A 57,671-nucleotide genomic window follows, 5' to 3' on the forward strand; every position below is an offset into this window, starting at 1 on the left:
GAATGTTTTTTCAGAATTGTGTTTGTAATGGAAGATCCGGTCAACTCCCTTTCTGTTGGTGGTGAAAAAGCCATTGGATTCATCCTCGCTAACGATGATGCCGAAATCGTCAAAAGAAGAATTGACGGGTGCACCAATATTTTCCACATTTTCCCAAAGGCCGTTTTCATTCTCCGTGACCACAAAAATATCCTGTCCACCCATGCCGAGATGGCCATCAGAGGAGAAATACAATTTGCTGTTGGAGTGATAAAAAGGGTACAGTTCATCCCCATCTGTATTGACTGTAGGCCCCAGGTTTATGGGGTTCTGCCACTGTCCGTTTTCCCAGGAAGTCACGTAAATGTCCTTACCGCCGAATCCGCCCGGCATATCTGAAGAAAAGAAGAGGCGGTTGCCGTCCGGGGAAAGGGAAGGGTGGGCAACTGAATAGGCTGCGTTGTTAAAGGGCAAAGGCAGCAGGTTGCTCCATTCCCCGTTTTCGTAATTGATGGAGAACACAATTTCCAGTCGGATCACTCCGCTGTTGGTGGCATCTGCCTGGTTTTGGGTAAGGTAAATTTCTTTTTGATCAGCGGTAAAGGTGGCAATGGCACGATTGGGAATATTGTCGAGATCGATCGTGAATTTTTTGGGTGGGCCGAAGGTCAATTGGCCGGCCGATTCCTGGTAATCGACGAAAAACAGGTTGAAAGGATCCTTGTTGCCCAGGCTGTCCAGTGGTTTGACCGCTCCGAAAACGATGCCGTTTTTATAAAAAGCAGGAGCAAGGGCCTCGTTGAAATAATTATTGATATTCAAATCAGACAACTCGTAGTCTGATGCTTTGGCCTCGAGCTGCCTGGAGAACCCACAGACATCCTTGAGGGTTGGTTTGCGCAGGTCATAGGGTTTGAGCTTCAGAAATTGATTGAAGACTTGCTGGGCCGTATCGCATTTCCCGTTGTGAAGCAATACTTTGCCGTATTGAAAATAATTAGAGGCATCCGTTTCCGGAAGGTTGATGATCTGGCTGAACCAGGTTTCAGCCGCGACGTAATCTTTATTTTTCACATAGGCATTGGCCAATGCAGTCTTTATTTCCGGAAGGTCATCTTTTTCCAGAATGTCCAGATATACATCTATGGCCTCGCTGTAGTTGAGCGATTCCATAAACTTTTGCGCCTTTTTTAATTTGCTTTTTTGTGCGGGGAGGTTTACTGCAAAGCAAAGCAACGCAAGGATTGCGAGAATTGTGTGTTTACCCATGATCTTTTTATGTCCCGTGTAGTAGAAGTATTCGTTGCTAAGTTTTGGGCCTATGATTGTATGTTACTTACAAAAATACATTTTTTTCTGATTTAAAAAACGGATTAGCCAAAACGTTATACAAAAATGTCAAGGATCATCAGAGTGCCGAAAACGAGACTGGCGATGCCGTTCGTGGTGAAAAACGCCAGGTTGACCCGGCTGAGATCGTCGGGTTTTACAATGGAGTGCTGGTAAATTAGCATGAAAACAAATACAGCCGTTGCCACCCAGGTCATCCATCCAAATTCAGGATAAGTCTGTTGTAGCAAATAGGCCGCCGCGATGATCAGCAGACCACTGATCACGTGTAATATTTCCGATAACCTTAGGGCTTTAGCCTTTCCCAGGGCGGCAGGGATAGAATTTAACTTATTTTCCTTATCAAAGGACTCATCCTGGAGGGCATAAATAATATCAAACCCGGATACCCAAAATAAAACGGAAAAGGATAGGACGATAGGGATGAGATCAAAACCGCCGCCGGCAGCAAGGTAGGCTCCGATGGGAGCGAGACCCAGCCCTGCCCCTAAAACAAAATGGCAGAGGTAGGTGAACCGTTTGGTATAGCTGTAGCCCAGCACAACCACCAGTGCCACGGGTGAAAGTTTGAATACCAGCGGGTTGATCAGCCAGGTGGTGGCGATAAAAAAGAGGCTGCTCAAAATGACAAAGGTCAAAGCTGACCTGGAGGAAATGACCCCGGCAGGGATTTCCCGATTTTGTGTCCGGGGATTGACCTTGTCTATGTCCCTGTCCAGGAATCTGTTAAAAGCCATGGCGGCACTTCTGGCAAATATCATACAAAGGATCACAAAACCAAAATTCCGCAGGCTGAAAAAGTAGCCCAGTTTCAGGTATGCAAGGAAAAAGCCGAGCAACGCAAAAGGCAGTGCAAAAATAGTATGACTGAATTTGATCAGGGAAAAATATTGCTTCATATATGCTTAAATAATTTATTCGAATTTCGTGTTAAGGGTTTCGACTGACGAAAAAGAACCCTTTTAATAGCATTCAGTTCAAAACATTCCTCCTCACATGGAGTGCAGCGACATCCTGAGCACTTAGTAACAGGACAATTTTAAACGGATAAAACTTCAAGAATCAGCTACGCCGACCTTATTGGTTTTGAATATTTAACCGCCGAAAACAATCAGGTGCAGAGCACCTTAATCTTTGTCACCAAACAAGAGAAAAGAGAATTCAAGGTGCAGCGCACCGCAACGTTATCTCCTTGAATTAAATTTAGGTTGCGGTGCGCGGCACCTTTGATTATTTTGGGGCATTTTTACAACAAATATTGCGGTAGCCTGTCCTCGGCATACGATGCCGGGACGCTGCACCTCACCAAAATTCGGTGGTTACTAAATCAAAACCAAAAAGGCCGTGGCAAAAGAATATAATTCAATATTCGTTTATTTTTGTCCATGAACCCAGTTTCGTAATCCACGCATCCTCTCCTAATTGCCACGCCAGCACAATAGTATCAAATATTCTCAAAATAAAAAAGCCCATGAGCGGTTATACTCACAGGCTTTAATATTTTTTATCAAAATGCTCCCAATTACTGAGAAACCTGAATTTGTGGTTTTTCAGCTCCTTCACCACCTTCAGCAGGATTCACATTACCGGTCAGGTAAATGAAAGTTTGCGGAGGATTGGTGTTACCGGTAAGGGTAACTTTTTGGTTACGCTTTCCTTTTTTGTTCTTAGAGTTGAACTCAACAGAAACGATTCCGGTAGCTCCTACAGCGATAGGCTCTCTTGGCCACGTTGGAACAGTACATCCGCAGCTTCCTTTAGCGTTGCTGAAGATCAGAGGCTCATTTCCTGTGTTTTTGAACTTGAAAGTGTGCGAAACTTTTTCACCTTCATCTACTGTTCCGAAATCAAAAGTGGTTTCTTCAAACTCGATAGAAGTTGTTGGTCCCGCAGGAACAGCAGGCTCCTGAACGGCAGAAGGATCCACACTCTGAGGCTGTACTGAGTTGGTCGCAACATCTTCACGAGCTGCATTACGAACATCCTGATTTCCTTGCTGGCAGCTGCCTAAGAAGGCTACCATAAAAACCGCTAATAAAGGGAATTTTAATTGCTTGAACATTGTGTATTATTTTTTAATTAATTAAATGGATTGCAAAATTAAACAATCATTTTCAAATGCAAAGTTACTAATTGATTTATTCTATCCTGTTAATAGGCAATCAATAATTGTTAACGACCTGTTAACCCTTTCTTTTAGCATTAAATTTTGATGTTTTTCAGCCCTAATTACTTAATCTTCATTCTTTTAGGACCGGATCGAAGTGATTTAAAAGAAAAATTTCAATGCCTTTGATTTTTATTCTAAATTTGACGTTTCACCACTAAATTACCTTAAAAACGACAATCATGCAATTTATGATATACGGAGCGAGCGGATATACCGGAAAATTGATCGCCGAAGAAGCTGCTGCTCTTGGTTTTAAACCCATTCTCGCCGGAAGAAACGAAGCCAAAATCAAACCCCTTGCAGATCATCTGGGATTCGATTTTAAAATATTCGATCTGGAGGATGAAAAAACACTGGATGCTGCTCTGTCCGATATTACCGTTATTTTGCATTGTGCCGGTCCCTTCAAATTTACGGCCCGTCCTATGATGCAAGCCTGTTTACGTACCCAAACCCATTACCTTGACATTACGGGGGAGATTGAAATTTTCGAATATGCTCATCATCTGGATGCTGCCGCCAAAAAAGCGGGAATCATGCTCATGCCCGGGGTAGGTTTTGATGTGGTACCCACCGATTGTTTGGGACAATACCTGAAAAAACAACTTCCCGATGCCACCTCACTGGAATTAGGGTTTGCGGGAATTGGGAAAGCAGGTTGGTCAAAAGGAACCGCCTCAACGGCTGTCGTCAATCTCGGAAAAGGATCGGCAGAGCGCAGGAACGGCAAGATTGAGATCGTTCCCCTCGGGCACAAAACGTTGTGGAAGTCTTTCAGGGGTAAAAAAATGTTTTTTATGTCTATTCCCTGGGGCGATGTATCTACCGCCTTCCATTCCACCGGAATTCCGGATATTGTCACTTACTCAGGAATTAATCCCAATCAATACAAATGGATCAGGTTGCAGAAGTATTTCAACTGGCTGCTGGGCATGCCATTGGTTAAAAAAATGGCCTTGTCGAGATTGCAAAAAGGCCCTGCCGGACCCACCACTGAAGAACGCTCCTCTTCCGAGACTTTTGTATGGGGAGCCGCAAAAAATGAGAGGGGAGATATAAAAAGAGCGCGTTTAATTACCCCCAACGGTTATACCCTTACGGTACTAAGTAGCTTACTCATTGTACAAAAGGTTTTGAACGGAAAGTTAAAATCAGGGTTTCAAACGCCTTCCTTAGCCTATGGGGAACAACTGGTGCTGGAGGTTGAAGGAGTTATTCGGGAGGATGAAAATTAAGCCCTTTTTTTTCCACATACTTTAATTATTTTTACCGCAACAAATGCAAAGCCCGGATCGAAATACAAGCTTTTCCCAAAAGGATTTTGAACAACTGTTCAAAACCCATTTTCAGCATTTGTGCCATTTTGCCTATCAATACATTTCCGACCAGGACAGTGCCAGGGACATCACCCAAAAGGTATTCATCAATCTTTGGGAAAATCGCGAGAACATCAATCCTGAAAAATCAATCAGATCCTACTTATTCACTTCTGTGCGAAACCGATGCCTCAATCATATCCGCGATCAGAAAAAATACCGCAGCAAAGTACTGGATCTGGATATTAACGATTTCGAATTTGCCTTTGAAGAGGATCACCTGGCGGTGGAGGAACTCAAAAACAAAATAGTAGAAGCTATGGCAACCTTACCTGAAAAATGCAGAATAGTTTTTGAAATGAGCAGGTATAAAGGTATGAAATACAATGAAATAGCAGAGGAATTGAATATTTCTGTTAAAACAGTAGAAGCTCATATGTCAAAGGCTTTAAAGACGCTGAAGCATCATTTGGAAGATTATATTTTCCTTTTGGTGCTGATTTATTTTTTTTAACCATTTTAACTTAGGGTAAACAGCAATTAAGGTGTAGTATTATTGAAATAAATGACAGACGAGAATAAGCATATTGAATTTATTGAACTCACCGTGAAGTATCTCAGTGGGCAAGCCGGCGAATCAGACGTGAAGCGACTGGAGGACTGGGTATTGGCCTCCCCGGACCACAAAAGAACTTTTAATGAAATAAAACAGGCCTGGATGCTGAGCGGAATCGAAAGCAACACACTTGGCATCGACGTGGAGAGGGAATGGAAAGCGGTGAGTGATGAATTGTTCCAGACGCCTAAGGTGGTCCAGATGCCCCCCCGGCGTGAGGTGGGATTTTACCTGGGCATTGCCGCGACCCTTATCGTCCTGGTAGCCGCTTCGATCTGGTTTTTTATGCCGGGTCGCTCTGCTCAGGTATGGTCCACGCAAAACCAGGTTGCAGTAAACTCCTTGCCGGATGGAAGCCAGGTATCCCTCAATCAGTACGCTTCGGTGGTCGTTGAACCTAAGTTCGACAAAAAAGAACGCCGACTTAAACTGAAAGGAGATGCATTTTTCCAGGTAGAAAGAAATCCGGAAAAACCCTTCATCGTTGAAGCCGAAGAAGTGGAAGTAAAGGTATTAGGTACGGCTTTTTATGTGGATTCGAGGGAAGGACAGCCCAACATCGAAGTGATCGTGCAGTCGGGAACGGTCTCCGTGACAGCCCAGAATCAAAGCATTATCCTCAATGCCGGCGAAACCGGCGTGTATGAAAGAGCTTCCCGCCAACTCATAAAACAAACGAATGAAGATGAAAATTTCCTGGCCTGGAAAACAAATACCTTGGTTTTTGACAATGAAAAACTGGACATCGTAGTGCATGCTTTGAATCGGAAGTTCCATGCACAAATCGAAATGAATATTTCGGATGTCTCCAATTGTTTTATCACCGCCACTTTTGAAAATAAATCCCTGGAGGCCATTATTAAGATCATAGAAAAAACACTGGTTGTAACGGCCAGGAGGGAGGGAGAAAAGATCATTCTTGCGGGGGAAAGTTGTCTTTGATCGTTAAGTCAGATCCTCAATTTCCATAAAACATTCAACCACTCAACCATGCGGATAGCTTTTTTAATGCTGATTTTTTTTGCAGGATTTTCCCGGTTGGCCCAGGCACAGACGGAAATGCCTGACAAAAAAATAACCATCCGTAAATCCAATGCTCCCGTCTCTGAAATTCTGGAAGCCATAACCGCACAAACCGGTATTTATTTTTCATATAGTCCCCATTCCATTGATGTTGAACAGAAAATTTCCTTTTATGTGAGACGCGTGACCCTCCGTGAAGCCATGGAGCAACTCGCCCAAAAAATTTCCATCGAATTTTCCTGGATTGAAGGACAAATGGTCCTCAACCGAAAGCGGGAGATCAAAATGGAAGAACCGGAACTTCCGAAGAAAATCCTAAGTTATACCCTCAGCGGCTTTTTGAATGATGTAGGTTCGGGAGAAACGCTCATCGGGGCCTCCGTATATGTACCGGGAACATCCAAAGGAACCGTCTCCAATGGTTTTGGGTTTTATTCACTGGAACTGCCCAAAGGACAATACGAAATTGAATATTCCTATGTCGGTTTTGAGTCCCAACGCATTTCCATTGATCTCAAGACGGATTTAAAACAAAATATAACGTTGGGTTATGTGAAGTTTGACCTTCCCAGTGTAATTGTCAAAAAAAGTCAGCTCCTGGAGTTTTTAAATGGCAACCAGATGAGCACCATTGGACTGAAGCCGATCAACCTTGAGAATTTGCCGGAATTCGCCGGGGAGGTCGGTCTGATCAAAGGCATACAAACCCTTCCGGGAATTAAAGCCCATAGCGATGGATCTGCTTTTTTTTACGTCAGGGGAGGGGAGCGTGACCAGAACCTCATCATCCTCGATGATGCCACCATCTACAATCCTTCCCATCTTTTCGGCTTTTACTCGGTGATCATTCCTGATTTCACCCGGGACATGAAAATTTTCAAGAGCGATATTCCCGTCAATCTGGGGGATCGAATCTCCTCTATCGTGGACATCCGTACCAAGGACGGGAATCTGAATAAATTTGAATTTAGTGGTTTGGTGAATCCCCTGCTCCGCCGTTATTCGCTGGAGGGGCCCATTGTGAAAGGAAGGAGTTCTTTTTTTACGTCTTTCCGGTATTCCAGGTTCAGGTGGTTGTACAAAAATGTGAATCCTAACCTTGGGCTGCGGTTTTCCGATTTTAACTTCAAATGGAATGGCCGGATCAACGATAAAAACAGGCTGTTTTTTACACTTTTCTTTGGGAATGACCTGGTGGCCAATACTTCGGGTACTTTTAACCTGGGCGGCATCGGCTGGACCAATTTTACCTCCACCCTGCGATGGAACAAGGTTTATAATGACAAGCTTTTTTCAAATACCGTGCTCTATACCGGCGCTTACAATTACCGGCTTTTTGTGGGTAATAACCAGTGGAGTTCCGTAGTTGGAAACCTGAGTTTAAAAAGTGATTACACTTACTTCAAAAGCCCCAGAGCGACCTATAATTTTGGACTGGAACTGCATAGTTATTACTTTAACCCGGGCTCCCTGAATGTGGATACCCTGACCCAATTTTTCCCGGCCATCCAGGAAACCAGCGCCCGGCAGTCGGTTCTGTATGCCAGTGGCAATTACAAACTTTCCGACCGTTGGATGTTCAAGGCCGGGGTGCGGCTGCCGGCCTGGAAAAATTTCGGGCCTGTAGAGTATTATACGTTTGATAATAATTTTGAGGTGATGGATACTGTGGTGGTCAGCGAGCAAAAGCGCTATCATACCTACCGCAATGTGGATCCCCGGCTCAGTCTGAAATTCAATATTGACAGCACCTCTGCCTTAAAGTTGAGTTACGGGATTTACCACCAGTATATGCAACTCATTTCGAATACTTCCAACCCTTTTACCTCCCTGGAAGTATGGTTGCCGAGCAGTCCGACCATTAAACCTCAGCGGTCCGATCAGGTGGCGTTGGGGTATTCAAAATATTTTGGCAAAAAGCAAATTGAATTCACGGCGGAGGCTTATTATAAAAAAATGACCCACCAAATCGATTACGAGACCCATGCCAATACGCTGCTGAATCCGCTCATCGAAGGAGAATTGCGTTTTGGAACCCTTAGAGCCTACGGCATCGAGTTTTTATTTAAAAAAGACATTGGCCGCCTCAATGGCTGGATGGGGTACACCTGGTCGAGAGCCATCCGTACGACGCCGGGAGTCAACGGTGGGCGAGCTTATCCTGCTTTCCAGGACCGGCCCCATGATTTTTCTGTTTTTATCAATTACCGCCTGCGCCCAAGGGTGTTTTTCTCAGCCAACTGGATCTATTCCACAGGCTCGGCCATTTCTACTCCGACGGGCTTTTATACCTTTTATGACCAGACGATACCCGTCTATGATAAAAAGAACAATGACCGTTTGCCGGATTATCACCGGCTGGATGTGGCATTTAAATTTATTTTGAATAAACCGGAAAGGCGTTACAAACACAGCCTGACTTTTTCGCTTTACAATGCTTATGCCCATAAAAATCCCATTGCCATAAACTTCAACAAGATCGAGAATGATAACGGCAATCCTATTGTGCGTGCAAATGCGCTGGGGGAGCAGACTTATATTGCCACCCAGTCGGAATTGATAAGGTTTATGCCTTCGTTGACGTATAAATTTGGGTTTTGAAGGCGTTCAAATTGAGCGCAGTGAAATACCATACACAAGACGATAGAGTTCAAGGATCTAAGGTGACCTCTATCCACTTCGTCTCTATATGCTCATTTTAATCAGTGCTAAAGCGAGAAGCCGAAAATCGTGGGCCAGGCCATTCCTTCCTTCATCCCCAAAATCCCTCAACCTAATCTCAATCAGGATCCGCCGACTCGTTCAGGTCCCCGATTTTGAATCCTGTAAAATCAAGCGGAAAATTACTGCCGGCCACATACTGGTAGGTGGAGGCATTGCCTGAATACTCCTCCGGATAAGGATTGCCCGGAGCACTGAACAAATAATCCGATTTAATGAATCCCCATGAATCGTTATTGGGTAAATTATCACTGATGGCCAGCACGAGTTTTGTCAATTGTATCAAATCGGAAGTCGAGACAGACGAAGAGTGGTTGGCATCTGCCGCCAGGTATTTCCAGGGAGCATCAAAAGTATCGATTCCCAGAATTTGTTTCCTAATTTTGATCAGGTCGAATGTGGTAAGCCCGTTGTTGTAATTTCCGTTTTTGACTACTCCTACTTGATAAACAGAATCGGGCCGCATCAAAACATTTAATCCAAAAAGCCCGCCTGCTCCGATTTCGTCGGGAGTGTAGGGTTCGCCGTCAATCACCAAATCAAAAGAACCGATGGATGTGCCACCGGGCATCATCACTGTACCCGAAAGGTCAAAAGGTTTTCGCGCCCCCGTTTGCCGGATGGCTTGTTCAATAGCAGCGATCGTCGCGGTTTGATTGGGTCCGCTGGGATCAAAGTTTACGGTGCCATCCGGAGCAATGACCACAAAGGTGGGTACCCCTTCAAAAGGTCCCCAATCCCCACTGTAAAAAGGTTGTACTGCCGGGATCGCCCCGCCGTCCACCCCAACGCCGGGATAAGCCATGTTATGGTCAATTTTAAACTGCGCCACATCGGCGCTACTGTCATCATTCTGGATGGACAACGCGATAAACTCCACATCGCCTGTGCCGCTTCCCCAGGATTCGTAGAGGGGTTCAACATAAGGAGCCAGGGCAATACATGGCGGGCAATACGTAAAAAAGAGGTCGATCACTACGGTTTTTCCCTGATTGAGGTAATCGGCATATAGTTTATGGGTTACCCCGTCAGAGTCGACAACGGTAAAATCAGGAGCCAATGGTTGGGCATTTGTTTTTAAAACAAGTACCACTGCGAGGGTTATTAGTATAATTTTTTTCATGATTGGTGTTCATTACTTGTTTAATTACTCAAATTTACGAAAATTTACACCATGCAAAAAGTTAAATTTGAGGACCTGGGACTAATCCCTTATAAAAAAGCGTGGGAATACCAGACGGAAGTGCACCGTCAGCTGATAGACCGTAAACTTGAGGCCCGCAAAAACAAAGAAATCCTGACGGCCCCGGTGCACCGGCTGCTGTTTTGCGAACACCCGCCGGTTTACACCCTCGGAAAAAGCGGCTCTGAAAGTAACATCCTGTTGGACGAAAAAGCGCTGAAAGAGGAAGGTTTCGAATATTTCAAGATCAACCGCGGCGGCGACATCACCTACCACGGCCCCGGCCAGATCGTAGGATATCCTGTTTTTGACCTGGATTTCTTTTTTAATGATGTGCATCAATACGTGCGTTTCCTGGAAGAAGCCATCATTCGTACCCTTCAATATTATGATATTGAGGCTTACCGCATCAAAGAGTATACCGGGGTATGGCTGCCGGAAAAAGGGTTTTTACCCAAAAGAAAAATTTGCGCCATTGGTGTCCACCTGAGCCGGTGGGTTACCTTGCACGGATTCGCCTTCAACGTACACCCCAAACTGAACCATTTCGATAATATCATCCCCTGCGGCATCAACGACACGGATAAGGCCGTAACCTCGCTGGAAAAAGAATTGAATCGCCCTATAGATATTGAAGAGGTGAAAGGTTTGGTAAAACGGCATTTGGGAGAATTGTTTGGCTTTGAGTTGGTGTAATATGGATTCCAAATTTATTAAAAAAAGCATAAGAACTTTAAAAAAGTGGAAAAGAAAATATGAATCACATATCGAATCCTTATAATAAAAATTTGCCATATTGGGAGTCGAAGAATACCCCTTTATACAAAGGTCTCTTTGCGAACATTGCGGCTTCTCCCTGCGCTCCTTGCGTTAAAAACATTCTTTTTTAATTCCCAGGACTCCTAAACTCTTTATTAAAATTAAAACAACCAGTAACAACAAATGCAAGAATATCTCACATTAACCAACATCGTCATCCTGATTACCGTCGTGCTTTCTTTCCAGGCTTTTCAAAAGCCGGATTTAATGCAAAAATTTATTTTTAAGCCGACCATCATCAACGACCATAAGGAATATTCCCGATTTCTGAGCAGTGGTTTCATCCATGCGGACTGGGTCCACCTGGGGGTCAATATGTACATGTTGTATCTTTTCGGGAGATTTTCGGAGAGCCTGTTTTTGTTTTTATTCGGGCATACGGGTGGAAAAATTGCCTTTTTGCTCTTTTACCTGAGTGCTATTGTGGTATCATCTATCCCTTCTTACTTCCGACATAAGGACAATTACACCTATGCAGCCCTTGGGGCTTCCGGAGCTACCTCAGCCCTGGTTTTTGCATATATCCTGTATGCTCCGTGGCAAATGTTTATTTTTCCACCAGTCCCGGCCATTGTATTCGGGGTCCTCTACCTCATTTACTCTTCTTACATGGACAGAAAAGGTACCGACAATATCGGCCATAACCAACACTTTTGGGGCGCGGTTTATGGGTTGACTTTTGTCCTGGTCTCTATGGCCATTACCCGGCCAGATATGCTGGCAGCGGTTTTGGACGGAATTTTGGCGGGGCCTTTTTGATAAAAAAAATCCTGCCCTCCGCAAGCTTTTCCCGCCAATAACATCTTAGCGGTATAAACAATATTTCGTAATTTGACCAAAGTAATCAAAACTGACCTGAAATTGGATGCCGAGGAAAAATTGGTACAGGACCTTCAAGCCGGATCTGAACAAGCGTTTAGTGCCTTGGTCGATCTGTATCAAAATAAGGCGCTCAGCACATGCCTCGGGTTTATCCCCAACCGGCAGGATGCGGAGGATGTGGTTCAGGAAGTTTTTGTGGAGGTATTTCGGTCCGTTGGGAATTTTAAAGGAGAATCCAAGTTGTCGAGCTGGATCTACCGGATCGTGGTCAATAAATCGCTGGAAGCATTGCGTTACAAAAAGCGCAAAAAAAGGAAAGCCTTTTTTCAGTCGCTCATCGGTCTCAATGAACAAAACGGGAGCCTGGACGGCCAGGATTTTGACCATCCCGGAGTATTGATGGAAAACAAAGAAAGATCGAAGGTTTTGTTTTCCAAAATCGACGAGTTACCGGAAAGTCAGCGCGTTGTGTTTACATTATGTAAACTGGACGACCTGAGTTATAGAGAAGCCGCAGAAATTATGAAAACAAGTGTTTCGTCTGTGGAATCACTCATGTTCAGGGCAAAGAAAAACCTGCAGAAAAACCTGGAGGACTATTATAAAAATGAAAAAATTTGATGTGTGGATGTGAGGATGTGCGGATGTGCGGATGTGCGGATGTGGTAAGGAAAAAAAAACGAAAAATCATTAATAATATAAACGGCGCAAGTATTTCTCTCAAAAAACATCCAAAGAATAAATTATGAACAAAAGGAATTTACATATCGAAGAAGAAGTCAGGAAAACCATGGAGATGGCTGACCAAATTCAAAAGGTCGAAGGTAATCCTTACCTCATCACCCGAATTCTTCAGCAGATTGAGCAGGAACAAAGGCGGGAAGTCGGTTTTTTTAGCAGTTTATCTCCTGCCTATAAAATGGCTTTCAGCATTTTCATTATCGCCTTGAACGCAATGGTTTTTTTACAACTCGACAATCTGAATCTACAGGTGGTCAATAATAATCAAACCATTGATGTAGCCGATGAGTACGGACTGGTGGTAGAAGACACTTATGAACTGAGTTATATCCTCGAAAAGTAATTGTAATGGCAAAAATGACTAAAAATACGTGGCTGATTACCTTGCTGGTGGTGCTCAACCTGGTTTCCCTCGGCGCTTTGTGGTTTTCAAAAGACAGAGAACATAAGCAGATGACCAAAGAGGATCACAAGGCTATGCTCCACAAGGTTTTTAAAGAAGAGCTCGGTCTGGATGAAAAACAGCAGGTCGCCTTCGCTGATCTGACCAACGAGCATTTCCAGAAAAGAAAAGATCACGTCAAAGCCATCCGTGAGAAAAAACGCGAATTACTGGAAGCCGTTGCAGCCGAAACAGAAGATACCATCGCCATAAATGCGCTGGTCAATGAAATAACAAGCCTCGAAAGAGCCAATGAAGAATTTTTTATCGAACATTTTCGAAATTTAAAAGCCGTTTGCACTCCCGAGCAACAGAAAAACCTGGCCAGGGTGTTTCTCCGGGGTATGCGACCACACGGATCTCCGGACCATGAAAAGGAATAACAGGAGTTCCACCATTCTTTAACATATTTAAAAACTTATTTGACATGAAGAAATTATTTTTTATGTTGCCGGCAATGTTGCTGGCAACCCAGGTAGCTTTTGCCCAGCAGGGAGCACCCCAGCATCCTCAACCTAATCCGGAACTGCATAAAGCTATGCAAGCGTATATCGAAAAAAATGTACAGCCTGTTTTGCTTAAAGCTCAAAAAGACTTTGACGCTAAATTAAGTGCCGAAGATTTATCCTTTATCAAGGAAAAACGCGCCCAGGCAACCGAAAAAAAGGAACAGATGAAGGCCAATCACCAAAAGGCCATGGAGCTCAAAAAAGAAGGCAAATCCAAAGAGGAAATCCATGAGGTACTGGGGATCAACCGGGAAGATTGGATGGAAGCCGGAAAAGCACAAAGAGAAGCCATGAAGGCCTTTATGGATCGTAACCAGGAAACTGTCAAGTCAAGCATGGAAGCCCTGAAGCCTTCTTACAAAACATGGATCGAAGAAGAAAAGGCTATCATTGATAAATACATGCCTGAGAACAAAGCCCCGGAAAATGGTGATGAGGCAGCAATGAAAAAGCATCACGGCCCCGGCATAGGTTTATTCGGCATTGCTCCTCCGCGTCCTTTCGGCGATTTCAAAAAAGGCGGAGATAAAAAAATGCACCCGGATGGCAAGAAATGGGACAACAACAAGAAACGTCCTGAGGGCAAGAAAGGGGATCATACAAATGAAGGTCAGGGTCAAAAAAGCAAAGAAGGCATGCACCGTGGTCAGCATAACAATGGCCGCCTTGCCATGGAGTTTGTGCTCTGGGACGGCAAATTGCCTGCTGCGCTGGAGGTTAATGGGGATTTTCAACCTTTAAAAACAGACAACGCCAGGGACATTTTTTCACTTCAGAATTATCCGAACCCGGCCAATGGCATCACGAAAATTTCTGCCGAATTGCCTAAGGAAGTTAAATTGGTGAAAATTACTTTGCGCGACGCTTCCGGAAAAACAGTGAAAGACCTGAGTTTCAAAAATGCAACCAAAGGCGCCAACCAGTTTGACATTGATGTGAGCAGTCTGCCGGAAGGCTTATACTTCTATACTTTTGACGCAGATGGTCAGAAGACGACTAAGAGAATGGTTGTCGGTAAATAAAATTATTAGTCCAATTTTGTTTATATAAACCCAGGGGATTTTCTTACAAATTTTGAAAATCAGTCCCAGTATTCAAAAAAATCCGTTTTTACCCGTTTTACCCGTTCAATCCGTGTCCCTTTTATTCCCGGTTATAGTGGAATGGAACGCAGATTGAACGGATTTTAAGGGTTTAAACGGATTTTTTTTCGAAAGTCTCCTGTATTATTTAGCCACCTTGGCAAAAGCTGCCGCTGCATCAAAAGCTTCAGCGTCTGCTCCTACCCTTAATATTTCCACTTTTTCCATTACATCTCCCTGGCGAATAGCATCCACGACTTCCTGTCCTTCAACTACATGTCCAAAAACAGCATGATTGCCGTCCAGCCAATCCGTAGCGACATGAGTGATAAAAAACTGGCTGCCGTTGGTATTCCGGCCGGCATTGGCCATAGATAAAACACCGGGGCCTGTATGTTTCAGATCAGGGTGGAATTCATCCTTAAAGTTATAACCCGGACCTCCCATACCTGAACCCTGTGGGCATCCTCCCTGTATCATAAAATTGGGGATGACACGATGGAAAGTCAGTCCGTCGTAATAAGGCTCTCCCGGAGGACGTTGATTATTGTCCTGAGTACCTTCGGCGAGGCTTACAAAGTTACCGACCGTTCCCGGCGCTTTTTCATGCTCAAGACGTATAGTGATGTCTCCTTTATTCGTAATGAATTTAGCGTAAATTCCGTTTTCCATTATAATTTATTTTTATTTTCTACGAAGGTAAAGGAATGAACCGTTTTTTAAAAATTTTTTACCATTAAGAGCTGGTTACTGGTTGCTGGTTGGGCTACTAAGAACTGCCAACTCAATACGGGTACTTCCAACTGAAAACTCCAGCCTCCTGGCTAAACCCTACTTCCGCTTCCGGCTAAAACGACTCTTTCCATCCACTTTTCCTGTCGGACTTTCCCCCTTCCTCCTGCCTGGACGAGGGGCCTCCTTAGATTTTCGGCCTTTAGCGGTAACCGGGCTGGCTTTTACCGTTTCCTTTTTACCTTCTTCCAACAATTTTTTGATCAGGTCAGGGCGTCTCATCTCCTTGAGTTTGGAAAGAATCTGCCCACGATTTTCTTTTTTATACCAGAAGAAAAACAAATGCTGATTCTTTTTCTCTTTTTCGGTTTTAGCCGTATAAACAGGGCGAAGGGTGTAGGGATGCAACCCTGTATAATAAATGATCGTCGCAACCGTCATGGGTGTTGGCGTAAAGTCCTGCACCTGTTCCAGGCGGAAGCCCATATCTTTGGTCTCGCCAGCCAGGTTGGCCATCTCCTCCTCGGTACTTCCGGGGTGGCTGGAAATAAAATAAGGAATCAGGGGCTGGTTGAGGCCGTGTTTTTTATTGAACTTCTCGTATTTTTCTTTAAAGCTGTGAAAATGCTGAAAGGAAGGTTTACGCATGACTTTCAGGGTCTCGTCGGAAGTATGCTCAGGAGCGACTTTCAACCTGCCTGAAATATTGTTACAAACCACATGCTCCAGGTATTCATCCAGGGAGTCATTTCCTTTTTTGTTGAAGGATTTGGTCAATAAGTCATAACGAATACCGCTGCCGATAAAGGCTTTTTTGATATCAGGATGAGTTTCAACCTTTTTGTACAACTCCGTCATCTGGGAGTGATCCGTATCGAGGTTTTCACAGATGACCGGATGGATACAGGAAGGCGCCACACACCTGTCACAGATGGAAAGATCCTTTCCTTTCATTTTGTACATATTGGCCGATGGGCCACCGAGGTCGCTGATGTACCCTTTAAACCCGGGCATTTTAGTCACCTCATCCACCTCTTTCAGGATAGATTCTTCTGACCGGCTGGCAATAAACTTACCCTGGTGAGCCGAGATGGTGCAAAAACTACATCCTCCAAAACAACCCCGGTGCATATTGATCGAGAACTGGATCATCTCCCATGAAGGGATAGCCCCGCGTTTATCGTATTTGGGATGAGGCGCCCTGGCATAAGGCAGGTCAAAGGAAGCATCCATCGTTTTTTCATCCATCACCGGGAAAGGTGGATTGATCACCAAAAAATCGTCCCCAACTTCCTGGACAATGCGGTTGGCGTAAGATTTATTGGACTCCTGCTCCACATGCTTGAAATTGGCCGCAAAAGCCCGCTTGTCCTCCAGACAAACTTCATGAGAAGATAATTTTATGGTTTCCCATCTTTTATCTTTGGGAACGCCTTCCGATTTCGGCCTCAAAAAAGCCGTTTGCAGAATGGAATGAATGGAATGAAAAGGCACTCCTTTGTCGAGCAATCGCAACAATTCCCGTAACGCCTGCTCGGCCATTCCATAAAGCAGCAAATCAGCGCCGCTGTCCTTTAAAATGGTAGGCTTCAACTGATCAGACCAGTAATCGTAGTGCGTAACCCTGCGCAGGGAAGCTTCAATGCCCCCCAGCACTACAGGTGTATCAGGATAGAGTTCCTTTAATATTTTGGAATAAACCGTCGTGGCATAATCAGGACGGTAACCGGCCTCTCCCCCCGGTGTATAGCCATCGGTGGATCGTCTTCTTTTCCCGGCGGTATAATGGTTGATCATAGAATCCATATTGCCGGAAGTGACGCCAAAAAACAAACGGGGTTTTCCCATTTTTTTGAAGTCACGCAAATCATCCCGCCAGTTGGGCTGGGGCACGATAGCGACCCGGAATCCTTCTGCCTCGATGATCCTGCCGATGACAGCAGCCCCATAAGAAGCATGATCTACATAGGCGTCACCGCTAACGATGATCACGTCGAGTTCGTCCCAGCCACGCTGAAGCACCTCCTTCCTGGTTATGGGTAACCATTTATTTATGTCCGATTGAGTATTCATTGGTGCAAAGATATGCTATAAAAGGTTAAAGACTAAAGACAAAAGTTTAAAGTTTTGATTTACAGGCAACAAAGAGTGCCATTACTCACAAGATGACCCTTTTTTGACCTGGCTTCACCGCCATGCTAAGAGGTCGCCTCAATCTCACGAATCTGTACATGGGCCGCTGTGCATTTCCATTTCTCACCATAATCATTACTTTTTCTTCCCGCCCAAACTCTTATCCCCGAACCCTTCTACACCTGCCTACTGTCGAAGAAAGGTAGGTTTTACATTAAAAATTTTACATTTTACATTAAAAAACCCTACTTTCCCCTTCTGAAATAAAACGAAAATCCACCACCTTGATCTGGATCATTTTACAATTGCTGATCATCATTACCATGCCCTGGGCCGGAAAAGTATTGCACAAAAAACCCTTTTTCAGCCAATGGATGAGTCCCGTCGTGTTTTGTTACGGCATCGGCATTATTATTCGCAACCTGAATCTGTTTCCCCTGGATGAGCATCTTTCCAATTACATCACCCAGGGTACCATTATCCTGGCCATTCCGCTATTGCTGTTTTCCACCAAAATACTGAAATGGTTGAAATATACTGGCAAAGGTCTGTTATCCTTTGGGCTTTGTGTCATTAGTGCCTTGCTGGGGTCCACCTTAGCCTGGTACACTTTAGGCGATACCGTATCGGATCCGGGCCGTTTATCGGGCATGCTGGTTGGCATCTATACCGGCGGCACCCCCAATATGCAAGCCATCGGGATGGCGTTGAGGGCCTCGCAGGAAGACATCATCCTCGTCAATGCGGCAGATATGCTCATGGGCGGCGCCTATCTCGTTTTTTTGAGTACTATCGCCCACAGGGTGCTCAAGGGTATTTTGCCCGATTTTGAGGCCGGCGCGGAAGGGAATCCCGAACCAACATTTTCAGCCCACAAAAAATTCAACCTAAAACATAGCCTGACTGGCGTTGGACTTAGCCTCATCATTGCAGCCATTGCCATTACCATTCCTTTGCTGATCTTTGGCAATATGGACCACATTGCTTTGATCATCCTTGGGCTGACCACTTTCAGCATAATGGCGGCCTTTATTCCTGCCGTCCAAAACCTGGAAAGCACCTTCGAAACGGGAGATTACCTATTGCTCATGTTCTGCGTGGCACTCGGGCTGCTTGCCGACTTCTCCGCCATTTTCGAGAAAGGGGCCGATCTCATTCTCTATGCAGGAGTCGCTATGTTTTCCAGCATATTACTGCATTTTTTGTTCGCCAAAATATTCAAAATAGACCGGGACACCTTCATTATCACCTCCACCGCCGGTATTTTCGGACCTGTTTTCATCGGGCAAATCGCCGCAGTCCTGGGCAACCGAAAATTGGTATTCACCGGCATAACGCTTGGCTTACTAGGTTACGCGATAGGTAATTTCCTGGGAATAGGGCTGGCGGAATTGTTGAGGATGTTGTAGAAGCGGGTACTTTTGGCCGTATAAACAGGCTGGTGATAAGTCCTTCAATATTTAAACACAAACATTTTGACGATATTCTCAAAAGTGTAGGAAGGGAATCGGTTGTTTTGTTTTTAAAAGCCGTAATTTTGGCCTCAATTAAAAAAACAAAAAGATGCTGACTGCCATTTCACCTATTGATGGAAGGTATTATTCCAAAGTAGAAGCGCTGAGTAATTATTTTTCTGAATTTGCCCTGATCCGCTACCGCGTTTTTGTGGAAATTGAATATTTCATCGCCCTTTGTGAAATTCCCTTGCCACAGCTGGCAGATGTTCCCTTGGAAAAACTGGAACAACTCCGGGGCTTTGTGGATGAATTTGAATTCGAATACGCAGAGCGTGTCAAGGAAATTGAAAGAACCACCAACCACGACGTTAAGGCAGTAGAGTATTTGGTCAAGGAATTTTTTGACCAGGTAGGGCTGGAAAAATACCGCGAATTTGTTCACTTCGGACTCACCTCCCAGGACATCAACAACACCGCTTTTCCCCTAATGCTAAAAGGCGCACTGGAAAATGTTTGTTTCACTGCCTTTGATGATTTACACGAGTTATTGTACAACCTGGCGACCAAATGGCTCCATGTGCCTATGCTGGCACGCACTCACGGACAACCCGCCTCTCCGACCACCGTCGGTAAAGAACTCCAGGTTTTCGTGGAGCGCCTAAATGTTCAGTTTGCCCAACTTGAAAATATTTCCCAAAAGGCAAAATTTGGCGGAGCCACCGGCAACTTTAATGCCCACTACGTCACTTATCCCGACATCCAATGGATTGATTTTGCCGACGACTTTGTCCGGGACAAACTTGGACTGGAACGCTCCCACCCTACTACTCAAATTGAACATTATGACAACCTGGCCGCCATCTTCCACGCCCTGATTCGCATCAATACCATTTTGATCGACTTGTGCCGCGATGTGTGGACCTACATTTCCATGGATTATTTCAAGCAGGAAACCATTGCCGGGGAAATTGGTTCTTCTGCCATGCCCCATAAAGTAAACCCGATCGATTTTGAAAATGCCGAAGGCAACCTTGGACTGGCGAATGCCCTGTTTGGACACATGGCGGAAAAATTGCCGGTTTCCCGCCTTCAAAGAGATCTGACGGACAGTACCGTTTTACGAAATATTGGCGTGCCTATCGGACACACCCTCATTGCCCTAAAGTCCATTTTGAAAGGATTGCAAAAATTATCCCTGAATTATGGGAAGGTGGAACGGGATCTGGATAAAAACTGGGCCGTTGTGGCCGAAGCTATTCAAAACATCCTCCGCCGGGAAGGTTTTGACAAGCCATACGAAGCCTTAAAAGATCTGACCCGGGGCAAAGAATCCATTTCCAGGGAAGACATCACGGCCTTTATTGAAAACTTATCCGTCAGTGAGGCCGTTAAGGAAGAACTGAAACAAATAAATCCGAGAAATTATATTGGCAAGGGAGTGTAGTGATTGAATTATTTTGGTTTAATATTCACCCACATTTTCCAGGGGTTGTTTTACAACCTGGAAAGACTTGGGTAAGCGTAGGAGCTGGAAGTAGCCAACTGTGACCATCGGGAATGTGTAAAAAGTCTATTTTTTCAGGCTTCCACCATTCATTTTCTATAATATTTTAGAAAAAATGAGCCTTGCCTGCTCTGTGACGGAAGGCAGTTTTTTACACAACCAAATAAAAAAAACTAAAAAAAATCTTGGAAAAGAGATTAAAGTAATTGTATATTTGCAGCGCTTAAGGCAAAACGGAGGATGAAAGAATCCTTTTTAAGCGACAAAATGCGAATGTAGCTCAGTTGGTAGAGCACGACCTTGCCAAGGTCGGGGTCGCGGGTTCGAGTCTCGTCATTCGCTCAAATGCTAAAGGGTTTGAGTGTGATTAACAGTGTGAAACTATCGCACTTATCTCACTCAAACCTTTTTTTTTAGGGGTTTTAAGTCTAATGTTTGTAAAAACATGCCCGGGTGGTGGAATTGGTAGACACGCCGGACTTAAACAAATTTGTTCTTTGGATTTAGAACAAAAAAATTGAGTGCCCAAGGGGAAATCCTTGGAGTAGAACTTCTCAAATTCGGGGAAACCTTCATGCTTTTTTAAGTATTGGCAATCCCGAGCCAAGCCTTCGAGAAATCGTTGGAAGGTGTAGAGACTAAACGGGAAGCATCTAAGTTTCGAGTATTATCGGAATACGATGAAGAGATAGTCCAGACCACAAATTCTGAGTGATCAGAAGCAACGAAAGTTGTAGTAGGTAAGAAAATCCTGTGTCCTTCGGGACGTGCGGGTTCAAGTCCCGCTCCGGGTACAAAGACTTGAAATTAAAAGCCTTCTCATAAATTTGAGGAGGCTTTTTTTATTAAAACAAAAAAAATGAACGATAAAGTAGCTGTCATCACAGGTGGGAACGGAACATTGGGCAGTGCCTTCGCCAAAGGATTGGCGGAAGCGGGAGCAACGGTTTTTATTCTCGGAAGAAATGCTGAGAAATCTGCCCAAAAAGTCCTTGAATTCAAAGAGATGGGACTTGATATACAAGCTATAACCTGTGATGTGCTCGACGAAAACTCCGTAAACAATGCCGTAAAAACGGTATTGGAAATAACAGGCAGGGTGGATATTTTAATCAATGGAGCCGGCGGGAATATGCCGGGCGCCACCATCATGCCCGACCAATCGGTTTTTGATATTTCCATTGACCAATTCCGAAAAGTGAGTGACCTTAATTTAGTCGGTACGGTTATTCCTTCGATTGCCTTTGCCAAACCGATGGTTAAGCAGGGCAAAGGATGTATCATCAATGTTTCCTCTGTGGCTGCAGCCTTACCCCTGACGAGGGTGGCAGGATACGCAGCCTCCAAGGCTGCCGTGGACAACTTTACCCGCTGGATGGCAGTGGAAATGGCCAACAAATACGGCGAAGGAATTCGCGTTAATGCCATCGCCCCCGGTTTTTTCATCGCGGAACAAAACCGTTCTTTATTATTGAATGAAGATCATTCTTTGACAGACAGGGGAAAAACCATTATCAGCCAAACCCCAATGAAAAGATTTGGAACGCCTGATGACCTGATCAGCACCATCCTCTGGCTTTGTGACGATCGCTCCGCTTTTGTTACGGGGATCGTGGTGCCTGTTGATGGAGGATTTACTGCTTTTGCCGGGGTGTAAAAGATAAAGTAAGGCGATAATGAAAAATAAAAAAAAAGCTTAACCTGCCTGGCAAAAAGCGGGTTACAGCGCGGACCGACAAATAATTATTCTAACAACATTACTTTTTTCATTATTCCATCATGCCATCTAAAATTTCAATGGAACCATCTTTCCGGTAAGTGATCACAGCCACTTTGATGCTTCGCAGATGAGTGACCCCTCCTGACAGTTTGCTGTCGTGATGAAAAAGATACCATTTACCCTTAAATTCACAAATGCTATGGTGGGTTGTCCAGCCGACCACCGGTGTCATGATCACTCCACCGTAAGTGAACGGACCATAAGGATTATCCCCAATGGCATAACACAACAAATGGGTATTTCCCGTGGAGTAGGAAAAATAGTATTTCCCATTATATTCGTGCATCCACGCCGCTTCGAAAAATCTTCGGTTGTGATCCCCAGCTTTCAGCGGTTCACCGAACTTATCGAGGATCACCAGATCTCTGGGGGCTTCTGCAAATTCCAGCATATCGTCAGTCATTCTGGCCACTTTCGGGCAAAGGGCCGGGGCATCATCAGCCGGTTCGCCGTCATCTTCCAAATAGGCTCCCGTTTTGTAGCGTTGCAGCTGTCCCCCCCAAAGTCCGCCAAAGTACATGAAATGATGTCCTGATTTTTTTTCATAAAAAACCGCAGGATCAATGCTAAAACTATCTTTGATCCAATGGGGCTGAGCCACGAAAGGACCTTCGGGGCGATCCCCCACTGCTACGCCAATATGAAAAATATCGTCATAGTCTTTTGCTGGAAAGTAGAAATAATACTTCCCATTTTTGAAAGCGGCATCGGGCGCCCACATCTGCCGTTTGGCCCAGGGGACATCATCAATGTCAAGCGCGACCCCGTGATCGGTTACTTCCCCATCGATCCCATCCATGGAAAAAACATGGTAATCCCTCATGCCAAAGTGGTCGCCATTATCATTGAATGGAATACCGGCATCAATATCGTGGGAAGGATAGAGGTAAACTTTCCCATTAAAAACATGTGCGGAAGGATCTGCCGTATATATATGTTTGACGAGATGTCTCACTTTTTCTTTCATGGTTCTTTTGTTTTGTTCCCCATTAAAATAAGGCTGTCCACTGCCGGCTTCGGAGAATTATCCCGGTTAAATAAAAGCGGATAATCACTGCGTCCTGCTATGGGCCAGTAGTTACGCCAGGTTTGTGCATCATTCACTCCCCAGGTGGTTACCCGCGTGATCTTATCCTGGTGTTTTAATAAAATTTTAAAAATGGAAATGAACCGGTCATTCAAAGCTACCGACATTGAATCGGGCAAACCATTTGGGAAAGGATTCATTTTTTCCTGGTATTCCGCCGACAGGGATACATCGGCAGAAACCCTTTCGCTGGGCCAGGGCAAAACCGTCACATCAAGTTCGGTGATCATTATCTTGCCCAGTGTCGACAACAACATCAGGCTGTTTTCAAAATCTTCTAAATCCGGAGCATCCATATTTAAGTGCCCCTGCATTCCAATGCCATCTACTTTGATGCCTTTAGCCTGCATGGATTTGACCATCTCATAGACCGCTTTGCTTTTTACAGGGCTGGACAAATTGTAATCGTTGTAATACAATTCAGCATCGGGATCTGCTTTGGCGGCGGCTTTGAAAGCTATCTCAATCCAGTCCGGACCGATGATCTTATAAAACTTACTTTCACGTATCGTTCCGTCATCATTGATGGCCTCATTGACAACATCCCAACCTTTTACTTTGCCTTTGTAACGTCCCATAACGGCAGCAATATGGCTTTCCAAACGTTGGATCATTTCGTCTCTGTCCACATCATTCCCGTTTTCATCCACAAAAAGCCAGTCTGGCGTCTGGGAATGCCAGGCCAGGGTATGGCCCGTGATAAACATGTCGTTTTTTTCACCATAAGCCACGAAGGCATCTGCATCCTCCCAGAAATAGCGGTCCTTTTCAGGGTGGATGTTGACCGATTTCATACAGTTTTCTGCTACAATAGCATTAAAATGAGTCCTGATAATCGAGTCCGTTACAGGATCTTTCTCGTATATCTGGTCCAGATTCAAAGCCGTACCCATGTAAAACTTAGCCGCAAAAGCATCCTTTAATCCCTTTGGTGCAGCAGGTTCAATGGGCTCATTTCTACATGAAAACAAAAGACCTAAAATGATAAAAGTGATTAAATACCTCATCTTATTTATTTTTTGATTGATAGAAATCAGCGCGATAATCATTCATTCAATTAGGGGTTCAAATGGTTCAAAGAGTTCAAATGGAGTGCAACGACATACCGACATTTCATGTACAGCACAGGTTTTCGTGCCGTCAGGGCGGGAGGGTTCACCGTATTCCTTATTCTTGTTCAGGCTTTTCCTTTAGGAAAAATTTAATTTCTTCTGGCCAAAAGATCCTGCTCAATTTGGGTTTCCATCTTTTTATTGATCTCGTAAAAAAACAAAAGGGCCACGCCAATCAAAAAAGGAATGGAGGGATAAACACTTACCAATAGCTTGATTCCGTGGACAGCCGAGTCTGGTTGAGTAATGATTTGGTCTGCAACAGCGGAATCGTTCGGAATATAGTGGGACCATCCCAAGATGGAAGTGAGCAGGGCTCCTCCAATACTCAATCCGGTTTTCAGGCCCACCATCATTGCAGAAAAAATGATGGCCGTTGCGCGCCTGTTGTTTTTCCATTCTGAATAATCCGCCACATCCGCTATCATCGCCCAAAGGATGGGAATCGTAACTCCGTAGAAAAATCCATGCATTATTTGTGCGCCGAACATCATGCCCACCGACTTTGGTGGAAACAAGTAAAAAGCCAAAATAAAAAGGGTGGAATTAAATAAAGCTATGCCAAAAACATCTCGTTTACCATATTTATCGGCCAATCTTTTTGAAAGGGTAATCCCCACGATCATAAAAATAATCCCTCCCCCATTGAACAGCCCGAAGCCTGCAGATACGGGGTCTTCGCCTAAAAAGTTGACTCCGATTCCCGAGAGGAAGGTCAAAACAGGTTGGATAAATTTGGTCAGAGTAGCCTTATCTACATAATTTTCAAAATAATAAACATACGATCCGCCTTTCATGGCAAGGGTAATGAAAACCAGTATCGTGAGAAAAAGCATGATTATCCAGGGCTTGTTTTTGAATAAGTCAGACAGGTCCTCCTTCAGACTGGACTTTTGTTCCGGTGAAGGGACAATGCGCTCCCGGGTGGTAAAAAAGGTGATCAACAACATGATGGTTCCAATGATGGCCAGGTAGGTCATTACCTTTTCGATCCCAATCGCCTTATCTCCTCCGCCTACACTCAGGATCAACGGGTACATAAAAACTTGTACAAAGAATTGAGCAAACATCACCGCAACGAAGCGATAGGAAGATATGCTGTTTCGCTCGCCCATATCTCCCGTAATTACTCCACTCAGGGAGGCATAAGGCAAATTGTTGGCAGCATACAATAACAACAACAATGCGTAAGTCACGATCGCATAAATGAACTTCCCTTTGTATGAAAAATCTGGCGTACTGAATGCCAGTAATGCCACTACGCCCAATGGAAGGGCGGTAAACAAAATCCATGGGCGGAATTTTCCCCAACGGCTGTAAGTCCTGTCTGCCAAAGCTCCGATAATCGGATTAAACCCAAAAGCAGCGATCAGTCCTACCGTCAATATAATGATCGATGAATCTTCTGCGGTGAGCCCGTAAATATCCGTGTAAAAAAATGCGAGATAGGTGATCAGGGTCTGGAAAACAAGGTTAGCGGCAAGGTCACCAAGCGAATAGCCGATTTTTTCTTTAACGCTGAGTTTTGGTAAAATTGTGTTTTTCATCTGCTGCCTTTTCGTTTTAATGGAACACCATGAATATGATGTTGCCAATGGTTGTTAAAAGAACGCTCAAAAAATTGCAATCGATTGCGTTATTCAGGTAAATCTAATTAATATCCATGAAATTCCACATGGATCAATCATTTATTTTGGATTTTTCTTAAAAAAACCTCTTGATAAAAATGTTAAAAAATAAGCCGTTAAGGAACTGGCAAAATCAAATGATAAGCCAATCTTTTTTAGTATTTTAGCCGAAATTATTGTTGGCGATCGTTCATTTAAAACCAATCGAATATGACAGATCAGACAAAGGCAAATCTGACAAAAGATTCCATTACCGTTCAATCTCCGGGGAGAATCAATATCATTGGTGAACACACAGACTACAATGACGGATTTGTATTTCCGGCGGCAGTTGACAAGATGGTTAAGGTACACATGAAACGCAATGGGTCTGAACAAACGGCCAACATCAAGGCTGACAATTTCAACGAAACCCATACAATGGATCTCCACCGATTCTCCCCCATCGCCCCGGGATGGCAGAATTACGTGATGGGAGTCATTTCCGAATTGCAAAAATTGGGCGCCAACATAAAAGGGTTTGATGCCAGTTTCAGTGGAGATGTGCCTCTTGGCGGCGGCATGAGTTCTTCTGCAGCCCTGGAATGCAGTTTTGCCCTGGCACTCAATGAATTGTTTGACCTCGGGTTGAGTAAGGATCAGATGATCAAAGCTTCCCAAATGGCGGAGCATCATTTTGTGGGTACAAAATGCGGCATCATGGACCAGTTTGCCAGCATGATGGGAAAAAAAGACCAGGTCATTTTGCTCGATTGCAGAACGCTGGAATATCAATATTTTCCCCTTGAACTTGGTGAATACCAATTGTTGTTACTCAACACCAACGTTTCTCACAGCCTGGCTTCTTCAGAATACAACACACGGAGCGCTGAATGTGAAACGGGGGTCGCCCATTTAAAAAAGATATACCCGGGCATCAAAAACCTTCGGGATATCAGCCTGCAACAACTGGAAGATAACAAATCGGCACTGGAGGAAATCATTTTCAGACGTTGTCATCATGTAGTATCTGAAAATGAAAGGGTATTACGGGCGGCTGAAGCCATGCAGCAGGGAGATCATAAATTGCTGGGGGAACTCATTTACCAGTCGCATTTCAGCCTGCAACATGATTATGAGGTGAGTTGCCCCGAACTGGACTTCCTGGTGAAACAAACGCTCGATAAGGATTATGTTTTGGGAAGTCGGATGATGGGCGGAGGTTTTGGCGGCTGTACCATCAGTATCCTCCGAAAAGATAAGCTGGACTCTTTCACCCAATGGATAGCCAAAAGTTATCACGATAAGTTTGGCATTGAGGTTACCCCGATTTCTGTATCTATCGGAGATGGAACAAAAGCCATTTATTAAACCGAAAAGTTAAGAACACTTGGCGGAAAAGCGAGCATTTAAAATTATTGATCCTGCAATGAACCTTCATCCAAAATTTGGCCATGTTATCTTTTTGCTTTTTTTAACGGGTTTAACCTCCTTTTGGGCTTGCAATCCACAGGACAATGGAAAAGACATCAATCTCCCTGAAAATCATTCTTCCGCTTTTGCAGGAACCGAAAGTTGTATCTCCTGCCACCAGCAGGAATACCTTAGTTGGAAAGGTTCCCATCATGACCAGGCAATGAAAATGGCGGATTCAGTGACTGTTTTAGGGAATTTCGACAATGCTACCTTTGTTCACAAAAAGATAACGACCCGCTTTTTCAAAAAAGGAAATGATTTTTATGTCAATACGCCCGGTCAGGACGGAAAGCCCCATGACTATAAAATTATTTACACTTTCGGATTCTTCCCTCTTCAACAGTACATTGTCTCCTTCCCAAACGGCGCCTACCAGTGCCTGGATATCGCCTGGGACAGCAAAGACCACCAATGGTTCCACCTCCAACCCGATATGAATCTTCAGCCGGATGAATGGATCCACTGGACGGGCGGGGGCATGCGCTGGAATACGGCTTGTGCCGATTGCCATTCAACGGATTTACGTAAAAATTTCGATGATGCTTCCAATACTTTTAACACCACCTTTAGTGAAATCAATGTAGCCTGCGAAGCTTGTCATGGACCGGCAGGGTTTCATGTGGGTTATTATAAAAAAACCGGTGATACCCTTGGCGGAAAAATCCCAAAACTTAAAATGAATTCCTCTTTGCCATCAAAAAATTTGGTAGATGAATGTGCCAGGTGCCACTCGAGAAGGGGGCAACTGACCGCTTATTATGATTATACCGGAAATTTTTTAGATCACTATGATCCTCAATTAATTACGCAAGGGCTCTATGAAGCTGACGGCCAAATACTCGATGAAGATTACGTTTACGGCTCTTTTACTCAAAGTAAAATGTACCACAATGGGGTTTCATGCCGGGATTGTCACGACGTACATTCGTTGAAGTTAAAAAAACCCGGCAACGCACTTTGCCTGGAGTGTCATACCACTAAAGACTATAATAGCCCGACCCATCATTTTCATCAAGCCGACACCGAGGCCAGTCAGTGCATCAACTGCCATATGACAGGACGTTACTATATGGGCAATGACTTCCGCCGAGACCACAGTTTCAGGGTTCCGCGTCCCGACCAAACGGTTGCTTATGGCACACCCAATGCCTGTAATAATTGTCATATCGATCAAAGTGCCCAATGGGCGAGCAACTTCATTGTTGAAAAATACGGCCGCAAACGTCCGGAACACTTTTCGGACTTATTGCTGAGTGGCCAAAACGGGAATCGGGGAGCATTAAAACAATTGATCGGGGATACACAATACCCGGATATTGCCAGGGCAACTGCCCTCAACTATTTTGCAGCCGGCTTAATTCCGGAAGATATGGATGAAATAAGGTTGTTTTTAAAAGATAGCTCAGCCCTCGTCAGGAAAGAAGCGGTCAATGCCTTGAATGGAACAGGCGGCAATTTCACCTCCCTGCTGCTCCCGCTGCTCAAAGATGAATCGCGATTGGTCAGAATCGCAGCGGCCAGGAATATGGTCATGTCGGGAACAGCCGAGGCCGACATAGATGGCTTTGAAGCGGCTCATCAGGAATACCTGAACAGTTTAAAAATCAACGCAGATTTCGCCACCGGTCAGCAAAACCTGGCCCTCTATTACGAAGCTAAAGGAGAGACCAATCAAGCGATTGCCGCTTACCGTAAAGCAATCAATAAGGATGGCTTTTTTAATCCGGCCCGAATGAACCTGGCCCTTCTGCTTTACCGCAATGGAATGGTAAAAGAAGCTGAAGCACTTTACCTGAAGGTAACGGAACAGGAACCGGATTTCAGCTATGCGTTTTATATGCTCGGACTGCTTTATAATGAAACGGGAAATAGGGAAAAAGCGAAAGAATACATGCAAAAATCCTGTAGTAAAAACCCTCCCAATCTACGGGCCTTTTACAATTATGCCTTGTTGCTTCAGCAAGAAAAATCAAACCAGTCCTCTGTTGACATACTCAACAAAGGACTGGAAATCTTTCCGGAGAATGAGCAATTGCTCTACGTGAAACTACTTGGAGAGATGAAGCTTGATCAAAAAAAAGAAGCCTTAAAGACCTGTCAGTTACTCCTCAAGATATCTCCTGACAATACAGAATATCGTCAGGTACTGCAAAGGTTGACAGGCCGGTAAAAAGAAATATGATTCTTACACTATCCTTTCACTACCCGCTTAAAGGTTTGAACTTTCCCATTTTTATAGGATAAATAATATATGCCGGCCGGAAGGTTACTCAAATCAAATGTATGTACATTTAATCCCTTCTCTACCACGATTTTTGCTTCCATTAATTTCCTTCCTGCAACATCTGTCAAAGAGAAATTTCCAGGTCCTGTGGCGGAAGCCAATATTTGAATCGTTAATTGGTCTTTGACAGGATTTGGGAAGATATTTAAAATACCTTCTTCCCCGTCTTTTCTTTCAATGTTGATTATATTGGAATAATGTTCCCTACCGTCAAAATCAATGGTTTTTAAACGATAAAACCCCTTAAACAAGGGAGCATTATCCCGCAATTGATAACTCACAGGGTGATTACTGTTCCCCGCGCCATTTAACTGTCCAATGGTTTCGAAAAAATTGATTTCGTCTGTCGAGCGTTCAAGGACATGCACTTTGGTATTGACTTCAGAAGCGGTAATCCATTCCAGCAAATTGTACTTTTCCATCTCTTTTCCTGAAAAAGAAAGGAGTTCGACCGGAAGTGCAACACCACCTGGTGCGCCGCCACCGCCGCCACCGCCAAAAAATCCGTCCACCAAAAACTCGGCATAATGTTGTCCGTTATACATCCCATGTGTCCAGGAAGTGGTACTCGGCGCTCCGTGGTACAATTCTATACCATCGGCATTTGAAAGGGAACCAACGGAAAAAGGATCTGAGCCGTTATTTATGGTAAAAAATCTCAAATCGGTATGTCCTGACAACGGTGTACCTGCCTGGTTGACGATTTCTGCATTAATAGCCTCGTACTCTTCCGTAGTATAATAAAACCTTACCCCAACCGCACCTATCGGATCCGTCGTCGGGGATACGGACCATTTTCTTTTCATAAATGCTGCCCCCATGCCATTGTCCACCAAATTCCCGGGAACCGAAGGCACCCAGAAGGCATCAGAAGCGCCATCGGGGTCAATCGTTACCCCATCATTGGGAATAATAGCTCCGGTACTTCCTATTTTCAATGAAAGTAAAATTTCGTTATTGGAGGAATGGAAAAAATGTGTCCATGCCCCGTCAATACAGGAAGAATCAGAGGTAATGGATAATGAAGAGGCGGGCACAACCGGAAAGTATCCCTCATCGGCCACCTCGATACAAAAATGCCCAATCGAATCATTTCCGCCATCCACTTGAATGTAATAAAAAGCACCTTGAGTTAAACAATTTAAAGATAAAACCGACATAGTGCCTGGACTTACTACCGTACCATTATCCTGATCACACCCTAATTGACTGTTTAATGTATTTAAATCCGAACACTCAAACCCGACGCCCTCTCCATAAACGGTAATTTCCGTATCGCCGATATCTCCGGGAGCTATATCTGTGGTGATGGTCACCCTGCCAGAAGGAGGCGCTGCAAAAGAAAACCACACGGAATTAGTGATGCCCGCAGAGCAATTTCCAACAGGTTCATAAGTTTCTACCGTAGCATAAATATTGGAATAGATGTCCCCTGAACAGGGGGTTCCGAGGATCAACGGAGTGGCATTGCACAAGTCATTATTCTCCGGTGGAGGAGGCTGAATCTTAAAATTATCCACAAAAAAGTCATAATTCTCCAAATCCTCCACCGAGCCTTCATTTACATAAAAAGCAAAAACGGCCGTAGCACTTGTCAGGGCACTGATATCCACAAAAATGTTGTCGCCAACGTTAGAGGGCGTATTATTGACATCCCAGGAATGAATAGTAGTCCAGTTGCCCCCTCCATCCGTAGACTGCATTAACAATACCTGGTCATCAGACCCCATGTCAGAAGGTAGTGTGTTGCCATTGCCTGTTACGGCAACGTCCACGTTCAAAATGAAACCTCCTGCGGTCAGGTCGAATGTCGGTGAAATAAGCCAATCTTCATCATCGTTCTTCCAAATATTGAATTTTATAGCGCCTGTTTCTCCATTATTGGCAAAACCATCGGCTTTCCATCCGGAAACACCAGTTGTGGTTGGACCGGACAATGGCCCTTTTCCTACTTCCCAGCAATTTGGAAGAAAGGTTGAAAAATCCTGTGCATAATCAGGAACATAAACTCCGCACAAAGTTGTAAAGGTGAAGGGACCTACCCAATTACTTTGCCCTACCCCTCCGCTGGCTTCACAATCAGTCCTTACATAAAAATCATAACTCGTTTCAAAAGCTCCTTCCGACCATTGGAATGGATTTGTATCGACATCTTCATAGGTCGGAATACCCGTAGGCGAAAATCCTGATGCGCCAATTTCTATATCCCAATGGGTAGCCGTACCGTTTTCTGTCCAGCCGAGATTTGCCCCTAAAGAGGTAATTGTGGTGGCGATCAATGTTGAGGGCGCGGCACATTCAGGAGGAAGGGTACAAGAGAATGTCGCTTCCCAACCAGTGCTGGTAGTCGCTCCATCAGATCTAAACCAAAAGGTCAAACATCCATTTGGTGCAGTAGAGGTAACCGTTGCCGGGGAGGTGGTCCCGTAGTAGGATCCGGCAGGACAGTTAATGGTATCAATACCCACCCCCAGCCCGCTGGCGATGATGGGATCCGTAATGGCAGCTCCATTGTAAACGACCATTCCGTCAAAGCCATATTCTGTATTAAAACTGGTAAATACGGTAGTTATTACGTCCCCTCCCATAGTTGGGCAGACAGTAGTTTGGATACTTTCATCATTTGAATATTCCCCTGTGGATCCTCCTGTGTCATACCAATTATCGCCACATCCGGGAAGCGTAGTAAAGGTAAAAGGCCCCGCCCAGCTACTTTGTCCTGTTCCTCCATCGGCCTCACAATCAGATCTTACATAAAAATCATAACTCGTATTAGAATCTGCCCCTGTCCAGTGGAATGGGTTGGTATTAACATTATTAAACGATGGCACTCCGGTTGGTAAAAAACCCGCCGGAACTATTTCTAAATCCCAAAGACCGGCAGAACCGTTTTCTGTCCAGCCGAGATCCGCACCTGAACCGTTAATATTTGTTGCTGTCAAGGGAGAAGGGGGCAAACAATCCGGGTTCGGCAAACAAGCAAAAGTCACTTCCCAGCCGGAATCAGTGGTGGCCCCATCGGATCTAAACAAAAAGGTCAAACACCCATTAGCTGCAGTGGACGTCACTATACCGGGGGAGGTTGCTCCATAGAAAGATCCTTCAGGACAAGTAGTGGGATCCTCTCCGGCGGGAAGTCCGCTGGAAATAATGGGATCCATGATGCTATTCCCATTGTAAATGACCATTCCGTCAAAGCCGCTTTCTGTCATAAAGCTGGCAAAGTCGGCACTGATCACTTCCCCTCCTACATCGGGGCAAACCGTCGTTTGAATACTTTCATTATCAAAATAATCTGCTCCTGCCCCACCTGTATCATACCAGGAGTCACCGCATCCGGGAAGCGTGGTAAAAGTAAAAGGACCTACCCAACCACTTTGCCCTATGCCGCCATCGGCTTCACAATCAGCTCTCACATAAAAATCATAACTCGTGGGAGAAGTTGCCCCTGTCCATAGAAATGGATTGGTATTTATATCATTTTGCGTTGGAATGCCGCTTGGTGGATTGCCTGATAAAACAATCTCCAGATCCCAGGACATGGCTGACTCACCTTCTGTCCAGCCCAGCGTTGCCCCCGTGTTGGTAATATTAGTGGCGGTTAATTCAGAGGGAGCAGGACATGTCGGGCAATTTGCTGTTATTGTTCCGGAAGTAATATTCGTTCCGGTTGCGGCTGCGGCTTCATTGCCATCATTATCCAGTATTCTGTAAGAGGTTTCATAGCCATATTGTCCGCCTCCGTTCCAAAGGGTGGTGATGTCATCTCCGTAGGTTACCGGAAAAATCAAAATGGCCTGGTAGCCATTAATTATGGTTACATCATCCAAAACGACAATACCGTTAACCAAAACATCCATAGTATTTCCATTCCAGCCATCTCCAAAAACATCATTCATTTCAAGAGAATAATTGCATTGACCAAAAGCATTTTGCCCAAAAGCAATCCCTAAAACTGCTACGAGTAATAATAAAAATTTATTCATGTTCAATTATCTGTAATTTAAAAATGAGCAGTTTTAATTTATAACCCAATCCGGGAAAGAAAATTAAGGAGAAAACGTGTTGGAAAAGTGGAAATATTACACGCGCATCCAAAATAGACAATAAGAATTTACGGTACTCTATCTTTCTTGAAATATATTTTTTAATACGCCCTTTTTTACTGCCCCGCCTTACAGGCTTTTATGCTCGTTTGAAAAATACGGATCAAATTCCTGGCATCTTCCACATTTTGCATCCTGATCAAAAAGGAATTCTGGTAATCTCCAGGCTCTCCGTTTTTATAGTATTTTATGTTCTTTGCCCCTCTTTTCGAAGGAATCTCCACAGACAAGGTTTTCCCTGAAATTTTAAACCGGACAGCTTCCTCGTCAAGGTCTATCAAATTAAATTCATAAACTTCCCGGGTATCTTCTTTTTTGCCCTGCTCAATCGTGGTAAACTGCCACTTACAATCTGTCTCTTCGATCATTTTAATGGATTGTTCAAGATTGCTTTCAACTTTATCAGACAATTTACCTGTTATCCATTCAAGATTATCTTTTGCTTTTTCAGCAGGCTCAAACCCTTTTTGGTCACCGCATAGTTTTACGGCTTCCGGTAAAATATAGGCCAGCATTTTAGCATTTTCAGTATTTGTAGCTAAAAAGGTTACATCATTGGTGTAATTCTGTAGTTCTCCGTTTTTAAAAGGTTGCACAAGTTTGTCTTTTCCTGTATCGAATGCCACGGAAATTTCTTTTCCTTTCACCTTGATCTCTATTGATTTTGGCTCAATGTCGATTAAATTAAATTTGGATTTCTCCTCTGATGGATCCCCTTTTGATTTTTGTTCAATAACGGTAAATTCAGTATTACAGGAAGCCTGGAGTGTTTGTGAAGTTTTATCCTCCCCTGAATGAATGTCCTTTAAATGATCTGTCAGCAATCCCAGGGCCTGGTCCAAAGAAGTAATCTCAGGATATTTGGCCTTATCAATGGGCGCACTTGCTTTAATGGCTTCTTCCAGTACTGACATCATACATTTGGCCTTTTCGAAATCATTGACCATAAATTTGACGCTGTTTGTGTAATTCCCCTGAGCTCCATCTTTTTCATAATAAATATATTTGAGATTGCCTTTGGTTTCCACTTCCACAAATACCTCAGTATCTTTAATTTCAAGGGATACCTTACGTTCATCCAGGTCGGTTAAGTTTATTTTCCAGTGTTCTTCCATCGTTTTCTTGCCGCGTTCCACGAGGCTGTATTCAATCATGGAAGAACCCTTTCCTTCAGTTTTGAAATGCTGATCGAACGTTGTTTCATTCACCGTAAAAGTCGAAATATTGTCCTGAAGCCAGGTCAGCCGTTCCTCGAAAGTAGCCGGGGCACAAACCGATTTTATTTCCCTGGCGAGCGGAATGGCTTCTTTAAGGAAAGATTCAAGCGCCCTTCCGTTATCTGCATCCAGGGCAACCAATTCCAATTCATTAATATATTTTTGCTGCTCATCTCCCTGGAATACTTTAATTAGCTTTTGCCGGTTTTCAATAAAAAAATTCACAACCATCATGTCCTTTTGATCCTCTACCTTGATGGTATTGAGATCAATATCCCTTAAACTAAACTCAAAGAGAATAGATTCTGTTCCTTTTTTCCCTTGCCTGTCCTGTATGTACGTAAGTTTATAAGGAAACTCCTGGTTCCATTTTAAGGTTTGGCGGTAAGTGTAGTTTTTTGTACTGACTTCCCGGAACAGATCCTTTGCGTTTTTTAATGCTTCTTCCAGGGAGGAACTTTCCTGTGCTGAGGCTCCCACAATAAAAACCAACATCAATACAACTGAAATAGAGAATTTTTTCATAAAAGATTTTTTTTAAGGTAATTCAACAGCGCTAAAGTAACAAGATTTAATCTTACATACAAAAAACGTAAAATACGGAGCACCGAATTCAATTGAAGATGCCTCCCTTTTTTGTTCCTCGTTTGTATGTATCGCCCTAAATGCCCGGGAGTTACTTCATACCTTTGAAAAGGGGAGGATTTTTTCGTAAATTGAAAGTTAATCCCCTTCACAAGGCTTTTATTCCTTTTATTTTATTGAAATTTGCCTTCTTAATAGCTGCCTGCAATAAATTAAGCTAACACCATGCAAAAATACGACTACCTGCTCTTCGATGCCGACAATACACTATTCGACTTCCAAACTTCCGAAGCCTTTGCGCTGGAACAGGCCCTCCAGGGATTGGGTATTGAATTTAACTATGGATATGTAGAGTCGTATCGCGTGATCAACCACGAAGTCTGGCGGGATTTTGAAAATGGGGAACTGGCCAAAGAGCACCTTCGGAATCGTCGTTTTGAATTATTTTTCATGGAACTGGGGATAAGGGCCGATGTGGACAGGGTGGCCAGGGAATACCTGGAGCATTTGAGTCAAAGTGCTTTTTTAATTCCCGGAGCAGAAGCACTCTTGGAGGAGGTGAGTAAAAACCATAAACTGGTTTTGGTCACCAATGGTTTAAAGGAAGTTCAACGCCCCAGGTTAAAAAAATCTACGATCGGGCATTATTTTGAAACAATCGTTGTTTCTGACGAGATTGGTCATGCCAAACCCGATGCTGCTTTTTTTGATTACGTATTCAATGAGATCGGTTTTCCCGATAAATCCAGGGTACTCATGATCGGAGATAATATCAATGCAGATATCCGCGGCGGGTTGGAGTACGGATTGGACAGTTGCTGGTATAATCCGGAAAAGAAATCCCTGGAAAACGGGATCAATCCCACCATGATCATACATCAAATCGGTCAATTGACTCGCTTCCTTTAAAAAAAAACGGTTCCCCGGAAAATCCGGAGAACCGCAGGGTCATTATTAGAAATTAATGATTTCCTTTTTCTTATTTGCTTAACACAAATATGGCACTTTCTGATTGTCCTTCACTCTGCAAATTCAACAGGTAAATGCTATTCACGTAACCCCCTGAAGTCATGTCCACCTTAATGACGGATTCAACCAATTCTTCTTTCTGATAATTCCAAACCTCCCTTCCTAATTGATCGTAAATGGCAATGCTTATGGATTTACCCACATAATTACTTACATCAACCTGTAAAATTCCGGCAGTCGGGTTCGGATAAATATTCAGTCCTTCTTTTGGTGACAAATTGGATTCAACCTGTCCAGGATCAATTGATTCGGCAAAATTAGGGTTGGTTGGTGCACCGGTGTTGATGAAACTGCAATTTAGGTTCCAGTTCCACACCACGTTGTGATCCGAAACCACTCTGTCGTTGCTGATGAAAATACCCGTCATATAAGTCGTAAGTGTAGCCCCTGAATCACTCACATCCAGCCCTTCCGGAGCATAAATACTCAAGGTCACATTCGAGCCCTGTCCCACCTGGGCAACATCTGCCACATAAATTACACTGGTATAACCGTCAGGATTAACCGTATTGGTCTGCCCTATGGTCATTTTCTTTCTGATCATCATTTCTGTTGGCTGATTGAAAATGATCGTGGCATTTTTTGACGTTACCAGGTTCTTAACGAATACTTCTGGACTGGTCATGATCAATGTAGCTCCTGTTCCAACCGTAATATAACCGTAATGGCTTCCACTAAGGGTCATCGTCATGTTCGCAGGAACATTAACGTTGTTCAGGTCATTAAATGGATTGCTTCGGAACTGGGGATACGGAAGATTCCAGTCTGCATTGATGAAGTTGTTCACAAAACTGCTGCCATCCACCGTCACACCAGCGGCATTCGCCTTCATGAAAGTCAGGATAGAGGAGTTCTGGGAAACTTCTGCTTCGTCAGCATCTTTAATGCCAACCCCGCCGCCGATGACATCGGATTCATACATCTCGAATTCCTGGCCGGAAATGATGGTATAAGCAGAAAGCAGGGTGGAAATATCCACATTCACGGTCGTCGAAACTTCAGTGGAACATCCCAGTGCATCCGTCACCACAACGCTATAAGTGCCGTTGGCCGGAGCAATAACCGTCGGGCTGTCGCCCAAACCGTCAGACCATGCAAAGGTCAGCGGATAGGTCAGCGCCTGTGGATTCAGCACATTGGCCGTCAGCACCTTGATGCCCTGGCACCAGGTCGGCAGGTTTGTCTGACTGATCGTCACTTGAGGGACCGGATTGATGGTGATGGTAAAACTACAAGATACCGATAAGCCGGCGGCATCGTAGAAGGTATAAACGACATTATAGGTACCCACTTCAAAGAAATCATCCGGGTCGTAATTATTCGTCGAAGCAACCACACCGCAGTTGTCATCCGCTGCAGGAGGTGTCCAGGAAACATTCTGGGCTCCGCAAAGGGTAATGTTGCCAGGACAAGGCGTGGTCAGCCATGGAGCCTGGGTATCATTAACAATAATATCAAAGGTACAAACATCCGTCAGGCCGGCTGCATCTGTGGCCGTACAGGTCACGGTAGTCGTTCCGACCGGGAAGAAATCCCCTGAAGATACCTCGGTAAGCGGGCCGCCACCTGGTGCTGGTGTTTCCACACAGAAAGGCGTCTTTTCAAAAGAAGAAAACGAACCTCCCTGGGCGAAGGTCTGTCCATTGCTGGACAGGGCGTAAGAACCACTGCCGTAGGTACAGCACATGCCGTCTCCTGCAGAGTCCTTGATCAAAAACAGATATTCCCCATCCGGAAGATTGATCGGAATGTTCAGCGTGGAACCATCCGGTTCAGATCCATAGGTGCCTCCTGAAGCGACCATAATTTCTTGCGGCAATTGCAGGATCATCCAGGACGTTTCCTGAGGATAATTATCAAAAGTCAGACTGAGATTGAGGTTGTTGGTAGCGCAGTTGCCTGAGCCGCCGCCATTGTCGCCACCGATGGTGCAGACAACGGTTACATCGCCACAATTATCCGTAGCACTGACGTTGAAGGGCACGTTGGCACCGCATTGGCCTGCAGCATTACTAACAGTTATCGGACTGGTCGGACAAGAAATTTCCGGTTTGGTTATATCCTCTACGATTACTGTTTGTACCTGTGTTTTTGAATTTCCGTTGCCATCATTGTAGGTCCAGGTAATATTATAGGTTCCCTGTGTATTATAGGTTGTCGGTGAATTCGTCGTGCCTACAATCATACCGGCGCAATTATCATTAGCCTTCGGTGGCGTTACAGAGGCACCACATTGGCCGGTGATCGTTGGCAGATTCGCTACATTCGGAACAGGCATGGTCGTATCGTCAACGATTACCGTCTGAACCTGTGTTTCTATATTTCCATTGCCATCATTATAAGACCAGGTAATATAAAACGTGCCCTGGGCATTATAGGTAGTCGGTGAATTCGTCGTGCCTACAATCATACCGGCGCAATTATCATTAGCCTTCGGTGCCGTTACAGAAGCACCACATTGACCCGTGATCGTAGGAAGATTCGCTACCGTCGGAACAGGTTTCATGGTATCGTCAACGATTACCGTCTGAACCTGGGTTTCTATATTTCCATTGCCATCATTATAAGACCAGGTAATATAAAACGTGCCCTGGGCATTATAGGTAGTCGGTGAATTCGTCGTGCCTACAATCATACCGGCGCAATTATCATTCGCCTTCGGTGGCGTTACAGAAGCACTACATTGGCCGGTGACAGTAGGGAGATTCGATACTGTTGGAACAGGTTTCATAGTATCGTCAACGATTACCGTTTGTACCTGTGTTTTTGAATTTCCGTTGCCATCATTGTAGGTCCAGGTAATATTATAGGTTCCCTGTGTATTATAGGTTGTCGGTGAATTCGTCGTGCCTACAATCGTACCCGCACAATTATCAGTCGCCGTCGGTGGCGTTACAGAAGCACTACATTGGCCGGTGACAGTAGGAAGATTGGTTACATTGGGAACAGGCTTTGAGTTGTCCACCACTGTCACTGTGGCCGTACATTGAGAAGTCGCCCCTTCATCATCTGTAACCGTAAGGGTTACTGTATTATTATTGCCAATGTTATTACAACCAAAGGTATTGTTATTTAAAACCATCGACGCCAATCCACAATCGTACGTACTATTATTGTCGATATCCGAAGTGGAAATAGTAGCTACCCCGTTGCTGTTCAAATACACGATTTTGTTTTTACAACTCGCCATGGGGCCGTTACAGGCTGCCCCAACCGTAACCTGGTAAGTAAAAGTATTACTGGCTGCTACCGGACAGTTGTCGTCCTGAACGGAAATGGTAAAAAAGTGCGTTTGATTCTGGTCTGATAGCTGGGGTGTCCAACAAAACTGGGTAGAGGGATTGGTTACGAATCCGGTAGGCAAGGAAGGAGAAAAGCTTCCTCCTGATATACCATTATTGGTCGACATTTTAACCTTGTCGCCGGCGTTAGGGTCGCTTCCGTTTATATTAAAACAAAGTTGCTGACCTGGAGTGGCATTATACAAATAAGGCCCGGAAGCCGTCGGGGCGCTATTAGCACCACAGTTTCCTATATTAAACTGAATATCCCTGACGACCTGACCTATTTGAACATTATTGCGGTATTCTTTAACGATTACACATAAAACACCTACCTGAATAAATGAAGGGGTAAAAGTAATGGCACCGGTATTCGGATTAATGGACACTCCTCCCGATGTGGCCAGGGGGCTCGTTCCACTGTAGCCCGCATTATAATTAACCGGATTCCCAGGTCCTTCATAACAATTACCGAGTGAAAAGACCAATTGGTCTCCATCTGGATCTGTTACACCATGATTATAATTCACCACTTGTCCTACGCAACCACTTGCTGAGGCCGGGTTCAAAAATACGGGTGAATTATTACAAATCGATGCATTGTTATAAATTAAAGCTTCGATGTAGAGAGATTGAGATCCTGGATTATTAAGGGTTGTAATAACACTGTTTCTGGCATTCACACTCACACTAATGGTATAAATACAGCTATTGCTCGGTAAATTTAAAGTTCCCCTGAAAACGTGTTTTTCCACACCAGGTATGGATCCTCCCTGGCATTCACTGGTTCCCGTACCGCATGTCTGAGTGATATCTTCTATCGATTCCCTGGTTAGGGTTATTGATGAGGATCCACATGATGACTGGTAGTTCAATGACACTGTACTTCCCATTGATATGCCACCACAATCTCTAAAAAAATTGTAGGTGATCCTGTAATCATTATTTCCTAAGCAGGTGTAGGTAAGTTCTGCCCCGAGAGCATGTGAGGCCCTGGCCTGAGGTAAAAAAGTCAAAAAAGTAAAAAAGAAAATCCCCAGGAGCATTACCCTGATTTTCTTTGTTGTTTTGTCAATTGAGTAAAAATTTGATTGTCCCATAATTAAATTTGATTTTCGGTAAAAATTGTTTTTATATTAAAATTGTTGTTCCAAAGTTAAATCCGGTATCCCCACTCTTATCTTCAAAAAAGGCACAACCGTGGCTTTTACATCAAGGTAAATTCCGGATATAGCAAAATATTGGACAGGCAATACCTGCCCCAAAGACATTCGAGTGTGTATTACGTGTAAATTGTCATGTAAAAAATCCACCCTGCGGAAAAATTCCGAAGGAAAATTATGGGGGAATTCTAAATAAAAAGGAGAAATTAGAAACAAGTCATTGAATTTCCAATCAGCTAGTGATCAGAAACCTGGCAATAATGTTACGTGTTTTTGAAAGGGAAAGCCTTTTAGTCAGGCATTTTACATTTTCAGCCCTCATTTTCATGGGAGTCTGAAAGAACATTCGATCAATTCTAAAAAATAATAAGATCAAAGTTAAGCCTTTATTTAACATCAAAAAACACTTAACAATATTTTTTTGATTTTTTTTAAGAATTCGTTTCTTTTTCCTTTGGGAATTTGAATCTCATTTCCTCAAAATGTACCTTTGCAGCGAGAAAAAATCAGGGAAATAGGCAGGTGAGCAACCTCAAAAATCTCTGGTGATCTATAAAACCTAACTACCTGTTCCACAAGCCGGCCAGGTGTAAATAAAACAATATATAATGGCAAACGCATTTTTTGAAGTACCTATCGCAGAGAACGAACCCGTATTGTCCTACGCTCCGGGTTCGCCGGAGAAGGCCGAATTAAAAGCCGCCATAGCTGAGGCTAAATCAAAACAACTCGATCTTCCCATGTTTATTGACGGCAAACCCGTCCAATCGGGTAAATTGGTTTCTATTCATCCCCCACACGAACTGAACCACACGCTGGGGCATTTCCACCGGGGAGAAGCTGAACACGTTGAAATGGCCATCGAGGCTGCCATGAGAGCCAAAGATGCCTGGGCGGCCATGCCGTGGGAAGAACGTGCCGCCATATTCCTCAAGGCTGCAGACCTGCTCGCCGGACCATACCGCGCGAAAATGAATGCGGCCACCATGTTATGCCAGTCCAAAAATGCCTTCCAGGCGGAGATCGACTGTGTGGCCGAGTTGTGTGATTTCTGGCGTTTCAATGTGCAATACATGACGGAAATTTACAGCGTCCAGCCGGAAAGTGCTGCGGGCATCTGGAACCGACTGGAATACCGGCCTTTGGAAGGGTTCGTTTTCGCACTGACGCCTTTCAATTTTACGTCCATCGCAGGAAACCTGCCCGGCGCTCCGGCCCTGATGGGAAATACCGTGGTGTGGAAACCTGCAGATACTGAAATTTACTCCGCCGCTGTCATTATGGAAATTTTTGAAGAGGCAGGTTTACCCGCGGGAGTCATCAACCTGGTTTTCGTCAGGGGTTCTGTTGCAGGGGACGTCATTTTTAACCACCGTGACTTTGCCGGGTTGCACTTTACCGGAAGTACCGGGGTTTTTCAGACCCTTTGGAAGACCATTGGCGACAATATTTCAAAATACAAATCTTATCCCCGTATCGTTGGGGAAACCGGCGGTAAAGACTTTGTTATAGCCCACCCTTCTTCCAATGCCAAACAAGTGGCCACAGCACTTGCCCGTGGAGCTTTTGAATTCCAGGGACAAAAATGTTCTGCGGCTTCACGTGCCTACATTCCTCAAAGTTTGTGGCCTGATGTCAAAAAATACCTGGTAGCGGATTTGGCGGATTTCAAAATGGGAAGCCCGGAAGATTTTACCAATTTCATCAATGCCGTGATCGACGAAAAGGCCTTTGACAGCATCACGGGCTATATCGCCAATGCTAAAAATTCAAAGGATGTAGAGGTGATTGCCGGCGGAAATTATGACAAATCCAAAGGCTATTTTATCGAACCTACGGTTCTCCTGGCTAAAGATCCTAAGTACACCACCATGTGCGAAGAGATTTTCGGCCCCGTGCTGACGATTTATGTATATGAAGATTCAAAATGGGAGGAAACCCTTCATTTGATGGATGAAACGTCTCCTTATGCATTGACCGGAGCCGTCTTTTCAAAGGATCGTGCCGCGGTAATTCAGGCGACAGATATTTTGAGAAACGCTGCCGGTAATTTCTATATCAATGATAAACCAACAGGGGCTGTTGTGGGCCAGCAACCTTTCGGTGGTGCCAGAGGTTCGGGAACAAATGATAAAGCAGGTTCTGTACTGAATTTATATCGTTGGGTTTCTCCACGTACCATTAAGGAAACTTTTGTTTCTCCGGTAGATTATCGTTATCCTTTTTTGGGAGCGAAGTAATTTATTGAAAATACATCAAAACAATCATTCAGCATTTTTAATATTTTATTGATTACCAATATATTGTATGGAAAATTTTAAAAATACAACCCTGTAAAAGTCATTCACTAAGAATTTTTTTCAAGGTTGTGTTTTTAAAATTTTCTGTTTTTTGTCAGAAAACACTTTTCTCAAAAGTATGACACTGACCCTGATTTAGAAGCGCCACCGCATCTTCGGCAGAGAATTCAAGGGCACTGCAGACCTTACCGGTGCAAAAAGGGCAGGCATGGGCATCTCCGTCGGTATCTATATAAAAAAACCTGTTCCCGCCACCAAAACACCCCATTCGGCGTTGATGGTACCCCAGGTAATTGACTATGGGGTAATCCTTGTAATCGGGATGATTGTTATATTCAGTATATAAATTTTCCAACAGATCGATTTGAGCTTCGGAAAGCGCGACTTGCTGCCCGGCATACCTTCCACTTGCCCTGGGTTCTAAAATCTGAACAAAAGCTACCCCCAGTTTTTTAGCAAGCTCCATGTATAAACGGAGGCTCTCCGGATTGACAAATTCTTTAGACGCACATAGAGAAAGGGTAATGGCAAGTCCGGCCTTCCTGGCGTTGAGGGCCGCCCCAATGGCCCATTCGAAGGCTTTTTCATGGCCTCTGAAACGATTATGCCCTTCCGCATTGTAATGATCGAGGCTGATCATGACACCGGTCAACCCGGCAGCTTTTAAAGAAACGGCATTCTGCTCGGAAAGCCCCATCCCCGAGGTAATGATCCAGAAATCGGTACCTGTCCGGGCCTTTTTAAGAATCTTAAAGATACTGTCCAGGCGAAGCATAGGCTCTCCCCCGCTAAGCATGATCTGGGTAGTGCCATATGCCTGGTATTTCAGCACCAATTCGATCAGGTCTTCATCGCTGAGTTTTTCCGGCTGGTTGAGATTGTCCCATTCAAAACAGTGCTCGCAATGCAAGGTGCATTTTTTTGTAATCGCAATAAACAAGGTTCTCAAGCCATTGTAAGGTTGATCAAAAAGCAAACTTTCCGCTTCCCGACGCTGCATGGACCGGGACGCTTCAGAAGGAAAAGAGGAGGAACCCAGCTTCCAGAAGTATTTCCCATCCACCCTGGCAAGTTTTACGAGCATTTTTTCTCCCTGGATGGATTTGAATTTCTTTCTTAATCCTTTAACGGCTTTAAAGGTCGCAAAAGGATTCCCGACCCTGGCATTAAAAATCCTCAATAATTGGGCTAATACCCGGAATCGGATCCACCTTATTTCCAACCCGTTGCTCACTATAGTCGAAGGCTGTTGTTCTATAATGAGTAGCTCTTTCTCGCTTTTTCCCTGTTTTTCCTTAATTTTCACCATAATGGAATCTAGTTATTATTTGCCGGATTATCCGAAGCCAGTGAAGGTTCTTCCTTTTGGAGGAATTTGAGGTATTCTTCCCTGGAAAATTGCATGAAATAACCTGCTTTTTTGAATTTGTTGAGTTCCGTGATTTGAGGAAACCCTTCGTAATCACGTATCAATTCATAATATCCTCTTGAATGAAGAAAAACCGTCTGGCTCATTCCTTCCGGTATGGGCACCTCGAGAAACCTGACTTCTGCAACTTCGCCTACCGAGGTTTGTTCCAGGTAAATCCTATCATTTTCTGCAAGCAAATCAGTAACTATTTCCCCGTCATTATTAACGGCCATAAGAGGTTTGATCTCTGTCATGTTGAGAGCCTCATTTTCTGTGAAGTCCATGGCCACATGATCCAGTTCCCAATACATGAATCCGGTAGATAACTTTAATTCAATTTCTTTTCCTGTTACCGCTGAGAGATCAACGGGCACCACAAATTCGCGGTCCGCCAAAGGGCCAACGGTATGCAGGTAATCCACCAATTTCCACCCGGCGTCTGTCTTGAGATAAACAGATAAAGGGAAACCATTTTCCACAACCTTTTGAAGGCGTTCTTCATGGCTATCTTTTTTATGTTTATCCACCCATGGATTATACCTGCTGCCAAATTTTTCATTAAAGCATCCGTATAAATAATCGAGCCAGAGGGAGTTTTTTGCGGTAAATACCAGTTTTCCGGTTTGGACATTTCCAGGCCTCTCAAACTTCATCACCACTGCATTTTCATCAAAATCTGTTTCATTAAAAAGAAAAACATCACGATCCCTCGAAGACAAGGTATTTTTTACATCTGTGCCTGAAAGTGAGTAGACATTTTCAGGAGGTTGCTCAGCGGTGATCAAATAGGGTTGACCGTATTTGTCCAGGAGTACTTTTTCAGATTTTTGATGGTTGATCACCATTAAACTAGCCACGTCTGTGTATTGTTTTTCTTTCAACTCATTGGTTATTCGAAGGCGGTAGGTGCCATCCACTGCACGGATGGAAGGCAAAGGCATATAATCATCCCGTTCCAGGTTTTGCAGAATCGCACCGCCAAAGGTCTCTCCTTCAAAAACAAAACTTTCTCCATCATTTACATAAACGTAGGGGCATGAACTTTTGGTGAGCAGAATAATGATAATGAGCAAAACATAAGTACCTGCCAAAATGCCCAGGGTTCCCAAAACGTATGAAGCTACCGTTTTTCCTGTATTTTGCTCAATGATCCTGATCTCTTTAATGTCTTCGACAGGAATTTGCGTTTGACCGGGAAGCAAAATGGTATAATTTCGTAAATAGATATGCACCTCGTGTACGATGTCCTTTTCAAATTTTTTATATCGCGATGAACGAAATTCATCATAATAAACGGGTTTATCAATATTTTGAATGGTCCCGCTGAGCGCAATAGAATCCAGTTCAATATCCGTAATAAAAACCTCATTATTGTCTGAATGCACAATAAACTTCTTGTACACCTTCCCTATTTCAAAGATGGTAGGAATATCTGTAGGAGCGTTCGCGTATCCTACCGAAAAATAACGACAGGAAGTAGTTTGGAACAACAATAGTGCAGACAGGAAGTAAACAAGAAACCTTTTGGCTTGGTTTGAAAACAGGTTTTTCATCGTAGCAAATTTAGATAAGGAAAAATTATTTCTCTCAAAGCAAAAGCCGATCTATTCCAGGTTCAAAAGGGTTATATATCTATTCTAAAATAAATACCTGGTCAAAATACAATTTATTTATGGTAAAAAAACATTTGAAAAGTGGTAGTTTTTTGATGGCATTCCACACGAAAAAAAACAGGAGATGCTGTCTATAAAAAAAAGTCCCGAATATTGACCGGGGTCAAAATTCGGGACGATCCTTTTTTAAATATATTTAAAAAGCTTGTTTTTAAAGCAAACTTTCCACATCATGCATAGGTAACCCAAAAGCATCGGCTACTCCCTGATAAACCACTTTCCCATTGACTACGTTGAGTCCTTTTTTAAGCGATTCATCCTCCTGGCAGGCTTTTTGCCATCCTTTATCAGCCAGTTTCAGGGCATAAGGTAAGGTAGCATTGGTCAGGGCAATGGTTGAAGTATAAGGCACCGCACCCGGCATATTGGCCACACAATAGTGAACCACATCATCAATGATAAAAGTAGGATCTTCGTGTGTGGTCGGTACACAGGTTTCGATACAGCCCCCCTGGTCAACCGCCACATCCACCAATACAGTACCTGGTTGCATCAACTTGAGCATATCGCGGGTGATGAGGTTGGGCGCTTTGGCACCAGGAATCAATACGGCCCCGACGATAAGATCCATGGAAGGTAACAATTCCCTGATGTTCAATTCATTTGAAAAACGGGTAATAACATTTGCCGGCATCACATCACAAAGATAACGGAGTCTGGATAAGTTGACATCCATAATAGTAACCATAGCTCCAAGGCCAGCAGCCATTTTTGCAGCCTGTGTTCCTACAACCCCACCTCCGAGGATTAAAACCTGTCCGGGTTTTACTCCGGGTACACCACCGAGCAATACCCCTTTTCCTTTGATGGGTTTTTCGAGGTATTTTGCGCCTTCCTGGATAGCCATTCTACCGGCCACCTCACTCATCGGCACCAAAAGCGGAAGACTGCGATCCGGGGCTTCTACCGTTTCGTAAGCCAGGCAAACGGCATCACTTGCTATCATTGCGTGTGTCAATGGCTCATAACTGGCAAAGTGAAAATAAGTAAAAACCAATTGATCTTTTTTGATCAGTTTGTATTCACTTTCAATAGGCTCTTTCACTTTCATGATCATTTCAGCAATACCATAAACTTCCTCAATGGTGGGAAGTACTTTGGCTCCGGCATCCACATACATCTTGTCTGTAAATCCACTGCCTAAGCCACAAGAGTGCTGGACATAAACGGTATGGTTTCTTTTGACCAATTCCAGTGCACCACCCGGCGTTAGTGCTACTCGGTTTTCGTTGTTTTTAATTTCTTTTGGAACTCCGATAATCATATTTGACAGGTTTTATTTTGATTAATATTTTGGCAAAAGTAGAGAATATTAAAGCAATTTCCAATGTTTTGAACAGACATCTCCGCCTGTTTATTCATCCCAGAAAACGGGTTTTTCCTCCCGGCCGATCAACTCCTTATCTCTGGCCATTTCAAACAAATGACGTACTGCTTTTTTACCATTCTCCCCGAGGTTTTTGGTATACTCGTTCACATACAAACCTATATGTGCGTACATGACCGATTCGTCCATTTCCTGAGCATGTTCCCGGATAAATGGCAAGGCTTCCTTTGGATTTTCAAAAGCAAAAGTTACACTTTTTGCAAGGATCCGATTGATCTTTTCCTTTAGGGAGAAGGGCAGATTTTGATTGACGACTATGCCCCCCAAAGGGATGGGCAGCCCTGTTTTTTGTTCCCAAAACTCCCCAAGATCCTGTATTTTGACCAATCCTTTTTCTGCATAGGTGAAGCGATTTTCATGAATGATCAACCCTGCATCAAAATCGCCTTCCAACACCGCTTTTTCTATGTCGGAAAAAAGTATTTCTTCTTTATTCTGTGCCTCCGGGTAGGCAAGTCCGAGCAGAAAATTGGCCGTAGTAAACTTTCCGGGAATCGCAATCCTGGCATTTTTGACCTGGTTTTCATCCATTTGCTCACGGGCAATGAGTAAAGGGCCGCAATTATTGCCCAGCGCGCTTCCGGCATCCAACAGGGAATAACGGCCCAACAAATGGGCAAAGGCATGGTAACTCAACTTGGTAATATCGATCTTACCTTCAAAGGCCAAACGGTTCAACTCTTCCACATCGGCCATAATAACCTCAAAATCAATACCTTCTGTATCAATTTTTCCATGAATCATGGCATCAAAAATAAAAGTGTCATTTGGACAGGGTGAGAACCCAAGCGATAATTTCATTGACCATGTGATTTTTGTTTCAATTTCAGACTGTTGACGTGATTGGCAAAAAGCATTTTGAAAAATAAATCCAACTGCAAATCTTTAATCCCTGCGCTTTACTTACCTTTGTTGTTTCCTTTGCCAATACGGTAAATTGCCCTGGCGATTAAAAAACCGTTGCAAAGTTAACCATTTAGAAGCGTAATTTTACAGCAAATGCCCTTTTGCTTTGCCAATAAATTCCTTCATTAGACCAAGTAACAATGGAACCAACAGTCATATACGAAGACAATCACATTATCGGAGTAAACAAACCTCCGGGATGGCTCGTTCAGGCCGACAAAACGGGGGACTCCACCCTGGCCGACTGGACAAAATCCTACATCAAACTCCGGTATAAAAAACCGGGAGATGTTTTCCTGGGAGTCATCCACCGTATCGACCGCCCCGTAAGTGGCGTGGTCGTGTTTGCCAGAACCACCAAGGCGCTGACGCGGATGAATGAACTCATCCGGGACAGGGATATGAATAAACATTACTGGGCAATTATTGGCTCCCGACCCAATCCTTTTTCTGCCGACCTGACCCACTACCTGATCAAGGACAGGGAAAAGAACATTACCAAAGCCTATGACCAATTGAGCCGCAGGGCAGAAGGAGCCAAAAAATCAGAGATGTCCTACAATATGATCGGTGAATTGGGAGATCATTATCTCCTCGAGATCGACCTGAAAACCGGGCGCTCCCATCAAATCCGGGCACAACTGGCCAAGGTGGGTTACCCCATCCGCGGAGACGTCAAATACGGTTATAAAAGTCCTAATGAGGATGCTTCCATCCACCTGCATTGCCGTTCCATGTCTTTCATCCATCCGGTAAAAAAAGAACCGGTTGTCATTACGGCAGATCCGCCGGACGAACAAATATGGAGATTATTTGAAGACATGTGGTTGTAATCAAAAATGAATCAAATGGGTTGGAGAAACTCCGTATCTATACGCCTTTGCCTTAAGTCATTTTTTTTAATCCTACCTTTTATGGCCGGGGGGCAGCAGATATTTTTTCCTGTCAAGGCGCCCAAACACTACATTTGTTACCAGGTCAGTACCCCCATAAGGATAGATGGAAAACTGGAGGAAGCGGACTGGAGGAACTCCGAATGGACGGATTATTTCATGGACATTACAGGACCCGCCGGAGCCACCCCTTATTATGATACCCAGGTCAAAATGTTATGGGATAGCCAATATTTTTACATTGGAGCTGTTTTACAGGAAGAGCATATTTGGGCGAAACTGACGAAAAGGGACGAGATCATATATTACGATAATGATTTCGAAATATTCATCGATCCCGACGGCGACAATCACCACTACATGGAACTGGAAATCAATGCCCTCAATACGGTTTGGGATTTATTCCTGGAAAGGCCTTACAGGGATACCACCCACGCCAATTCCAACTTTGACCTGCCCAATTTATTGACTGCCGTAGAGATAGAAGGCACCCTCAACAACCCCAGGGATACGGATGAACGGTGGAGCGTGGAAATCGCCATCCCATGGTCCGATATTACAGCCTTTTTACCTGAAATCCACCGCCCTCTCAATCAGCAACAATGGCGCATCAATTTTTCCAGGGTTCAATGGGAAACCACGGTAAAAAAAGGGCAATACAAAAAGAAAAAAGGTAAAAACGGGAAACCTCTGCCGGAGCACAACTGGGTATGGTCCCCGCAATGGGCCATCAATATGCACCAACCTGAATTTTGGGGTTATGTACAGTTCAGTACCGAAATTGCAGGAACCAAAGAAGTCCCTTTTTTTGAAGATGTGGATTTCGACCTGAAAATGGCGCTCCTGGAAATTTACCGGGAACAAAAATCTTTTTTCAACACCCACGGCCATTTCGCTGAAAAACTGGATGACCTGACACTCGATCCCTATAATAGGGAACATTTTGGCCAGCTCATTACCCTGGAAACACAACCTTCCGGTTTTACCGCGCAGGCCAATGGCCTTAAAGCCATCTGGAAGATCAATGAAAAGAGTCACCTTACTTTTCAGGATTACCTGCATTAACCCTGACCGTAAATTTTATAAAATGATCCGACATTTCCTTCCATTCCGGTTTTTATCGATTGCCATAATTTTGGCATCCCTGACTGCTTTTTCCTGCCAAACACCAAAACCAGCTAAGGAACAACTCCCTCAATATTGGTGCTGGATGAATTATAGCCCCCAAACCAACTGGGACGAAGTTTTTCAAAAATTAAAAGACACGGGAATCCGGGGTGTTTTATTACATGCTGCCGCTGAAGATTACCCGGAAGTCATTGCCGTTGCCAAAAAGTACGACATCGATATCCATGCCTGGCAATGGATTATGAACAGGCCTTACAATGACACGGTGGAACAGCACCCGGAATGGTTGAGTGTCAACAGGCTCGGGCAATCCCTGGCCACAGATACGGCCTATGTGCCTTATTACAAATTCCTCTGCCCTGCCCTGCCGGAAGTACGGAATTTCCTGGTAGAAGATCTGGAAAAGATCGTAAAAATTGAAGGATTAAAAGGACTGAGCCTGGATTACAATCGATATGTAGATGTTATTTTACCTGAAAATATCCAGCCAAAGTACAACATCGTTCAGGATAAGGAATACCCGGAATGGGACTATGGATACCATCCGGCCATGATCGAAAAATTTATGGCACTGCATGGATACGATCCCCGGGAGTTGGAAGATCCTTCCACCGATCAAACCTGGAAGCAGTTTCGCTACGATCAGATTACGGAGATCGCCAATTTGCTGGCAGAAATGACCCACCGGCACGGCAAAATTATCAGCGCCTCGCCTTTTCCAACTCCGACTATTGCAAGGAAAATGGTTCGCCAGGATTGGGATAAGTGGAATCTGGACATTGTCTTCCCCATGGTTTATTCCGGTTTTTATGCCGACGGTGGAGCAAAGTGGATCGCAGATTGTATGAAAGAGGATGTAGCGGCGGTAGGTTCCAAAGGCACAAAGGTGTATTGTGGCCTGTTTACCCCTCATCATAAAAACGACACCCTGGATCTTAAACGGGCGATGGAAATCGCAGAGGATAACGGGGCTTCGGGCATTGCGATTTTTAGTTATCCGGGCATGGATAGCTTGCAGTGGGTGCAGATGAAGGCGTTTATTGGGCGGTGAGTTTCAACTTTCCATTTGAACCTGCCTCCTGATGTTGTCTACTGTATATATATAAATGTTTGCAGGAATGAAGATAGTATTCAACCTCAGGAAAAAATAAGTTGTGTATATACAGTACCTGATGTTGTCAGGCAGGCTTTGACTCTGGAACAGCCTCACTACCTGAAACACCCTATAACGATTGCTAAAATATCTTAATCATCCAAAATCCACAGAATCTCCTCTGCTTAAAACAATTCTATCTGGGTCGCCTCTCCCACTGCCCTGCGGGTAATGGTATTTTCATTCGACGGTTTCGGAGCAAAAACTCTTTTGATAAGCCTTAATTTATGAGTGTAACGTTTGAGCTTGGGGTTAAAAATCCCGAAATGGTCGATAGGGTCGATGCGCACTTTGCCAAAGGCATGGATGATCTGTTTATCTTCCAGCATAATACCGACGTGGCTGATACGTCCACGGCTGTTTTCGAAAAAGGCGAGATCGCCCGCAAGGGCATGTTCGATAAACCCAACATTTTCGCCTGCATAAATTTGTTCGTCGGCTTCGCGCGGCAATTGCAATCCGCTCATCCGGCAAATCACCTGGGTAAACCCTGAAGCATCAATGCCTGAGGCGGAACGTCCGCCCCAAAGAAAAGGAACATTGAGATACATTTTGGCCAGTTTGACCAAAATGGCAGGGTCACGCTGGGCATCCTGTGGATAAACAGCACGACCGCTGAAAGTATAATTCATGGATCCGACAGAAAACTGCATTCCGTCAAAATTAGGCAAACGGGAACCAATCATGAGGGGCAGAAAATGATTCTCGGCATGAGCGGGATGGAAAAAATCAAAAACAAAAGCAAAATGATCCCGGTAAGTTTCATACTCGGAAGGGGTAACCATCTCTATCTGATTGCTCGCCACCCAGCCGACGAAGTTGTCATCACAACCCCTGGTCTTCACCCATTGGCGTCCTTTTATTTCAAGGACTTCAACCAACTCCCCAAATAAAAGCTGGGAAATCATCTCACTTCTATGAGAAGAAGTATTGCGGACAGGCGCCGTACTTACAGAACAAATTGCGTAAGTCATCAAACTGCTGTTTGTTAAGAATAAGTCAAAAATAGTAATTTTTTTGATTTTTAGGCTATTTGCACAATTCGTTCTGTTTTATCGAAAACATATGCAATTCCCAAAATAAAATCATTCCCCGGCAAATAAAAATAAAATCACCTTACTTCCGTTCATTGATAGAACAGTCTTTGATTACAAAATAATCCAATATTTTGTACCTTTGGCCACCGAAATTGTTAATCGATATTACAAATGAACAAAATAACCTTACTGCTCGTCAGCCTTTTTTTTATCAGTGGTTCTGCTTTTGCACAGGATCAGGATTTTAGCCAGTTTTATGCCTCGCCGGCCACTTTGAACCCGGCCCTTACCGGGGCATTTGAGGGGAAATTCCGCGTTTCTTTCATCTATCGCGATCAATGGAGAACCGTCCTGGACGACCCCATCACCACTTTTGCCGCCGCAGCAGATTTCAGGTTCAATGTGTTGAAAAACCGATCTAAAAACAAAGATGCCGCCGGTTTCGGCATCGTTTTCCATAAAGATAACCCCGGCTTAAGCTTTTCTACCAACCAGATATTGTTATCCGGGGCTTTTCATAAAGGGCTCAGCCCTAAAGGAAATCAATATATTTCCCTGGGAATGCAGTTAGGCCTTGCCCAGCGTAATGTCAGTTACAATACCCTGGATTTCCACGACCAGTTTAACGGTACCAATGGTTATACGGAACCTACCGATGAAGTATTTCCTGAGAACAACTTTGCTTACGGCGACTTCAACGTAGGCCTCAATTATTCATACGCTCCTGACCGTCGCCCCCAGATTTATGCCGGAGCAGCAATGAGCCATATCCTAAACCCTGAGGTGAGCTTTTATTACAATCCTGATGAAGAAGCAGATTTCCCTTCCAACAGATTGTTCAGAAAATATACAGCATACGTCAATTTCGTCTTCCCTATCGGAGATTTTGTTAAAATTTCACCCCGGGCACTGGCGTATATACAAGGGCCACACTTCGCCGCCAACGCAGGATCCAATGTTCGTCTTTCACTCAGCTCTATAAGCGGCACAGCCCTCCATATCGGCTCCTGGGTACGTATGGCAGGCAACGAACAAAAAAGCGTATTCGCTGATGCCGTTGTATTCCTGGCAGGGGTCGAGTATCAAAATTTTCTGGTGGGATTTAGTTATGATGCCAACCTATCTGATCTGGCTAATTCACGAAAAGGACAATCGACTTTTGAAATTTCCGTCGCCTACCTCGGTGAATACGAAAATGATTTGGTGGTTTGCCCGAAATTTTAAAAACAAAATATTTTTTGATTGTCGCTAAAGTGTGGAAAAATGGATACTTTTATCCGTTTTCTGAACCATAAAAATTTAGGCTCCATGCGGACTCCTGCTTTCCTCACGTTACTACTGTTCTTCCGCCTTTCCTTTTTATTCAGCCAATCGGCTCCCATCTCTATCGATGGAAAATTTACGGAATGGCCCGAGGAAGTTTCCGGGTATACGGATCCGGATGAAACGGTGAGCAATGTCGACCTGCTTTCTTTTCAGGTGACCAATGATGAGGAATTTCTCTTTCTCAAAATTGTCCTCGGCACAGCAATCAACCTCAAAGAGAATGATCCGATTGCGCATAGCATTTACCTTTACATAGATACCGATGACAATGCATCAACCGGGTTCAATGTACAAGATGGATTTGGTTCTGAACTGGGGATCAATTTCAGTAATCTCTCTGCCAACTTTGATGTTTCACCCCCGCAAACGATAAACTTTTCAGACATACGCTTACGAATTGGGCCAACGGTGACTTCTACGGAATTTGAAATCGCCATTGCCCGGAATGCTGTTCCGGACAATGTCCATGCATTATTTTCCAGTCCGACCATCAAAATACTTTTCAAAAACTGGCACAACGGAGATGTAATGCCCGATGAAGGATCATTTTTCTCCTATACTTTTGACAATACGCCAGTAGAACCACTGGTACCTACCTCCCTGGAAAAAGAAAACCCGTCGTACCTGCGGACGGTTGCTTACAACACCCTTTTCGACGGCCTCTTGGAATCCGCTAGGCTCCCCCATTTTGAAAAAGTGCTGAAGGCGTTGAATCCGGACATAATAGGTTTTTCCGAGTGTTACGATACCCCTGCCGCCACCGTTGCCTCCCTTTTGAATAATTGGCTTCCTTTGGACAATGCCGACGGATGGCAGGTGGTCAAAAAAGGCGACCTGATTACGGCTTCGCGATGGCCTGTGCTGCAAACATGGCCTTTCATCACACGATCGTTCCCGGTGCTTATCGACCTACCCGATACTTATCCGCAGAACCTGCTGTTTACCAACGCACATTTGAGTTGCTGCGCTAAAAATTCGGAGCGGCAATCACAAGTTGATGAATACGTTTCCTTTCTTTTGCAACTCAAAGAAGTAGGCGCCGGTCTTGGATTCACCGAATTTACGCCTTTCATTTATGCCGGCGACCTCAACCTGGTGGGTTATGCCCAGCAGCTAACTACCCTGCTCACCGGTGACATCCAAAATGTGAACCAATTCGGCCAGGGAGGCCCTCTGGACTGGGACGGTTCGGACCTTACGGACCAAATCTGCCGACAGGCCGATAAGCGCATGGCCTATACCTGGCGTAATGATCAAAGCCCCTACCCTCCCGGCAGGCTCGATTTTATGATCTATTCAGATATGGTAATGAACGCTGAGAAATCATTTACCCTTCAAACGGAGGTCATGTCTGCAGACAGACTCGATCTCTACAACCTGAGCACCAACGACACAGGCGGAGCTTCAGACCATTTTCCTGTAGTGACCGATTTTTCGCTAATGGTAATCGATAAAGTTCGTGAAACTGACCTTGGCCGGCACAAGCTGTACCCCAACCCCGTTGGTGACGAATTGACTATTGAATTGGCCGCTGATGATTCCTTTGATATTTTTGTGAGTGATGCTTTCGGAAAAATTGTGGCCAGTAAAAAGGACGGGACCGGCTCCGTTTCATTGAAAATGGGACATTTGACGGCCGGTGTTTATTTTGTAAAACTGGAGGATAAAGAGGGCGCTGTTTTTAAATATAAAATTGTGAAGGAGTGATGTCATGCATAATTCGCAGATTAATGGTACTCCAAAAAATAACCTAATTCCGGAGCATTTTCCCATGCCATTTCATTTTCGTTTTGAGTGATCGTTAAAATTAAACACCCGTTGAAAAGAATATAATATCAAACGCTTCACCCATAACTTGCCTGGATACCTATCACATATTTGGAATGCTTCGTAGGCCTTAAAGGGAAAAATTGAGTAATCCGATCCGCCTCTTCGGAAAATTCCTGATCGTATTTAATTTCCAATACCGTTTTTTCAGAAAAAGCATACGGCAAAAGGGCCCGTGATGTTTCAAACCTTCCGTATTTCATATCTAAGTCAATCGTCAGCCTAAAACGATTGTCGGGCGTAGCATAATAATAACGGAGATAGGAATTGATCAGTACGGGAGAAAGGTTGAGATTGGATATTTGAGGGATTTCCCGGGCTGCTTTGGCAATATCCTTCCAAAAAGTATCTTGCAAGGGGAATACATTTTTATACCCCAGTTCCCCATGTTTTACCTTTTCTTCGAGCACAGGCTTCAGGAGGTGGTCAAAATGCTCGCCATACCAGCGCAACCTGAATTTCGTCCGGTCACCAATGCCTATAATATTATCCTGATAAGCCGAAAAGCTTACCGTATCAAAATAAACGTTGTTGACGCGGCGCACAGGAAAGGCTTCCCGGAAACCAACCGGGAGCAGGCGCACCATCTGCTGAATGTCAAACAGGGGTACGTTTTCAAGCACATATTTTCTTTCGTAGCGCATGGGCTGGTTGCTGGTTACTGGTTGCTGGTTGCTTGTTGCTTGTTGCTTGTTACTGGTTGTCTTGTTGCAAAATAGCAGAAAGACATGATTACCAGGGAATACTCAATCCTGTTTATCCAATAATCCTAAAAATCATGATCCTGACAAAATGCTCGTTACTGGTTGCTTGTTACTGGTTGTCTTGTTGCAAAATAGCAGAAAGACATGATTACCAGGGAATACTCAATCCTGTTTATCCAATAATCCTAAAAATCATGATCCTGACAAAATGCTCGTTACTGGTTGCTTGTTGCTTGTTGTCTTGTTGCAAAATAGCAGAAAGACATGATTACCAGGGAATACTCAATCCTGTTTATCCAATAATCCTAAAAATCATGATCCTGACAAAATGCTGGATACTGGTTGACTTATTACAATAAACATTCCGCCCACCGTCCACCGAAAAACCGGCTAAAGCTGCACCCGCTCTGCGATCTCGAGGCCGTAACCGGAAAGGGCCACGCGGTGTTTGGCATTTCGGGAGAGCAGTTTGAGTTTGGAAATGCCCAGGTCTCTTAGTATTTGAGCTCCGACCCCAAAATCTTTTTGCTCTGTTCCCTGTATGTTACTGTTCAGGCTAATCCCATTGGCATTTTGTTTGTCCAGCATTTTCAGGGTATG

General features: G+C 44.2%; 41 protein-coding genes and 1 tRNA gene (2 of these 42 running past the window's edge). 23 read left to right on the forward strand and 19 right to left on the reverse strand.

Features of this window, described 5'->3' with window-relative positions; translation table 11 throughout:
- From H6571_06575 to H6571_06585, 3 genes are all read right to left on the reverse strand, one after another.
- Positions 1-1,152, reverse strand: partial view of an OmpA family protein gene (locus H6571_06575; protein ID MCB9323390.1) — the 5' portion only. It extends 975 nt beyond the left edge of the window; 1,152 of the gene's 2,127 nt are visible here — the first part of the coding sequence; its start codon is at positions 1,150-1,152; its stop codon lies beyond the left edge, outside the window.
- 212 nt (positions 1,153-1,364) lie between these two features.
- Positions 1,365-2,228, reverse strand: a complete 864-nt coding sequence (locus tag H6571_06580) for a UbiA family prenyltransferase (protein ID MCB9323391.1) — start codon at positions 2,226-2,228, stop codon at positions 1,365-1,367.
- A gap of 623 nt (positions 2,229-2,851) precedes the next feature.
- Entirely contained in the window at positions 2,852-3,391 is a 540-nt protein-coding gene (locus H6571_06585; protein ID MCB9323392.1) for a DUF1573 domain-containing protein, read from the reverse strand.
- A gap of 284 nt (positions 3,392-3,675) precedes the next feature.
- Here H6571_06585 and H6571_06590 point away from each other — a divergent pair, with 284 nt between their 5' ends.
- The 4 genes from H6571_06590 to H6571_06605 are packed head-to-tail and all read left to right on the forward strand — an operon-like array spanning position 3,676 to position 9,055.
- Positions 3,676-4,734, forward strand: coding sequence for a saccharopine dehydrogenase NADP-binding domain-containing protein (locus H6571_06590; protein MCB9323393.1), 1,059 nt, complete (start codon positions 3,676-3,678; stop codon positions 4,732-4,734).
- A gap of 43 nt (positions 4,735-4,777) precedes the next feature.
- Positions 4,778-5,329, forward strand: coding sequence for an RNA polymerase sigma-70 factor (locus H6571_06595; protein MCB9323394.1), 552 nt, complete (start codon positions 4,778-4,780; stop codon positions 5,327-5,329).
- Between the two features lie 51 nt (positions 5,330-5,380).
- The gene (locus H6571_06600; GenBank protein MCB9323395.1) at positions 5,381-6,373 is read left to right on the forward strand and encodes a FecR domain-containing protein; all 993 of its coding nucleotides are present in this window, start codon (positions 5,381-5,383) and stop codon (positions 6,371-6,373) included.
- A gap of 48 nt (positions 6,374-6,421) precedes the next feature.
- Positions 6,422-9,055: a TonB-dependent receptor gene (locus tag H6571_06605; protein ID MCB9323396.1), complete on the forward strand. Its 2,634-nt coding sequence runs from the start codon at positions 6,422-6,424 to the stop codon at positions 9,053-9,055.
- Positions 9,056-9,233: 178 nt separating this feature from the next.
- Here H6571_06605 and H6571_06610 read toward each other — a convergent pair whose 3' ends face one another.
- Complete coding sequence (locus tag H6571_06610; protein MCB9323397.1) at positions 9,234-10,298, reverse strand: redoxin family protein; 1,065 nt, start codon at positions 10,296-10,298, stop codon at positions 9,234-9,236.
- A gap of 51 nt (positions 10,299-10,349) precedes the next feature.
- On the opposite strand from H6571_06610, the gene lipB reads away from it, so the two are divergent.
- The 6 genes from lipB to H6571_06640 all read left to right on the forward strand — a co-directional run bounded on the left by lipB (position 10,350) and on the right by H6571_06640 (position 14,713).
- The gene (gene lipB, locus H6571_06615; GenBank protein ID MCB9323398.1) at positions 10,350-11,054 is read left to right on the forward strand and encodes a lipoyl(octanoyl) transferase LipB; all 705 of its coding nucleotides are present in this window, start codon (positions 10,350-10,352) and stop codon (positions 11,052-11,054) included.
- Between the two features lie 246 nt (positions 11,055-11,300).
- Entirely contained in the window at positions 11,301-11,936 is a 636-nt protein-coding gene (locus H6571_06620; GenBank protein ID MCB9323399.1) for a rhomboid family intramembrane serine protease, read from the forward strand.
- 102 nt (positions 11,937-12,038) lie between these two features.
- Positions 12,039-12,620 carry a sigma-70 family RNA polymerase sigma factor gene (locus tag H6571_06625; protein MCB9323400.1) on the forward strand — a complete coding sequence of 194 codons (582 nt, stop codon included), beginning with the start codon at positions 12,039-12,041 and terminating at the stop codon, positions 12,618-12,620.
- A gap of 124 nt (positions 12,621-12,744) precedes the next feature.
- On the forward strand, positions 12,745-13,083 hold the full coding sequence (locus H6571_06630; protein MCB9323401.1) for a hypothetical protein: 339 nt from the start codon (positions 12,745-12,747) through the stop codon (positions 13,081-13,083).
- 14 nt (positions 13,084-13,097) lie between these two features.
- Positions 13,098-13,565 carry a periplasmic heavy metal sensor gene (locus H6571_06635; protein ID MCB9323402.1) on the forward strand — a complete coding sequence of 156 codons (468 nt, stop codon included), beginning with the start codon at positions 13,098-13,100 and terminating at the stop codon, positions 13,563-13,565.
- A 44-nt stretch (positions 13,566-13,609) separates the two neighbouring features.
- A complete protein-coding gene (locus H6571_06640; protein MCB9323403.1) occupies positions 13,610-14,713 on the forward strand; it encodes a T9SS type A sorting domain-containing protein in 1,104 nt (367 codons plus the stop codon).
- Positions 14,714-14,917: 204 nt separating this feature from the next.
- Here H6571_06640 and H6571_06645 read toward each other — a convergent pair whose 3' ends face one another.
- Positions 14,918-15,445, reverse strand: coding sequence for a peptidylprolyl isomerase (locus tag H6571_06645; GenBank protein ID MCB9323404.1), 528 nt, complete (start codon positions 15,443-15,445; stop codon positions 14,918-14,920).
- 159 nt (positions 15,446-15,604) lie between these two features.
- Positions 15,605-17,578 carry a YgiQ family radical SAM protein gene (locus tag H6571_06650; GenBank protein ID MCB9323405.1) on the reverse strand — a complete coding sequence of 658 codons (1,974 nt, stop codon included), beginning with the start codon at positions 17,576-17,578 and terminating at the stop codon, positions 15,605-15,607.
- 344 nt (positions 17,579-17,922) lie between these two features.
- Here H6571_06650 and H6571_06655 point away from each other — a divergent pair, with 344 nt between their 5' ends.
- The 4 genes from H6571_06655 (at position 17,923) to H6571_06670 (ending at position 22,256) form a co-directional block, all read left to right on the forward strand.
- Complete coding sequence (locus H6571_06655) at positions 17,923-19,047, forward strand: DUF819 family protein (GenBank protein MCB9323406.1); 1,125 nt, start codon at positions 17,923-17,925, stop codon at positions 19,045-19,047.
- A gap of 154 nt (positions 19,048-19,201) precedes the next feature.
- The gene (gene purB / locus H6571_06660) at positions 19,202-20,539 is read left to right on the forward strand and encodes an adenylosuccinate lyase (GenBank protein MCB9323407.1); all 1,338 of its coding nucleotides are present in this window, start codon (positions 19,202-19,204) and stop codon (positions 20,537-20,539) included.
- 329 nt (positions 20,540-20,868) lie between these two features.
- A tRNA-Gly gene (locus tag H6571_06665) sits at positions 20,869-20,941 on the forward strand.
- 517 nt (positions 20,942-21,458) lie between these two features.
- Positions 21,459-22,256: an SDR family oxidoreductase gene (locus H6571_06670; protein ID MCB9323408.1), complete on the forward strand. Its 798-nt coding sequence runs from the start codon at positions 21,459-21,461 to the stop codon at positions 22,254-22,256.
- A gap of 112 nt (positions 22,257-22,368) precedes the next feature.
- On the opposite strand, the gene H6571_06675 is transcribed toward H6571_06670, so the two are convergent.
- The 3 genes from H6571_06675 to H6571_06685 all read right to left on the reverse strand — a co-directional run bounded on the left by H6571_06675 (position 22,369) and on the right by H6571_06685 (position 26,125).
- A complete protein-coding gene (locus tag H6571_06675) occupies positions 22,369-23,346 on the reverse strand; it encodes a glycoside hydrolase family 43 protein (GenBank protein ID MCB9323409.1) in 978 nt (325 codons plus the stop codon).
- Positions 23,343-24,473, reverse strand: coding sequence for an endo-1,4-beta-xylanase (locus tag H6571_06680; GenBank protein MCB9323410.1), 1,131 nt, complete (start codon positions 24,471-24,473; stop codon positions 23,343-23,345). Before H6571_06680 ends, H6571_06675 begins: the two co-directional genes overlap by 4 nt.
- 194 nt (positions 24,474-24,667) lie before the next feature.
- The gene (locus tag H6571_06685) at positions 24,668-26,125 is read right to left on the reverse strand and encodes an MFS transporter (protein MCB9323411.1); all 1,458 of its coding nucleotides are present in this window, start codon (positions 26,123-26,125) and stop codon (positions 24,668-24,670) included.
- Between the two features lie 291 nt (positions 26,126-26,416).
- Between H6571_06685 and H6571_06690 the strand changes: the two genes are divergently transcribed.
- Together H6571_06690 and H6571_06695 are read left to right on the forward strand one after the other, a co-directional pair.
- Entirely contained in the window at positions 26,417-27,556 is a 1,140-nt protein-coding gene (locus H6571_06690) for a galactokinase (GenBank protein MCB9323412.1), read from the forward strand.
- A gap of 58 nt (positions 27,557-27,614) precedes the next feature.
- Positions 27,615-29,831 carry a tetratricopeptide repeat protein gene (locus H6571_06695; protein ID MCB9323413.1) on the forward strand — a complete coding sequence of 739 codons (2,217 nt, stop codon included), beginning with the start codon at positions 27,615-27,617 and terminating at the stop codon, positions 29,829-29,831.
- A gap of 20 nt (positions 29,832-29,851) precedes the next feature.
- Here H6571_06695 and H6571_06700 read toward each other — a convergent pair whose 3' ends face one another.
- Positions 29,852-33,931, reverse strand: a complete 4,080-nt coding sequence (locus H6571_06700; GenBank protein MCB9323414.1) for a T9SS type A sorting domain-containing protein — start codon at positions 33,929-33,931, stop codon at positions 29,852-29,854.
- A 176-nt stretch (positions 33,932-34,107) separates the two neighbouring features.
- Positions 34,108-35,793, reverse strand: coding sequence for a hypothetical protein (locus tag H6571_06705; protein ID MCB9323415.1), 1,686 nt, complete (start codon positions 35,791-35,793; stop codon positions 34,108-34,110).
- 285 nt (positions 35,794-36,078) lie between these two features.
- Here H6571_06705 and H6571_06710 point away from each other — a divergent pair, with 285 nt between their 5' ends.
- Complete coding sequence (locus tag H6571_06710) at positions 36,079-36,762, forward strand: noncanonical pyrimidine nucleotidase, YjjG family (protein ID MCB9323416.1); 684 nt, start codon at positions 36,079-36,081, stop codon at positions 36,760-36,762.
- Positions 36,763-36,832: 70 nt separating this feature from the next.
- On the opposite strand, the gene H6571_06715 is transcribed toward H6571_06710, so the two are convergent.
- Positions 36,833-41,263: an HYR domain-containing protein gene (locus H6571_06715; protein MCB9323417.1), complete on the reverse strand. Its 4,431-nt coding sequence runs from the start codon at positions 41,261-41,263 to the stop codon at positions 36,833-36,835.
- A 671-nt stretch (positions 41,264-41,934) separates the two neighbouring features.
- On the opposite strand from H6571_06715, the gene pruA reads away from it, so the two are divergent.
- Positions 41,935-43,566: an L-glutamate gamma-semialdehyde dehydrogenase gene (gene pruA / locus H6571_06720; GenBank protein MCB9323418.1), complete on the forward strand. Its 1,632-nt coding sequence runs from the start codon at positions 41,935-41,937 to the stop codon at positions 43,564-43,566.
- Between the two features lie 154 nt (positions 43,567-43,720).
- Here pruA and H6571_06725 read toward each other — a convergent pair whose 3' ends face one another.
- The 4 genes from H6571_06725 to H6571_06740 form a co-directional block, all read right to left on the reverse strand.
- Positions 43,721-44,935, reverse strand: a complete 1,215-nt coding sequence (locus H6571_06725) for a radical SAM protein (protein MCB9323419.1) — start codon at positions 44,933-44,935, stop codon at positions 43,721-43,723.
- 8 nt (positions 44,936-44,943) lie between these two features.
- Positions 44,944-46,590 (reverse strand): hypothetical protein, encoded by a 1,647-nt coding sequence (locus H6571_06730; protein MCB9323420.1) that lies wholly within the window; start codon positions 46,588-46,590, stop codon positions 44,944-44,946.
- A 271-nt stretch (positions 46,591-46,861) separates the two neighbouring features.
- Positions 46,862-47,974, reverse strand: a complete 1,113-nt coding sequence (gene ald, locus H6571_06735) for an alanine dehydrogenase (protein ID MCB9323421.1) — start codon at positions 47,972-47,974, stop codon at positions 46,862-46,864.
- 90 nt (positions 47,975-48,064) lie between these two features.
- On the reverse strand, positions 48,065-48,898 hold the full coding sequence (locus H6571_06740) for a 1,4-dihydroxy-6-naphthoate synthase (protein ID MCB9323422.1): 834 nt from the start codon (positions 48,896-48,898) through the stop codon (positions 48,065-48,067).
- A gap of 245 nt (positions 48,899-49,143) precedes the next feature.
- On the opposite strand from H6571_06740, the gene H6571_06745 reads away from it, so the two are divergent.
- The 3 genes from H6571_06745 to H6571_06755 are packed head-to-tail and all read left to right on the forward strand — an operon-like array spanning position 49,144 to position 52,075.
- Complete coding sequence (locus H6571_06745) at positions 49,144-49,836, forward strand: RluA family pseudouridine synthase (protein ID MCB9323423.1); 693 nt, start codon at positions 49,144-49,146, stop codon at positions 49,834-49,836.
- 15 nt (positions 49,837-49,851) lie between these two features.
- The gene (locus H6571_06750; GenBank protein ID MCB9323424.1) at positions 49,852-50,961 is read left to right on the forward strand and encodes a carbohydrate-binding family 9-like protein; all 1,110 of its coding nucleotides are present in this window, start codon (positions 49,852-49,854) and stop codon (positions 50,959-50,961) included.
- 22 nt (positions 50,962-50,983) lie between these two features.
- Complete coding sequence (locus H6571_06755) at positions 50,984-52,075, forward strand: family 10 glycosylhydrolase (GenBank protein ID MCB9323425.1); 1,092 nt, start codon at positions 50,984-50,986, stop codon at positions 52,073-52,075.
- 227 nt (positions 52,076-52,302) lie between these two features.
- On the opposite strand, the gene H6571_06760 is transcribed toward H6571_06755, so the two are convergent.
- Positions 52,303-53,151 carry a C40 family peptidase gene (locus H6571_06760; GenBank protein MCB9323426.1) on the reverse strand — a complete coding sequence of 283 codons (849 nt, stop codon included), beginning with the start codon at positions 53,149-53,151 and terminating at the stop codon, positions 52,303-52,305.
- Between the two features lie 234 nt (positions 53,152-53,385).
- Between H6571_06760 and H6571_06765 the strand changes: the two genes are divergently transcribed.
- Positions 53,386-54,438 (forward strand): PorP/SprF family type IX secretion system membrane protein, encoded by a 1,053-nt coding sequence (locus H6571_06765; GenBank protein MCB9323427.1) that lies wholly within the window; start codon positions 53,386-53,388, stop codon positions 54,436-54,438.
- Between the two features lie 39 nt (positions 54,439-54,477).
- The gene (locus H6571_06770; protein MCB9323428.1) at positions 54,478-56,247 is read left to right on the forward strand and encodes a T9SS type A sorting domain-containing protein; all 1,770 of its coding nucleotides are present in this window, start codon (positions 54,478-54,480) and stop codon (positions 56,245-56,247) included.
- Between the two features lie 137 nt (positions 56,248-56,384).
- On the opposite strand, the gene H6571_06775 is transcribed toward H6571_06770, so the two are convergent.
- A complete protein-coding gene (locus H6571_06775) occupies positions 56,385-57,011 on the reverse strand; it encodes a polyphosphate polymerase domain-containing protein (GenBank protein MCB9323429.1) in 627 nt (208 codons plus the stop codon).
- 450 nt (positions 57,012-57,461) lie between these two features.
- Positions 57,462-57,671, reverse strand: the final stretch of a protein-coding gene (gene ribB / locus H6571_06780) for a 3,4-dihydroxy-2-butanone-4-phosphate synthase (GenBank protein ID MCB9323430.1). Its footprint extends 945 nt past the window's final position; only the last 210 of its 1,155 coding nucleotides appear in the window; its start codon lies beyond the right edge, outside the window — the gene reads right to left on this strand; it ends in the stop codon at positions 57,462-57,464.

It is taken from the genome of Lewinellaceae bacterium (assembly GCA_020636105.1).
Classification (GTDB): Bacteria; Bacteroidota; Bacteroidia; order Chitinophagales; family Saprospiraceae; genus BCD1.

Coding starts and splice junctions, on each gene's coding strand:
- H6571_06580 (MCB9323391.1), bottom strand. CDS start 2,228: ATGAAGCAATATTTTTCCCTGATCAAATTCAGTCATACTATTTTTGCA.
- H6571_06585 (MCB9323392.1), bottom strand. CDS start 3,391: ATGTTCAAGCAATTAAAATTCCCTTTATTAGCGGTTTTTATGGTAGCC.
- H6571_06595 (MCB9323394.1), top strand. CDS start 4,778: ATGCAAAGCCCGGATCGAAATACAAGCTTTTCCCAAAAGGATTTTGAA.
- H6571_06600 (MCB9323395.1), top strand. CDS start 5,381: ATGACAGACGAGAATAAGCATATTGAATTTATTGAACTCACCGTGAAG.
- H6571_06605 (MCB9323396.1), top strand. CDS start 6,422: ATGCGGATAGCTTTTTTAATGCTGATTTTTTTTGCAGGATTTTCCCGG.
- H6571_06610 (MCB9323397.1), bottom strand. CDS start 10,298: ATGAAAAAAATTATACTAATAACCCTCGCAGTGGTACTTGTTTTAAAA.
- lipB (MCB9323398.1), top strand. CDS start 10,350: ATGCAAAAAGTTAAATTTGAGGACCTGGGACTAATCCCTTATAAAAAA.
- H6571_06620 (MCB9323399.1), top strand. CDS start 11,301: ATGCAAGAATATCTCACATTAACCAACATCGTCATCCTGATTACCGTC.
- H6571_06630 (MCB9323401.1), top strand. CDS start 12,745: ATGAACAAAAGGAATTTACATATCGAAGAAGAAGTCAGGAAAACCATG.
- H6571_06635 (MCB9323402.1), top strand. CDS start 13,098: ATGACTAAAAATACGTGGCTGATTACCTTGCTGGTGGTGCTCAACCTG.
- H6571_06640 (MCB9323403.1), top strand. CDS start 13,610: ATGAAGAAATTATTTTTTATGTTGCCGGCAATGTTGCTGGCAACCCAG.
- H6571_06645 (MCB9323404.1), bottom strand. CDS start 15,445: ATGGAAAACGGAATTTACGCTAAATTCATTACGAATAAAGGAGACATC.
- H6571_06650 (MCB9323405.1), bottom strand. CDS start 17,578: ATGAATACTCAATCGGACATAAATAAATGGTTACCCATAACCAGGAAG.
- purB (MCB9323407.1), top strand. CDS start 19,202: ATGCTGACTGCCATTTCACCTATTGATGGAAGGTATTATTCCAAAGTA.
- H6571_06670 (MCB9323408.1), top strand. CDS start 21,459: ATGAACGATAAAGTAGCTGTCATCACAGGTGGGAACGGAACATTGGGC.
- H6571_06675 (MCB9323409.1), bottom strand. CDS start 23,346: ATGAAAGAAAAAGTGAGACATCTCGTCAAACATATATATACGGCAGAT.
- H6571_06680 (MCB9323410.1), bottom strand. CDS start 24,473: ATGAGGTATTTAATCACTTTTATCATTTTAGGTCTTTTGTTTTCATGT.
- H6571_06685 (MCB9323411.1), bottom strand. CDS start 26,125: ATGAAAAACACAATTTTACCAAAACTCAGCGTTAAAGAAAAAATCGGC.
- H6571_06690 (MCB9323412.1), top strand. CDS start 26,417: ATGACAGATCAGACAAAGGCAAATCTGACAAAAGATTCCATTACCGTT.
- H6571_06695 (MCB9323413.1), top strand. CDS start 27,615: ATGAACCTTCATCCAAAATTTGGCCATGTTATCTTTTTGCTTTTTTTA.
- H6571_06700 (MCB9323414.1), bottom strand. CDS start 33,931: ATGAATAAATTTTTATTATTACTCGTAGCAGTTTTAGGGATTGCTTTT.
- H6571_06705 (MCB9323415.1), bottom strand. CDS start 35,793: ATGAAAAAATTCTCTATTTCAGTTGTATTGATGTTGGTTTTTATTGTG.
- H6571_06710 (MCB9323416.1), top strand. CDS start 36,079: ATGCAAAAATACGACTACCTGCTCTTCGATGCCGACAATACACTATTC.
- H6571_06715 (MCB9323417.1), bottom strand. CDS start 41,263: ATGGGACAATCAAATTTTTACTCAATTGACAAAACAACAAAGAAAATC.
- pruA (MCB9323418.1), top strand. CDS start 41,935: ATGGCAAACGCATTTTTTGAAGTACCTATCGCAGAGAACGAACCCGTA.
- H6571_06725 (MCB9323419.1), bottom strand. CDS start 44,935: ATGGTGAAAATTAAGGAAAAACAGGGAAAAAGCGAGAAAGAGCTACTC.
- H6571_06730 (MCB9323420.1), bottom strand. CDS start 46,590: ATGAAAAACCTGTTTTCAAACCAAGCCAAAAGGTTTCTTGTTTACTTC.
- ald (MCB9323421.1), bottom strand. CDS start 47,974: ATGATTATCGGAGTTCCAAAAGAAATTAAAAACAACGAAAACCGAGTA.
- H6571_06740 (MCB9323422.1), bottom strand. CDS start 48,898: ATGAAATTATCGCTTGGGTTCTCACCCTGTCCAAATGACACTTTTATT.
- H6571_06745 (MCB9323423.1), top strand. CDS start 49,144: ATGGAACCAACAGTCATATACGAAGACAATCACATTATCGGAGTAAAC.
- H6571_06750 (MCB9323424.1), top strand. CDS start 49,852: ATGGGTTGGAGAAACTCCGTATCTATACGCCTTTGCCTTAAGTCATTT.
- H6571_06755 (MCB9323425.1), top strand. CDS start 50,984: ATGATCCGACATTTCCTTCCATTCCGGTTTTTATCGATTGCCATAATT.
- H6571_06760 (MCB9323426.1), bottom strand. CDS start 53,151: ATGACTTACGCAATTTGTTCTGTAAGTACGGCGCCTGTCCGCAATACT.
- H6571_06765 (MCB9323427.1), top strand. CDS start 53,386: ATGAACAAAATAACCTTACTGCTCGTCAGCCTTTTTTTTATCAGTGGT.
- H6571_06770 (MCB9323428.1), top strand. CDS start 54,478: ATGGATACTTTTATCCGTTTTCTGAACCATAAAAATTTAGGCTCCATG.
- H6571_06775 (MCB9323429.1), bottom strand. CDS start 57,011: ATGCGCTACGAAAGAAAATATGTGCTTGAAAACGTACCCCTGTTTGAC.